This is a genomic window from Lacibacter sp., from assembly GCF_057361365.1.
The window spans coordinates 56,911-114,581 of the sequence record NZ_JBMQSG010000002.1 but is presented as its reverse complement, the minus strand read 5'-3'; the positions used below and the strand labels follow the sequence as shown (position 1 = coordinate 114,581).

Below are 57,671 nucleotides of genomic sequence, written 5' to 3'. Positions count from 1 at the left end.
AAACAAGCAACTGAATATTGGTGCAGCAATGATGCGTTTGGGTGAGCGACCTTTCTTCACTAAAATGAATTACGGTGATGATCCCATTCGTAATACCATGATCGGAGCTGATGTGAACTACCGGAGCGATTGGAAACGAATGACGAAATGGTTAGATGGGTTGCCGTTTTATTCAACACGTCAATTGTCGAATATTAATGTTTATGGTGAAGCTGCACAGATTATTCCAAGTACGGCAAAACAAATTCGTCCTGAAAAAGGCGGTGGTGGTTTAATTTATATTGACGATTTCGAAGGCACACGTAATGGTATTGACCTTCGTTTCCCGTTCATTGCATGGTCACTTGCATCAACACCAAATGGGGCAAAAGATCGTTTCGGCAATGTTCTGTTTCCTGAAGCATCTTTAAATGACGATTTGCAATATGGTTATAACCGTGCAAAATTGGCATGGTATAATATTGAACCCGTATTGCAACAACGTCGTGATCCTAACAACCCGTTGGGTGGTAATGTGGGTGAGTTGTCCGATCCCCGTGTGCGTTTTGTAAACAGGCAGGAAATATTTCCGCAGGTAACTCCTGATCTTGGTCAAAATCAATTGATCACTTTTGATCTGGCGTTTTATCCAACCCAAAGAGGTCCGTATAATTTTGACGCACGCAGCGGTAGTATTAATCCTGCTAATGGTAAATTGTTAAATCCAAGAAACAGGTGGGGTGGTATTATGCGTTCCATCGACCAGATCGATTTTGAAACCAACAATATTGAGTTCATTGAAATGTGGGTGCAGGATCCGTTCATCCTTAATCCAACAAGTACCGGTGGACAGATGTATTTTAACCTCGGTAACATTTCAGAAGATATCTTAAAAGATGGTCGTCGCTTTTATGAAAATGGTTTGAGTACAACACAAACTCCTGCACGTGAAGATTTCAGCAACTGGGCACGTGTACCTCGCAATCCTATCCAGATTGCACAAGCATTCAGCAACATTGTTGAAGAACGTCCGCAACAGGACGTTGGTTTAGATGGTCGTGCCGATAGTGCAGAGGTTCGTGTATTCAGCAGCTTCTTAAGTCAGTATCAAACAAACATCGGTGGTGGCGCAGCTTACCAGGCATTGCTTGCTGACCCAAGTACTGATAACTACAAACATTTCCGTGTTGGACAACCTGACAACGCAACTATCCTCAATCGTTACAAGGATTATAACAATCCGCAGGGAAATAGTCCGGTTGCAAGTAACGATGTTCAGTATACTTCTGCTGCTACATTATATCCCGATAACGAAGATCTTAATCGTGATAATACATTGAATGAAGTGGAAGAATATTTCCAATATCATTTAGAGTTACGTCCGAAGGATGATCCTTTAATGCAGGTTGGTCAGAATTATATTGCCGACAGAAGAGAGGTTGATATCAAACTGGCAGATGGAAACTCACGTAAAGAAACATGGTTCCTGTTCCGCATACCAGTTAAAGAATACGAACAGAAAGTGGGAAATATTCCCGACTTCAAATCAATCCGTTTCATGCGTATGTTCATGACTGGTTTTGATGATTCGCTTGTTGTGCGTTTTGGTAAACTGGAATTGGTGCGTAACATGTGGCGCTCTTACCAATTCGATCTTGATACAACAGGTCAATACAAACCATTGCAAAATCAAGCGGTCACTTCATTTAATGTTACGGCTGTTAACGTTGAAGAAAATGATAACCGTGTTCCTGTTAACTATGTTATTCCTCCTGGTATTGAACGTGTGCAGCAATTAAGTAATAATGGTGTGAACCTGTTACAGAACGAATCATCGCTTAGTATGCAGGTGTGCGATCTGCAGGATGGTGATAGCCGTGCTGTATTTAAAACACTTAATCATGATCTGCGTCAGTACAAACGTGTACGTATGTTCATGCATGCTGAATCAAGAGGTAAAACAGACAACCTGCAAGACGGACAGGCAATAGCAGTTATTCGTTTTGGTACCGACTTCATTAATAATTATTATGAAGTTCGCATGCCATTAAAAGTTACAAGATGGGGAACTTATCCTCGTCCCGGGAATGGACCAAACGATACGAGTGCCGTATGGCCGGGCATGAATCAATTTGATTTGAGTTTGGATGATCTGGTTCGTTTCAAGTTGCGTCGTACTGGTGGCGTTAACACTGTTTATTCTGAAGACAGGGGTAATGGTGTTCGCTGGGCAGTAATGGGTAATCCGAATCTGGGTGAAGTAAAAGGATTCTTAGTTGGTGTTGAAAATAATCGCAATGATGCGAACTCAACTGTATGTGCTGAAGTTTGGGTGAATGAATTACGTTTAAGTGGTTTGGATGAAAAAGGTGGCTGGGCCGGTACAGGTCGTGTAGATATTCAATTGGCTGATCTTGGAACTGTTTCAATTTCCGGTTCTGCACGCAGTGCAGGGTTTGGTACTATTGAACAACGAGTAAATGAACGTAGCCGTGAGTTCTTCTATCAATTTGATGTAGCTACACAATTACAACTTGGAAAATTATTGCCTAAAAAGTCAGGTCTTGAAATTCCTTTCTACGCCAGCTATTCACAAACTGTAATGAATCCTGAATACGATCCGTACGACCAGGATGTGAAATTCAAAGACAAACTGCAAACAGTCAAGAATAAGGATTCACTCAAAAACATTGCACAGGATTTTTCTGCTATTACAACGGTGAACGTTACCAACATGCGGAAAAATAAAACCAATGGTAAGCCTGCAAAAATTTATGATGTGTCGAATTTTGATGTGAGTTATTCTTACACCAAAACAGAACGTCGTAATCCGTTGATCGAAAATGACGTCATCGAGAAGCATTATGCAGGTGTTGGTTATAACTATGCACCTCAGCCGAAGTTTATTGAGCCATTCAAAAAACTCATCAAGTACCGCAGTCCTTGGTGGAATATTGTAAAAGATTTCAACTTTAATTACAGGCCAAGCTTATTGAGTTTCCGTGCTGATGTTAATCGCCAGTTTGGTGCAGTGCGTGCAAGAGAAGTAACAATACCGGGTGTAGCACCAAGTCCGTTTAAAATTCCTGAGACTTACGACAAATATTTTGTGTTTGACCGTGTTTATAATATGCGTTGGGATGTGACACGTTCCATCAACATCGATTTTAGTGCGATCAATAATGCACGTGTTGATGAACCATTTGGACGAATCAATACCAAAGAGAAAAAGGATAGTGTTCGCAGGAACCTGTTTAAAGGCGGACGTAATACCATTTATCGTCAAACAGCTAATGCATCTTATAATTTGCCACTGGCAAAAATCCCGGCGTTGGATTGGACAACTGCACGATTCAATTATAATACTACTTACAACTGGATCGGTGCATCACGCTTAGCAGTAAATCTTGGTAACACCATTGAAAATTCGCAAACAAGAGTGTTTACAGGTCAGCTCGATTTTGTTAGGTTATACCAGAAATCGAAATTCTTCCGTGCACTTGAAACAGAGAAGGATCCAAATGCTAAACCAACACTGGTTTCGCCAAATATTAAATTCAATCCAAAAGATACGGTTGGTAAGAGTAAGAAATATGTAGCAAAACTTTTCCGTCGTTTAAATCGTCTTGAAGCGAAGAAAGATAAGAGTCTCAATTTTGAACCAAGCGGTGCGGCAAGATTCTTTGGTCAGATCCTGACCTCAGTAAAGAGTGTAAATCTTAATTACAACGAATCATTTAATTCACGTTTACCAGGTTATACCGACAGCACACAAATCCTCGGTCAAAACTGGAGAAGTGGTGCACCAAGCTTTGGTTATATTTTTGGGAAACAACCAAATGACAGGTGGCTCGATGATGCTGCAAGAAAAGGTTGGGTTACACGTGATACCAATTTCAACTTCCTGTTCTCGCAGAGTTACAGGCAGGAATTAAAAGCTGAAGCAACGGTGGAACCATTCCGTGATTTCACGATTGATTTTAACCTTACACGTTCGTTCAGTAAAAACTATTCGCAGTTATTTAAGGATACAACTGGTAATGGAACTTTCGGCCACTTGAGTCCGTTAGCAAGTGGTGGTTTCGATATCAGCTTTATTTCTTACCAAACAATGTTCAGGAAATTCTCTGCTACAACCCCGGGTGAATCGTTCCTGCAGTTTGAAGAGAACCGACGCATATTATCAGAACGTTTAGGTAAAGCAAATCCTTATGCAGGTAACCAGATTAACCCTGATGGTTATTATAAAGGTTATGGACGTTATGCACAGGATGTGTTGGTACCGGCGTTTATTGCAGCTTACACTGATCAGGATCCGTTGAAAGTTGGTTTGCTTGATCAGAAGAACCGAAAGGTGAATGATAATCCGTTCAAACGTTACCTGCCAAAACCAAACTGGCGTTTAACTTATAATGGTTTATCAAGACTGCCGGGCTTTGATCGCATCTTTACTAACTTCAGCATAACACATGGTTACAGCAGCAACCTGAGCATGAATAATTTCACATCGGCTCTTTTGTATGCTGATCAGTATGGTTATGGTTTCCCATCATTTATTGATACCATATCAAACAACTTCGTTCCTTTCTTTATTGTACCTAACTTAACCATCAGTGAGCGGTTCTCGCCATTGATTGGCATTGATGTACAGATGACGAATCAATTGAACTTTAAAGTTGATTATGGACGCAGCAGAACTATCAGTTTAAGTTTGATCGATTTCCAGGTGAGTGAAGTCAGAAGTGTTGAAATTACAGTTGGTGCAGGTTGGCGTAAACGTGGATTGAAATTGCCGTTTAAAGTTCCGTTCACGAAGAATGATTCGAAAACATTATCAAATGATCTTAGTTTCCGTTTCGATATGACCTATCGTGATAACGCTACATCAAACAATATTCTTGATCAGCGTAATACTATCCCAACAGGTGGGCAGAAAATTCTTTCCATTAATCCATCGATTGATTATGTACTCAACAACCGTGTAAGACTGCGTTTGTTCTTTGAGCAAACAAGAGTGGTGGGTTATATTGCTACACCACCGCCTGTTGTTAACACAAGAGCAGGGTTGCAGGTGAATATCAGCTTAGCACAGTAAAAATTGTTATAAAAGAAGAAGCCGCTTCAATTTGAAGCGGCTTCTTCTTTGAATGTTCAGAGCACATCAGCATACTCGGGCGTTTTTTTAAATACTTTATTAGCAAAAGGACAAAGAGGCATAATCTTAAGTCCTTTCTCTCTTGCAAACTCCACCGCTTTTGCTACTAATTGTTTGCCTGCACCTTTGCCCGCAAGCTTATCGCTCACTTCGGTATGATCAATAATGAATTTCGTATCGCTTGCCCATACATAGGTCATCTCAGCAAAACGTTCACCATCCTGTTCAATATAAAAAGCGCCTTTCTTTCCGTCGTCGGTTTGTTGTATTTCCATAATTCCGATAAAATTAATGAAGGAAATCATCAGAAAATCAGCACTTCAAACAATTGACTCATCTTCCTTACTTTTGAAGCCAAATCAATAATTATGAGTCATCAATTACTGAAAGGGAAAAAGGGCATCATCTTCGGTGCACTCGACGAAAAATCAATTGCGTGGAAAACGGCGTTGAAATGTTATGAAGAAGGCGCACAGATTGTGTTGACCAATGCACCCGTTGCTTTGAGGATGGGCGAGATCAATAAACTGGCTGAAGCTTGTGGTAATGCACCAGTAGTTGGAGCTGACGTTACTAATATGGATGACTTGAAGAATCTCTTTGAAAAATCAATGGAGCATTTTGGTGGTAAGGTTGATTTTGTATTGCATTCAATTGGTATGAGCCTGAACGTTCGTAAAGGCAAACATTATACTGAACTTAATTACGAGTGGAATGCAAAAACACTTGATATTTCTGCTATGAGTCTTCACCGTGTATTACGCACCGCATGGGATATGGAAGCAATTAATGAATGGGGTAGTGTTGTTGCACTCACATATATTGCTGCACAACGTGTATTCCCTGATTATAATGAAATGGCCGATGCCAAATCCTTGCTTGAAAGTGTAACACGCAGCTTTGGCTATCACTACGCAGTTAAGAATAAAGTTCGTGTCAATACCATTTCACAATCGCCAACCAAAACAACTGCTGGAAGTGGTGTGAAAGGTTTCGATGGTTTTATTAACTATGCAGAAAAAATGAGTCCGCTTGGCAATGCTACTGCAGAAGATTGCGCAAATTATATTGCTGTAATGTTCAGTGATCTTACACGCTACGTAACCATGCAAAATCTTTTCCATGACGGTGGTTTCAGCTTTACAGGTGTAACAGCTGAAGTGATTGAACAGATGGAAAAATAAACTTGTAAGAGATATAAACTGACATAAAGGTTGGCAAGTTTTGTCAACCTTTATTTTTAAAACAACAATTATGCATATCGAACATCTTGCTGTATGGGTGAAAGATCTTGAGTTGATGAGAGATTTTTATTGCAAATATTTTAACGCAACATGCAATAACAAATACATAAACCCAACCAAACAATTTGAATCTTATTTTCTTTCGTTTGATGGTGGTCCACGTTTGGAGTTGATGCAAATGCCAACGGTGCCTGATACGAAAGACGATAGTTACAATCAGTTTACCGGGTTGATCCATTTCGCAGTTTCACTTGGCAGTAAGGAGAAAGTTAATGATATGACGGAAAGGCTTCGTGCAGATGGATTTGAAGTGATCGATGGGCCGAGAACAACTGGGGATGGCTACTATGAATCTGTAATTCTTGATCCGGAAAAGAACAGGATCGAGTTGACGTGTTGAGACTTTTATAATTTGTATCTCGACTTCGCTCAGAATAAAAAACAAACCCTGCTTCAAAGCAGGGTTCAAATGTTTTTAGCCTTTAGCTAACAGCTTGCAAACAGCAGCTTAATTAATATTCATCTTCATTAAAGAAGAAGTCTTCCTGGCTTGGATAATCAGGCCAGATGTCGTCAATGCTTTCGTAAATTTCGCCCTCGTCGTCTAACTCCTGCAGGTTCTCTACTACTTCAATGGGAGCCCCACTGCGGATCGAATAATCAATCAGTTCATCCTTGGTAGCAGGCCAGGGAGCGTCTTCGAGGTACGATGCCAATTCAAGTGTCCAGAACATAAGGTAACCCTTTAATTTTCCGCAAAAGTAACTTTCCTGCTGAAATAACCAAATATGCTTTGTTAAGTGTGTGTATAAACCCGGCCCAGGAATTTTTAACCGCAGTTTGGCGCAACGGTTCAATACCTTAGGTTTGTAAAACGGAGAAAGAAAAAATGCTTACTTGTAAACAGATTACCAAACGATACGGCAGCCTGGAAGTGTTGAAAGGCGTGGATTTGCAGATCAGCAAAGGTGAAATTGTGAGCCTGGTTGGGAGCAGCGGGGCGGGAAAAAGCACATTGCTGCACATCCTCGGCACTTTGGATGAAGCCGATGGAGGGCAGGTGTGGCTGAATAATGTGGAAGTGGGACAATTAAAAGGCGACGGGCTGGCGGCTTTTCGTAATAAGCATATTGGTTTTGTGTTCCAGTTTCATCATTTATTACCCGAATTTACTGCGTTGGAAAATGTGTGTATTCCGGGATGGCTGGGTGCGAAAAAGAAAAAAGAAGTAGAAGCAAGGGCCATTGAATTATTGAAGATGCTTGGTTTGTCGGATCGTATGCACAACAAACCTTCAGAATTGAGCGGGGGAGAACAGCAACGTGTAGCAGTTGCAAGGGCGCTGATCAATAACCCAGATATAATTATGGCAGATGAGCCAACCGGTAATTTAGATAGCACTCATGCACGTGAATTACATCAATTGTTTTTTGATCTGAGAAAAAAATTCAATCAAACATTTTTGATCGTTACGCATAACGAAGAGCTGGCTGCTCAATGTGATCGTACGGTGCATATGAAAGATGGGAGAATTGTGAATGGCAGTTCGAATTAAGAAGTAACAAACACTTTTCACTTTCTACTTTGCATTTCCCACTTTTCATTTACACTCTCGGCTTCCAGGGAATTTCTTCCACGCCCAACTGATGACCGGTGTATCGAGCAAGCACAAATAAGTAATCACTTAAGCGGTTGATGTATTTTATCACGAGTGGTTCTACAAACATTTCTTCCTGTTGCATATGCACACATAAACGTTCGCAACGGCGGCAAACACAACGTGCAACATGCATGGTGCTTACTGAAACATGTCCACCTGGTAACACGAAAAACTTCATGGGTGGAATAGATTCATTCATCTTGTCCATTTCTTTTTCCAGCAGCTCCACATCACTTTCTTTCAAATCGGGAATTTTCATCTTCGGTTCTTTGTCCGGATCACACGCTAACGACGAACCAATAGTAAATAATCGATCCTGTGTTTCTTTTAAGACTGTTTTTGCATGTACATCTGCCACATGATCACTCACTAAGCCAACGTAAGAATTTAATTCATCAACAGTTCCGTATGTTTCAATACGAATATGACTTTTTGGAACTTTTGTTCCGCCAATCAAACTCGTTTTTCCTAAATCGCCTGTTTTAGTATAGATCTTATGTGCCATCGTCAATAATTATGTATAAACAAAAGTAGAGCGCAAAGGTTGTAAATAAAAAATGGAGAGTTTAAAAACTCTCCACATTATTTATCGTTTCATTTAATTAATTAATGCTGCGCTGCTATCTCTTCTCTTTTCTTATCACTTTCAATTAGGCCATCACGTAAACGCACCACACGCTTTGCATACCCTGCAATATCTTCTTCATGCGTTACCAACACAACTGTGTTTCCTAATTTGTGAATGTCAGTTATGAGGTTCATGATCTCTACTGACGTTTTTGAATCGAGATTACCTGTCGGTTCATCGGCCAGTATAATCGATGGCCTGTTCACCAATGCACGGGCAATGGCCACACGTTGAATTTGTCCACCACTTAATTCATTTGGTTTGTGATGATGCCGGTCGGCAAGGTTTACTTTCTCCAGCATTTCCAACGCACGTTCCGTACGTTCTTTTTTTGTTACGCCAGCGTAAATAAGTGGCAGCGCTACGTTTTCCAACGCTGTTAAACGAGGCAATAAGTTGAACTGTTGAAATACGAAACCGATTTCCTGGTTGCGGATATCAGCCAGTTCGTTGTCATTCATCTTGCTCACATCTTTTCCGTTCAATACATATCGGCCATCGGTCAAAGTATCTAAACAACCCAGGATATTCATCAAGGTACTTTTGCCAGAGCCTGAAGGACCCATCAAGGCCACAAATTCATTTTTATGAATATCCAGATCAATACCTTTTAATACCGGGAGTTCCTGTTTGCCGAGATAATAACTTTTGCGAAGTTGCTCGAGATGAATAACTGATTGCATGGGTTGAATATAGAATTATTTTTTGATCACTTTCGGCACCTTAAAAAAATGTTCATTGCGGAGTGTAGCATTTTTAAGTCCTGTTTCCCGTTCAACCGATCCTTTCACTTCATCTTCACGCAGCATATTGATTTCTTCAGTAAGATGGATCAACGGTTCAATTCCGGTTGTGTCAAGTTCCTGCAGTTTTTCAATAAAGCCGATCATTTGTTGCATATCATCCCGGAGCTTTTCTTTTTCTTCCGGCTTTATGTCCAGTCTTGCCAGTAAGCTTAATTTATCGATTAATACATGGTTTACTTCCATCGGTCAAAAATAAGCAAATTGACCGGCGCAGGGTTTGTTTTGGATGAACGGAGTGCTATTATTTTAAACGATGGTTATAATAATACGCCGCTTAAAAAAAGATAGGCCATTGAAAAATAAATGAGCAAACCGGTTACATCAACCAGCGTGGCAACAAAAGGTGTCGAAGATGCAGCAGGATCGGCGCCCAATCTCTTTAAGATCAACGGAAGCATTGAACCCATTAATGTACCCCAAAGGACAATGCCGATGAGTGAACAGCCCACCGTTAAACCAATAAGCATTGCATGATCACCAAAAGTGGTGGTAAACGAACTCCATACATAAATCACCGAAAGGGCAATGATGCAGAGTGAGGAACCCAACAGGAGGCCCGATACGATTTCCCGGCGCATAATTCGCCACCAATCGGCAATACTTATTTCTCCGAGAGCCATCGCCTGGATAATAAGCGTGGATGCCTGTGAACCACTATTGCCGCCACTCGAAATGATCAAAGGAATGAAGGTGGCAAGAATAACCACTTTCGCAATTTCATCTTCATAACTCTGCATGGCGGTAATGGTGATAAGTTCACCAAAGAATAAAATAATCAACCAAACGACACGCTTTTTGAAAAGTTTTAAGATGGGAGTTTCAATATACGGCTCGTCCAATGCTTCGGTACCACCCATTTTTTGCATGTCTTCACTAAACTCTTCATTGGCTACCCACAATACGTCATCGATGGTAACAATACCCAAGAGTTTGTTGGTGTTGCTTACAACGGGAAGCGCCACACGGTTATTCATCTTAAATGCTTCGTTTGCGGTTTCCTGGTCATCATATACGTTCAAGGCAATAAAGCGGCCGTCGATCAGCTCTTCCACTTTTTTATCAGGAGCAGCCAAAATAATATCCCTGATGCGGATGTCATCAACCAATTCTCCTTTTTCATTGATGATGTAGAGTACATTGATTGTTTCGCTATCCTTTCCGTATTTGCGAATGGTGTCAAAAACCTCAGCAACGGTGTTATATGGATAGATGTATACATAATCCGGCGTCATCAAACGACCAATACTATTTTCAGGGTAGCCTAACAGCGATAAAGTGATTTTTCTTTCTTCGGGATTTAATAGTTTGATCAATTCCCTCACTACGCTGCCCGGTAATTCTTCAAGAAATGAGGTTCGGTCATCGGCAGGCAGCTCGTTTAGCAATTCAGCAGTTTTGAATGGCGGAAGTTCTTTGATGATCTGTTTTTGGGTAGGTAGATCCAGGATTTTAAACACACTTGCCGCACGGTGAACGCTCATATTTGCCAGCATCTGGCTTTCATAGTCGGGGAATTCATACACAAGCTCAGCTACATCGCTGATGTTTTGATTATTGAGAAATTCCTGTATCTCCAGCTTGTCTTCACGTATCATTAATGCTTCAAACTGTTCTTTTAATGATACTTCCTGTTCCAGTTCCAGGCTCATAATTCAACTGTTTTAGGATGAGTTTTTCGAATGATTTCTACTTTTGGCTATACCACATGAAATTATTCAGGCCGAAATTACACCACATCGGCATGAAAAATTTCATCAAAGATTACTCGTGGCCCAAATGAGTGCTTTGACTTTACAGGAGAAAGTTAGTTTCTTTGGTTGAAAGAGCACGTCATTATGCGTTTACCCTGTTTATTTATTGCTGATACTGAAGACAAAGGCCGTGCAGTGTTCACTCATGAGTCAATTGCAGCCGGAACTATTATTGAATCTTCTCCTGTTATTGTGATGAGTGCCGATGAACGTAAACTACTTGACCAAACACTTCTGCATGATTATATTTTTGAATGGGGACCGAAACATGATGAATGTGCGCTTGCTCTGGGATGGATTTCGATCTACAATCATTCTTACGCCAGCAACGCCGAATATTTTATGGATTTCGACAGCAGTCAGATGATGATCAAAACGGTTCATAAAATTTCTGCAGGCGAGGAGATTACCATTAATTACAATGGAGAATGGAATGATGAAAAAAAGGTTTGGTTTGATGTAAAGGATTGAAAGCCATCACATATCGTATTTTTACTATAACAAATTTTTAAAATAGTCTGCTTTTTAATTGCAATCCTGCAGATGCTGCGTTACATTTGCATCAACCATCTTCCTGAAAAAAGCCTTCCTTTAATCTCCCCACACCTACGGAAACCAGTTAACAATTTAAACTCTTCTACATGATTAGAAAGTTACTCTTGTTGCTGGTTGTAATTACATACCTGCAAAACACATCTTACTCTCAAGGCGCTCAACTGTATGCTAACTGTTTTTGGCAAAGTGCTAATAACAGAATTGTAGTACGCCTCGCATTAAGTAATCCTACAGGTTCCAGTACAGGGCAGATTCAATTTGCCGGAATGAGATTTGGATTTCAATATAATCCAATCCATGTTACCTATGCAGGATATAATAGCTATATGACCACACTTAATGACGGTTCCTATCTTACAGACATCGGTCCAGATACTGGCGGCGCACCCAATGATAACGATGCTCCTGCAACTAGGACTGCTTTTGTTCAGTCGACCGGGCAAAATAAAACGATGAACCGTAAATACATTAACAGGTCAACTTCCATATGCGATAACACAATTCCTATTCCAAGCGGTTCCGCAATCATTCTATTGGATATTTATTTTACTCTTGTTTCAAGACAGCCATCTTATTATCATTTGACAGATCCGGATTATGGCTTCGGAGATCCTGAATTTATTGCTCAATTACTTGATAAATGGAGTGTACCAAACAATGATCCTCATAACGCCAATTTAACTGATGATTTCAAAGACATTGCTATTATTGTACATCGTGTTGCAAATACAAATCAGCCGTATCAGCCGTTCGATTGGAGTGGCTGTAAAAACAACGGTTTAAGCCCAGTTACCATTGGTCAAGATGATGCGAATTTCATTACTCCCATAAATGGTATCTTGTCTGGAAAAGCAGTTGATGCAACTCTACAAGATAAAGAAAGTCATGTGTTGGTTCAATGGCAATCGGAAAACAATCAACTGGTTGATTATTTTGAAGTGCAACGCAAAGATCCAAATGGTGAGTTTAAAACAATTGGCCTGGTGATGAGTAAAGAAGGTATTGCACAAGAGCAGTATGAATTTAAGGACAAGATCACTGCACGGGATGTAGAGCCATCTTATCGTATTAAAGTAATTAATAACGACAAGATCATTACTTACAGTGACGTCAAGAAAATAAGGTTAAGCAGTGAACAAAGTGTTAGTGTAAAAGTGTTTCCGAATCCCAGTTCAGAGACACTCAGAATTAATCTTCCTGAAACAATCAACAGCCAATATGTGGTTCGTATGTACAGCACAGAAGGTCGGATAGTAAAGGTGACAAATGTTTCCGGGGCTAATCCTTCAGTTGATATTACGTCTCTAAATGTAGGTTCTTATTTTATGGAGTTGTACAATCCTAAATCGGGCAAACGTTTTTATACGCAGTTCAGCAAACAATAAACAATATTATTCCCTGACTCTTTTTAAAGCTTCCCTTTCGCTTAATGGTGAAAGGGAATGTTTTTTTACAAACGTCTGCACCCACTTCGCATCAGTTTTTGAATATTCCCGCAATGCCCAACCAATGGCTTTTTGAATAAAAAATTCTTTTGACGGTTTGAGGTTAAGAATGTGTTTACTTAACACCTCCGTATCGGTTTCTTCCCTGTAGTTTTTCTGAAACATGATACTGCTTCGTTGCAGCCATATATTGCAGCTTTTATTCCATTTAGTAGTGATCTTTAATTGTTGTTCGGGAAATAATTTGAAATAAGGACCGGTTAGTGCTGTAGCAGCATGATCAACGGTTTCCCACCAACTTTTATGTGTGAGAACATATTCAATAATGCTGATGGTTTCTTTTCTCCATTGTTGCCGACCGCAATAAAGAAGTTCAATTGCTACGTATTGCATTTCTCTTTTAGGATGTTGCCAACAATCCTTCACAATAGTTTCAAACTCATCAGGTGGCGGCAACTCTTTTCGAAAATAATCTTTGCTAAGCTTCCGCCATACCGGTGCTTTTAAACCATAAAAATCAAATTGGTTCAACATGTAAGCTTTCATGCCTATGGCATTAGTTGCGTCAGCATGTTGCTCAAATGATTTGATAATTGGAACCAGGTATGAATGCATATTTTAATTTTTACCAACCTATCCCATAATCCTCGCCATGATTACTGCTGCCGCCCCAGAATGTTTTATGTTTCCAATCGAACCAAATAGCGTTAATAGGGCCACTGGTCCTGTTATCGAACGAAAGTGTGTATCCCATTTGCCGTAATTCTTTGCGAACCCACTCTGGTGTATTTTCATGCAACAATAAACTACCTGCTCTCGGCTGACGATCTTCTGTTTTGCTGCCTCCCAATGATAACCACAATTGATTGGTATTAATATTAGCAGCTTCGCAGGCTTCCTGAACTGTCATCCCGAATTCAACAACGTTTAAAAAGAATTGTAAGAGATTTTGGTCCTGCGTATCGCCACCCTGCACGGCAAAAGATAAAAATGGTTTCCCGTCTTTTAATGCAAGAGTAGGAGTGAGTGTCACTCTCGGACGTTTGCCGGGTTCAATAACATTAAATGGATTTAAGGTTGCATCTAAAACAAAACTTTGTCCACGCTGACTCATGCCTACGCCTGTATTACCTGCAATAGTTGCCGGCAACCAACCACCCGATGGAGTAATAGAAACAACCCAACCTTCTGCATCCGCTGCCTCAACAGATGTAGTTCCGGCCCATAACCGCTGCATGTATTGAGCGTCTGCAACGGCAATAACTTCGTTACGTATATCATGAGCAGGTGCAAAATCTCTTTTTGGCGCAGAAGTAGTATCTAAACTATATCCTCTTTTTTTCAACACATCAACAAATGGATTTGTTTTTCCTTCAAAGGGATAAGGATCGCCGGGACCAACATTCGCCATGTTACGTTCCATCGAAATCATCCTTGCTCGTTGCTTTGCATATGCTTTACTCAACAAGCCCTGCATGGGTTCTGCAGGAGCAAAGGCCGGATCACCATAATAAAAATCACGATCGGCAAATGTCATATTCATCGTTTGATAGAGTGTATGAATATATCTTGTGCTGTTATAACCCATTGTTTTCAGATCAAAATTTTCTAAGATGTTGAGACTTTGCAATAACATTGGGCCTTGGGTCCATTGACTGAGTTTATAAACTTCAATGCCTTTGTAGTTAACATGCATTGGTTCTTCTTCAACAGGTTTCCAGTTGGCAAGATCCTGCATTGTTATGAGCCCGCCTTGTTCACGGCAACCACGTACAAATTCTTTTGCAATATCACCTTTGTAAAAACGATCGTACGCCGCCATGATAGCTTCCTTGCGACTCTTTCCTTTTTTCAAAGCATCCTGTTCAGCTTCCACCATTTTAGTAAGTGTTTCTAATAAATCTTTTTGAACAAAGATTTCACCTGCTTCCGGAGCTTCACGCTTTTCACCCAGATGTGGGAGAAAAACTTTTTTACTATATGGCCATTCTTTAATGCGTTGTTTACCACGTTCCATGCTATTAGCTGTTTGAGCGTCGATTGGATAACCTGCTGCTAACTGCATGGATGGCGCCAATACTTCTTTCAAACTCATTGTGCCATAGTTTGCTAACATCAAGCATAACCCGCCCACAGTGCCGGGAGTAACTGCAGCCAGTGGACCATACTCCGGTGGGAAATTATATCCTTTACTTTTATAAAATTCGGCAGTGGCACCAGTTGGCGCAACACCTAACGCATTAATGCCAATTACTTTTCCTGTTTTTGGATTGTAGATAAGCGCCTGTGTTTCGCCACCCCAGCTTAACACATCCCACATAGTACAGGTTGCTCCCAGCATTGCACACGCCGCATCAACTGCATTGCCTCCTTTTTGAAAAATCATTGAACCTGCTGTTGCAGCCAACGGTTTGCCGGTGATAGCCATCCATTGCTTTCCATGTAAAGGTGGTTTTTGTGTTTGTTGCGACAACACAGGTAATGAGCCAATAAAAAAAAGTGAAAGAAAATAAAACTTTCTCATGCGTTGTAGTTTAATGTTTTAAAGTTAGGAAAGGATCAGGTTTAACTATCACTCTTTGATAAGTGGTAAAGCGAATAAATCATAATTGATTTGCACTGTTTTCCATTTGCTGTCATTTTGTTGTGCGGCAGATTAATCGTAAATTGATAGTTGCGGAAGAATAAAATTTTCTTTATGAAACAGTTTGTAACAATAAAAGAAAAGCGGGTTGCAGCAATAGTTTTGTTTGTGGCGTTGATCGCTATAGGATTTAATCAAATGTTGTATGAGAAAGACTATCGGCAACTGGACAAAAATATTTCATCGCTTTACCAGGATCGGCTGGTGACAGCAGGTTATCTTTTTAAAATAAGTGATCATCTTTATCAGAAGAAGATACTTCATATGGATGAAATAATTGCAAGTCCGCAACTAAATGCACGGCTGGGTAAACATGATGAAGCTATAGCAAAGCTGGTAAATGAGTATGAAAAAACCTATTTAACTAAAGATGAGAAAGAACAATGGAGTGAGTTGCTGGCAAGTCTCAAAGCATATAAAACCGTGGAGGAAAATTATCTCAACACCAATACAGCTGAATCGCAAAACCAGTTGAATCAACATTTCATCGAAGCGCAGGCAAATTTGAGACAGTTAAGCAGCCTGCAGGCAAAGGAAGGTGGAGTGTTGCAAAACAATTCAAAAGTAATTATTGGAGAAACGGTTGTTCAATCGTATTTACAAATTGCAATGTTGTTTGTACTGGCTGTAGTGGGTACTATCTTGTTACTCGCACGGGACAATCCTTTCTTTCCACCAGAACAAAGGGCATTATTAAACTGATCAGTAAGTTTTTTTAATAGAACTGGCTTTCCATTTTTCAAATGCAACCAATGCCTCTTCACGAAGTAATTGTTGAGTTATAAGTTTTCTGCCAGAATGCGAAAGGTCAATTTCATCGTAAATAAACTTATCATCAAAATCAATAGCAGCCGCATCTTCTTTTGTATTAGCAAAATAAATTTTTGCGGTCCTTGCCCAATAGATAGCTCCAAGGCACATAGGACATGGTTCACAACTGCAATAAATTTCGCATCCATCTAGTTGATAACTGTTGAGTGATTTGCATGCATTTCGAATGGCAACTACTTCTGCATGTGCCGTAGGGTCATTGGTAGATGTTACTTCATTTACACCAGTAGCGATTATTTTTCCGTCTTTTACAATTACTGCAGCAAACGGACCACCTTTTCCGCTTTCCACATTTTCAATGGAAAGACGAATCGCTTCACGCATAAAATCTTCTTCACTAAAATTGACTTGCATACCGGGCTATTATAATATAAGTTAACAAAAAAATCCCGCCTGTTACAGCGGGATCGAGGGTTTATTAAGTTAGTAAACATTCAGGTTGCTAATGCGTCCCTATTATTTACGCTTTTGCAAATTCAGATCGGATCACATTCAATGCACCACCAGCTTTAAACCATTCGATTTGTTGTTCGTTGTAACTGTGGTTAACAGTGATCGTATCAACAGTACCATCGATATGATTCAATACTAATTGCAAAGATTGGCCTGGTATAAAAGAAGTTAAGCCAACTACATCAATTGTATCGTCTTCAAGAATTTTATCATAATCTTCTTTGTTAGCAAAAGTTAATGCCAACATACCTTGTTTCTTCAGGTTTGTTTCGTGAATACGAGCAAACGATTTTACCAATACAACACGAACACCAAGGTGACGTGGCTCCATCGCCGCATGTTCTCTTGATGAACCTTCGCCATAGTTTTCATCACCCACGACAATAGTTCCAACACCTGCTGCTTTGTATGCACGCTGTGTGTTTGGCACTGTACCGTATTCACCGGTCAATTGACTTTTTACGTTATCAGTTTTTTCGTTGAAGAAATTGGTTGCACCAATCAACAGGTTGTTACTGATATTATCTAAGTGACCCCGGAATTTTAACCACGGACCAGCCATTGAGATATGATCAGTTGTACATTTTCCTTTTGCTTTGATGAGGAGTTTCAATCCTTTGATATCAGTTCCTTCCCAGGCAGAGAATGGATACAATAATTGCAAGCGCTTACTATCTGCTTTCACATCAATAATAACACCGCTTCCATCTTCTGCTGGTGCCTGGTAACCTGCATCTTCAACTGCAAAACCTTTTATTGGTAATTCGTCACCACTTGGAGGATCGAGTTTTACCTGTTCGCCATTTTCGTTGGTAAGTGTGTCAGTAATAGGGTTGAAGGTAAGATCACCGGCAATTGCCAAGGCAGTCACCAATTCAGGACTTGCAACAAAGGCCAATGTGTTAGGATTACCATCGGCACGTTTTGCAAAGTTTCTGTTGAAAGAATGAACAATGGTATTTCGTTCTGCTTTTTCAGCCCCAACCCTGTCCCACATACCAATACAAGGTCCGCAGGCATTTGCAAATACAGTCGCACCAATTTTTTCAAATGTACTCAGGTAACCATCTCTTTCAATGGTGTAGCGCACCAGCTCACTGCCGGGAGTAATGGTGAATTCAGCTTTTGTTTTCAAGCCTTTTTCGGCAACCTGTTTTGCAAGACTAACTGCACGACTGATATCTTCGTAAGAAGAGTTGGTACAGCTTCCAATTAAACCCACTTCCACTTTTGTTGGCCAGCCATTTTTAGCAGCAGCTTCTTTCATTTGAGAAATTGGCGTAGCTAAATCCGGGGTGAAAGGTCCGTTTAAATGTGGCTCCAGTTCGCTCAGGTTAATTTCAATTACTTTATCGAAATACTTTTCGGGATTAGCATATACATCGGCATCGCCTGTTAAATATTCTTTGATTGCGTCAGCGGCATCTGCAACTTCAGCTCGGCCAGTTGCTTTAAGGTAACGAGCCATACTTTCATCGTAACCAAAAGTTGAAGTAGTTGCGCCAATTTCAGCACCCATGTTACAAATGGTTCCTTTACCTGTGCAGCTCATGCTGGTTGCACCTTCCCCAAAATATTCAACAATGGCATTGGTACCACCTTTTACAGTAAGGATACCAGCCACTTTAAGAATTACATCTTTAGGAGCTGTCCAGCCGTTGAGTTTACCTGTGAGTTTCACCCCAATTAATTTCGGCATCAGCAATTCCCAGCTGAGGCCAGCCATCACATCACAAGCATCGGCACCACCCACACCAATAGCAATCATACCTAAACCACCAGCGTTAACGGTATGGCTATCGGTACCGATCATCATACCACCGGGGAATGCGTAGTTTTCGAGCACCACCTGGTGAATGATACCAGCGCCGGGTTTCCAGAACCCAATGCCGTATTTATTAGAGATTGAAGAAAGGAAATTGTACACTTCTTCATTATCAGTTACAGCTTTTACCAAATCTTCTTTACCTTCTGTTTTAGCAACAATCAGGTGATCGCAATGCACAGTTGATGGAACAGCAACTTTTTTACGACCAGTTGTATCAAACTGCAGCAATGCCATTTGGGCTGTTGCATCCTGCATAGCCACACGGTCGGGTGCAAAATCCACATAAGCTTTTCCTCTTTCGAAGTCTACTGGTGCAACTCCGGTCCAGAGATGGGAGTATAATATTTTTTCTGCCAATGTTAAAGGACGGCCCAATGCTTTGCGGGCAGCATCCACTTTGGCAGGCATTTCGCTGTACGTCTTTTTAATGAGGTTGAGATCGAATACCATGAAGAAGGATTTGATAATGATGAAAATCAGCTCTTTTGAAAATTCGAAAACGGGCTATGTGAGCGGCGAAAAAATGTCCAGGCTTGAAAAAGCCTCCATTCGCACTTCCGGTAGCGATCGGAATTCAAACTCTCAAATTTGCAATTTGCTTATTGAGGTTGCGAATTTACCGATTTACAAGAACTTTTTAAACCATCTGTAAGAAAGAATTGTTGAATAAAGTACTTTTACATTACAACTCAGCACTATGAACCGTTTACGGCATATGATAGAATGGAATGTTTTTGGTGTTTGCACCTGGCTAGGAGAGAAAATGGGTATTGCTACGAGTACTATACGTAAGTATTTTATTTATATCTCTTTCCTCACCATGGGCTCTCCCTTAATTGTTTATTTCTTTATTGCCTTCTGGATGAACGTTCGTCAGTATATCTGGTCCAGAAAACGGAACCCTCTCCGCTACTAGTGAGAATCGTCATTGCATTTTGGTATTTGATTGTTTAACTTCAAAAGACAATCAGGGATATGTTTTCTTTTGAGTACACACATTCGAGTTATAAAGATATGATCAGTGATCTTGCAGCACGCCTGCAGGTGAAACTGAAGGATAACTGGTTGTTTTTTCCTGAAGAAATTGCAAGTGGTTATTATCGTGTACTTCAACTTTCAAATGGTCTTGATGTAAATATTATCAACTGTAAAATAAATAAAGACTGGTTGCTTAGTCGCAAAAGCGATACCGATGAATATTACACGCTACGTTTCGATGAACTTACGGTAGAAAAGGAAATACGCATTGGTATTGACAATGATGTAGTAGAACGCAAAAAAGAAACCATTGCTGTTGCTTACCTCACAAGTTCTTTGTTCGATTGGTATTATCACGGAACCAAAGGCACTTTATTTAAAGGGGTAAACATTCTTATTCCAAAAGATTGGCTTGGTAAGTTAATGGGTATTGAAGCGTTTGATGATATACTTCCTGCATATATTGGGTTAAAGAGCAGGAGCTTTACTATGGAGCCGCTTGATGCCGTGTATTATCAACTGATGAATGAGATAATGGAAGAAGATCATGATATGCCGTTTCCCCATTTGTATGTTGAGAACAGGGTACAGTTGTTGATGGAACGTTTTTTTACGCATATCCATTCAAGAGTTTCATTGGCCGATGTGCAAAGCAACATTAAACCCGATGATATTTATACTGTGTTGAGAATTGAAAAAATATTAGTTGAAAATTTTTCGATCAAGCCCAAATCTATTGAAGAACTCTCCCGTAAGGCAACGATGAGTTCTACAAAATTGAAAAAGATCTTTAAATCGGTTTTTGGTATGCCTATTTACGAATATTATCAGCAGAAAAGAATGCATAAAGCCGGCGAGTTATTATCAACGGGCAAATATTCGGTTAAGCAGGTGGCCGCAACCATCGGGTATGCCAACGTTAGCAATTTTGTAATTGCTTTTAAGAAATATATGAAGGAAGAACCTTCGAAATTTATTGAAGAGTGAGTTTATAACAAGTAAAACCAGGTGCCATGATAGTTGTGCACTTAAAACATACGAACTACAGGGAAGTACTTGCGAGTATTTCAGAACAATTGCATTTGCATTTAACAGATGATGTATTGCACTTGCCTCCGGATATTGCCGATGGCTATTTCAAAGTAATAGAACTCCCCAACGGATTACAGGCACTGCTTTCCGATTTGCATTATCATGTTGATATTACTTTCAAACGTGAAAAAAGTGAAGAATATTTTTGCATTCTTCACTTCAATGATGCAGAGTTGAGTGATTCACTTCATTTCCTTTACAACGGCAAACAAATTTTTGATAAAGGTGCAAGAAGGGCAGGAGTAACCTTAAGCTCAAGTGCAAATGATATGAGCTTTACCGTAAAAGGAAATACAAAAGCAAAAAGCATAAATATTTTATTGCCGGGCCGTTGGATAAACGATAATCTGAATCGTTATAACGAACTGCAGGTATTGTCACGTTACAATGCCATGCGTAATACACTTGTTCATCCCGAACCATTTGATGCACAAAACAGGATACTCTTTGATGAAGTATTTCAAACAGGCGAAGCAAATCCATTGGCAAGTATGATTGTGAAAAATCGTATCATGTTATTGCTTGAACATTTTCTTTCGAAGATCTATCGCAAAATGCAGGAAGAACCTACACAGCCGCCACGTAAGATCAAGGCTTCGGATATGGGTAAGCTTATGGAAATTGAATCGCTGCTGGTGCGTGACTTTGGACAACCCCCACCCACCATTGCATTACTTGCAGAAAAAAGCGGCATGAGTGTATCAAAATTAAAATCTGCTTTTAAGCGTGTGTATGGTACAGGTATCTACGAGTACTTTCAAAAGAACAGAATGCAAAAAGCAAAATCCATGTTACTTACCGGGCAATACAACGTAAAAGAAGTGGGAACACAATTAGGTTACAGCAACCTCAGTAACTTCTCACTTGCATTCAAAAAAGAATTTAATATGCTCCCCAGCCAGGTATAGAAATATTTATTTTCTATATATTTTTATTTCCCTAACTTTAAAAGACTGATTACAATCTTCTTTTAACCTCTTGAAGCGACATCGCTCCGTTTTTAATTCCTGCATCCTCTGAGCCTCCCATCCCAGTCATTGTAATTCACATGCTACCTCACATTGGTATTTTCACAGCATCACAGATCCCTGTTTTGCTCAAGGTTGTCGTTGCATCCTAGAGAAAACGTATGTTTATCCAACGCCCCCACAAAAAAGAGGCTCTGTAATAAGAGCCTCAATTTTTTTATAATCATGCAGGTACTTATCTCAAATCGAACAACAAACCAAGCTTTACATGTAATTGTTGCAGCGGACTGTTGTATAGCTGAGCCACGGTGTGATTATGAATATGATTGGTGTTGATGTTTACGAACTGCATAGTGAGTGGCTTACTATCATCATTTGGTTGTGCAGGCGCAGGTTGTTCAAGTTGTTTCACATTTACATAATCAACCCTGTTACCATGAATACGACTTACGGAAAGGTTAATAGAAGTGCCGTTTAACGGATTGCATTGTGATCTTGTTCCAAGCTTCATTAATAATCCTGCACCATAGCCCCATGTCATTGAACCTTTGCGGAAGGTGACTTCATTTTCAAGCGGCTTGCAATCATCACGATCATTTTCATCATACACATTAATACGAACTCTTGTGCCCAAGGATTGATAACCACCCATCGCCTGCACATAAGGAGTAATGGCTTTGTTCTTTAAAATTTCGTAGCGAAGATTCAGATGATTATAGTTAGCAAAGTTGATATAGTTCACCGGGTATTCGGCAGCGGTGCTCATATCTTCATTCTGAAAACTTTGCGTTACTTTCTTTTTACCAAACCGACCGGTTCCCGTTTCAAACGATGCAACAAACTGTTTACCTGCAAATGGTAAACGATAACCAACTTGTAAGTTGAAACCATGTGCAGCATTGATATTGCCGGCCATATCTCCCAACGGCGATTGATTGCTGTAACCAAAACCAAATTCAACTTGTGCAAAAGATGAAAGGGAAATAAATCCGGCAGCGACGGCAAGTAAAAGTTTTTTCATATGTCAATTTTTATTGTTTGACGAGATAGTATTAGGCATAAAAAAAGAGCATCCTCTTCTTAGAAAAATGGGATGCTCATTTTTTATAGTTATTTCATAACAGCAATTTTGGTACTGTTAAGTTCGTAAACCTTTCTGTTAAAGAAAAGCCTAAACCACGGATTTTCTCAACCGTACAAGATCTTCAAGTAACGGTTTTAGTTTGTCGAGTTGCAACATATTTGCGCCATCACTTTTTGCAACAGCAGGGTTGGGGTGGGTTTCGATAAACAAACCATCGACACCGGTTGCAATGGCGGCTTTGGCAATTGTGCCGATCAGTTGCGGATTACCACCTGTAACACCAGTTGTCTGATTTGGCTGTTGCAATGAATGTGTACAATCCATGATCACCGGAACATTTAATTCCTTCATCCATGTGATGTTTCTGTAATCTACAACGAGATCAGTATATCCAAAAGTGTTACCACGTTCAGTAAGCATCACTTTATCATTACCTGCTTTTTTAATTTTCTCAACTGCAAACTTCATTGAAGGCCCACTGAGGAATTGACCTTTTTTTACGTTCACAATTTTTCGTGTTTCAGCAGCTGCTTCCAGCAAATCAGTTTGCCTGCAAAGAAATGCCGGTATCTGTAAAATATCTAAATAGGGAGCCGCCATTGCAGCTTCTTCATGCGCATGAATATCAGATGTGGCAGGTAGGTTGTAACTCTTTCTCACTTTATCGATCAAACTCAAACCTGTATCATCACCCAAACCAGTAAATGATGATGCACTTGTACGATTTGCTTTTCTGTACGATGCTTTGAATACATAAGGAATACCCAGTTCTTTACAAATGCCCGAAACTTTATCAGCAACTTCCATTACCAGTTCTTCACTTTCTACTACGCACGGCCCGGCAATAAGAAAAAAGTTTTTTTCATCGTATGATTGATGGGCAAACAGGTCTTTGAGAAATTGTTCCATGCGGCAAAGATAAAGGCAAAGCTAATTGATGCGTGATGAGGTTAGCTAATTGCTAATTTAAAAAGTAAAAATTCGGCAGCATGTTGTAAGTGTACGCAATTACTGCATTGAAAATTATAACTTCCGCCAGCTTTTTTATAAAGTGGTCTAGTGAAAAATAACTTTCACATCCGGGGTATCATTAATATTATCGTCTGCCAAAATGTACAGATCAATGTCCGGAGGGAAAGAGGTGTGATAATAAGGGTCGGGCCAGTCGCCAAAAAACGGCCCATTGTTTGTTTCTTCTGGTCTTACAAATAACCAGCTAGTTGAATTATCCCTCCTAATGTAAACGGTTTTTACGGCCAGCGCAAACACTGGAACCATTAATTTTTTCGGGTCAATGCGATCGAACTTCCATGAAAGATTCTCAAATATCATTTCCGTGCCAGTCACCAAAAACAAAACAGTGTCCTTATCAGTTTTACCTTTTTCATCAAATACAGTAAGTTGAAATTGATAGCTTCCCGGCGTTAAGCTTGTCACTTGTGTTTGAACTGCTTTGGGATTAACGATTCTGCAACTTACAGGACCGCTAATTTTCTTCCATTCAAATGTAAGTACATTATTTTCCGGATCTGCTGATTTTGACCCATCTAACATTGCGTTGTTAGTTGGAAGAGCAATTGTGATGTCATCTCCGGCATTCGCCACTGGCGAAAGGTTAGCAACGGCCTGAGGTTTGTTACATGCGTAATGAATGAGCGAAATAGAAATAAGTAACACTAATGGTAAAATAATCTGCTTTTTCATAATAAAATTTGATGGTTACTTATGCTTACGTTCTTTCAGTTTACTCTTGTAAGAAATAAAACTACTATTACAGAAATGTGGATTTTGAGAATTGCGACCAATCTCCATTATTAAACGACAGACAGCCGATCTACTTTGATTGAAATCGCAGAAATAAGTATAAAGCATTTGGGGCTTTATACTTATTTGGTTGAGGTTACCTTAGTACCATATCATACAGAGCAACATAATGCCGATTTTTTGTGTCATCTTTCCAAATGCTGTAACGTGTGGGGTAATGTGTGTTTGCAGGATTAAACAATTGTGGTTGACGAATTGCTTTATGAACTGTGGTGCCAGCTTGTAAAAATGCAAGTGTTGCCATTGGCTCCAGGAAGGTTACACTACCGTCATAAGAACCATAAATAAATGTATGCGTGAAAGGCTGTCCGTGAAATTCTGGCGATAACAGATCGATAAAATGCGTACCCATTTGAGCTATTCCCTCATTAGGCGCCCGGAAGTATGCGGCGGGAATATAGCCTGCAGGTGGAAGATTATTAAACAGGCTTGGCGCATCTGCAAATTCAGGTATGGCCAACCGTTGTTCTAATGGCATCTTATAAAAATGAAAATCGAAATGCGGAACTGAATAAATGCCGGGTGGTGGATGGCCCGCTACCATATACGCCATGGTAAGATGATCAAATGGCATTAATTCTTTTGCTTTTTGATGCAACCGCAACAATGTATGATGAGCATGCGTTTCCTCTCCTTCTTCCGGATGTTGGGTTAGTACGCCATCAGTGAATTCTATCCCGATAGCGAGTGGCTTATCATCATGACTTATATTGACCCAACTTCGTGCATAACCGTTACCACTTTGCACGGCTGGGCCGTAAAAAGTATTATACTCAACCGCTTCAGAACTACGTGCAGCAAAACCTGCTTCAGCCGGAATAACAATTTTTTCATTTGCAGTAAACATGTCTTTTTCCTGAACATTGTTCTCTTTTTGACAAGAGGAAATAAAAAGGCAAATAACAATTGCCCCTAAGGATGGTTTTTTAAATAGCGATTTCATGTTTCATTGTTTTACTAGTTTAAAAATGATTTGATACGTTGGGAACGGGATATGTAATAACATTTGTAAAAGCGATCGTGTGTAGCGTTTCATTTTCATCTACACTTGTTGGCACTTCTATGCCGATCAGAAAACTGCCTTTCTCTTCAAATTTTATTACGTGAAGCTTATTTTCTTCATAAGAAAACCTAAGCAAACCAATACGGCTTTCAATTAGATTATTAGAAATAGAAAAATCAATTTCAATCAACGCTTCATTTTGTAATTGCTCCACAGCGCTGGCCTGTGGTTTTACAGCAATAAAAGAAGAGCAATGTTGCAACGGTTGATCTAATGATGTTGATAGTGTTTCTTCACTTATAAATTCGTCCTGTTTTTTGTTGCTGTAATGAAGTGCTCCACGAAAGCCATTGATGATACCGTTGTTCTGGATAATAGTAATAGTTACATAAATACTTGCCAGGCCTTCTTTGTCTCTTACAGCATTCAGCACTTCTTCAAATCTGAGCGGCATGGTTAGTTTTTTATCTTCCAGTGACATTGTTAATGATTCATTTTATTGTAGCACTGTTTTTAAACTTTGATTTAATCACTCATTGATTATTATCAATAGATAATCTTTACATCTACTTTAGTGTTTTCAGTTATGCAGCTGTTAGTAAAAGGTAAGTGGGCGTAAAGATTAATTGTATTACCACCGAATTCAAAAGAAGGAGTTACTTGTATGAAATCAGCTTCGCAATCCAATCTTGTGAAAACCTTTTTAATTGATTTACCCAAGGGCATGTGATCCTTTAGGTTAATTTTCACATAAGGATACCATTCAGCTGCCCAGGTCTGTTTCGGTATAATTATTTCCTGTCCAGCAGTGCTTGTATCTGTTACATTAATAACCCCACCACCATATGAAGTGCGACTGCATCCGGATATATCTGTGATCTTGCATTGAAAGGCGTACAAGCCATCAGACAAATTATTGATCACGGTAGATAGAGCGCCCGGTGATTGAATAGAATAATTGTTTGGGCCTATAATTTTTGTCCATTCAATACTTGAAATAGTCAGTTGGGCCGGTCGATTTGATAGTGTTTCTATGCTGGCTGTAAGCCGTGCAGTGTTCACAGGCAAGTTTAGAGTTGTATCATACGGATTTCCTACAGCAACCCAAAATGTAGCACACGGCGACGTGTTATGAACAGTAATCATTACAGTGTCTTTTGCAGAGAGTCCTCCACTATCCGTTACTTTTAATTCAAATTTGTAAACACCTTCAACAAGATTTTCCACCTGTGTAGTTGCAGCGTTTGTTTTAATGATTGTATAAGAGAGGCCATCAATTTTTGTCCATTGATACGAACTGATGTTATTATCAGGATCGCTTGATCTGGAGCCATCTAAGTTTACAGCAGTAGCAGGTAATGTAATGCTGGTATCATTACCTGCATTTGCCACCGGAGGGAGGTTGATTGCTGCATTAACCGTTATCATTACTGTATCTTTTGCCGAAGCGCCTTTATCATCAGTTACGTTTAACTCAAACCGGTAAACACCGCTCAATAAGTTTTTCACAACCGTCTTTGAATTTGTAGCAGAAGCAATGGAAAAAGAAGCAGGTCCTTCAATCTTTTTCCATAACCAGGTGTTTATTTTTCCATCAGAATCATTGGATGCAGAACCATCTAAAAAAATGCTATCTGTTGGTAAAGTAATTTGTTGATCTGGCCCGGCAATAGCAGTTGGTGCTTTATTCCCTTCTCTGCATCGTTCACATGTTTTGTTTTTTTTGCAAGCAGAAAAAATAAGGAGGGTAATCAACACTGTTGATATCGTTATTCTAAACACCGGTTTCATACGACTGTATTTAATTCGTTGCTGTTTAAACAGAATGTTTATTCAATTGCTTATTGTTCTCTGAATGCATGAGTGAAAACGTAATTGGCAATTTGTCTTCCCATTTCTTCGCCGGCCATTACGGAGTGTCTGAAATCCCAACCGATGTACATCACACTAAGTGAATTTTCCCTTGCTGCCTTTGAGAAAGATGAAAAATGAAAAGAAGGTTTGGGATCAGGAACATTTGGATTAACTGTACTGGAAGTGATATCTATAGAAGTTTCATCTGTACCAAAGAATAAACGAAGTGTTTCAGCGGCAGTGCCTGCATAAGCTGCAACGCCGTTAGGGTAACTTGGAACTGGTGGTGAAACAGATGTAGGCGTTTCGGAAAAATAAGGCAACCAGCTTGCATCGGCTTCTGTATTGTTATTGCCATCCGATGCACCAAGGCGAATAGCAGTTTCTGTTCTCCAATAATAAAAATCATACTCACTTTTCAGGGCAGTATTTATGCTTTCCGCCATGCATACATGTAAAAGAGCAAATAACCGGGCTGTTTTCCAGGCGTCCATTTTTTTATTTTCAGTGGCTTTTCTTGCTATGTTGTTCCACATATACGAAGGCCTGTTCTCACTCCAGAACTTTGCCATCTTATCTTCCAGTTCTGTACGGGTGCTTCCTGTTCTTGCTCCTTTTGCTTTTACTTCATTATAATCAGTTGTGTACTCAGTTGAGTTAATTGCATAAGGTGCAGTGGCGGGATGAAACTGTGTATTACTCTCAATTACATAAGGTTTCATTACGGTGCCCCAGTTGGGTACAAGTCGTAACGGTGCTTGTATAACTGTTGGCACCCAGTTAACAGCAGTAAGCGTAGAGCGGTATTCACCTGGGTTAGTGCCATTAGGAGGATTGGCGGAACTGATAATAAGTTGTGTAAATCCATCATTGATGCGATTAGCCCTGAGTGCATCAGCAGAACGTTTGCCCACAGCAATACCTGAATCTTTACTAGGCCCATCAGGGATAGTCGCTAAACTTTCATTGTACCATTGATCAAGCGGTGGGTTGCCCGCCAGAGCTATAGGTTTCAGCATCGAATATGCGGCACTGGCCACTGCGGCGTCAGGGTTTGCATGCTGTTCTCTTTCGAAATATGCATAACGTTCATACTTCGGCTTAATGCTGTTCAATGCATCATGGACGGCAATCTGAACCCTTGCAAAAACACGTGTACGAGCGGGCTGCGTAAAGGCCACGCCAAGAACAATATTTGTTTTTTCATTCCAGTACATCACCATATAATTATCAACAAAACCTGGATTATCGGGTTGGTGGCTTTGTTTAAATGGGATAGATGATTTTTCAAAAGGGGTTTGTTGTGGTTCCTTTTGGCAGGAAATAAGAAAAGCGAATAAAAAAAGAATAGTTGCCAGTAGAAATTTTGAAGAGTGTCTCATAATGCGTGTTTTGAGATTGATGATTTTTGATTGCGTAACAAAACTATTTTTCCTAAAACACGATTTTTTGTTTTTGCGGCAAGACAGTATGCCGGAGCGATAGAAAGACATTCATAAAGGTTATGCCCGACGAAATGGCGCCAGATTTTTAATCTGCGACAAAAGAACTTTGTCGCTGCAAATCTGCTGTTTCACTCATTTATCTTCAACCGCTTCCAATTGCTGTTTAAAAGAATTAATTTTAAAACATGCCATCCCAATCCAGGTTTCAGGATTTTATTTTTTCTGAAAAAAGAAGCGATCGCATTAAGCAGCATCTTTTGTTTTGGAGTATTTGGTATGCGTATATTACATTTACTAATATCACTTATCCTATTGGCTATTCTCAATGGGCTTATTTCAAGAACCCGCTGTACTCCATTTCCGAAAGTTTCTTTATCGTATTTACCCAGGCTCCGGCAGTTTATATCATGCTTTATTTAATATTCCCAAAATTTATATTAAAGAAAAAATATTTTGAAGCGATAGTATGCATGATAATACTTTGGGTGTTGTGCTTCAGTTTAAATGTTTTTGTACATACCAGGGTGATGCAACCTTTCCAGGAAATGATATTGCCGTCGGAATATGTGCCTGACAAATTTCGTCCCATAGGTCTGTCGTTCTTTACAGCAATGATGTCAACCAATAAAGCTGCGTTTACAATCACAGCCAGTGCATTGATGTTGAAATTTGGGAAGCACTGGTATCATCATCAGCATCGCAGTTTGCAACTACAGAAAGAAAATGCCCATGCTCAACTGCAATTGCTTACAGCCCAGGTTCACCCTCATTTCTTATTCAATACACTAAATAATATTTTTTCGAAAATACAAACTGAGTCGCCAGGTGGTTCAAAAATGATCATGAGCCTTTCCGATATGCTGCGATATATTTTATACGAAGGAAAAAAACCATTGGTATCATTAAAACAGGATCTGACGATGATATCAGAATATGTTACCCTGGAAAAGATCCGCTATGGAAATAAGCTGGATGTGCATATCCTAACACCAGACAAACTGGATGACATTTTTATTGCACCACTATTATTACTCCCATTTGTGGAAAACTGTTTTAAGCACGGCGCCAGTAACATGCTGAAAAATCCATGGATAAATCTTACTGTGGAACTTAAGGATACTATACTCGTTATGAAGCTGATGAATGGTAAAATGCCTTTGCGAGATAATGGACAAAATAAACCTGGTATTGGCATTAACAACGTTCGTAAACGATTAGACTTGTTGTATCATGATAAATATGAGCTGCACATACGAAATGATGAAGAGGTGTTTGTAGTAGATCTGAAAGTGGAATTGGTGAGAATTGAAAAAAAAAGAACATGTAAATACGAAACCTCTGTTGAAAGTGCCTGCTGCGCATGTTTAAAATAACTGCTTAACGTCATGAGTATTGTCGATTTCATATTTTCTGAAAAACGAAACGACCGCATTAAACAGCACATGCTGTTTTGGGTTGCATGGTACCTGTATATTGTACTTACCCATGCTGCAAATCCATTGGGTAGCCCTGAGATATCTTATTTCAGAAATCCGGTCTATACTTTTACAGAAAGTTTTTTTTCAGTAATTGCACATGTGCCCACGGTATATGCCATGCTCTATTTTGTGTTTCCGCAGTTTTTTTTGAAAAAGAAATACTTTACAAGCTTTGTTTGTCTATTTGTGCTTTGGTATTTGTGTGGTGCCATCAGCCTTGTTTTGCTAGGTAAAGTAATGCCTCCTATTCTGTTTATATTGCTACCCCCGGAAAACATTCCACCTGTTCCCCAAATTCCGGGCACAACATTTTTTACAGCAGTAATGTCAACCAATAAAGCAGCATATACCATCATCGCCAGTGCTTTAATGGTGAAATTCGGCAAACACTGGTTTCGTCATCAACATCGTAGTCTGCAACTTCAAAAGGAAAATACCGAAGCTCAATTGCAATTGTTGACGGCACAGGTTCACCCTCATTTTTTATTTAATACACTAAATAATATTTTTTCGAAAACACAAACCGAGTCGCCGGCAGGCTCAAAAATGATAATGAGTCTTTCAGAAATGCTACGTTATATTCTGTATGAAGGCGGAAAACAAATTGTGCCTCTTAAACAGGAGCTGATGATGATTATAGAATACATCAATCTTGAAAAGATTCGCTATGGTAATAAACTGGATGTGCATGTATTAACGCCAGACAAAGTAGATGATCTTTATATCTCGCCCTTGTTATTGTTGCCCTTTGTTGAGAATTGCTTTAAGCATGGAGCCAGCAATATGTTACAAAACCCGTGGATCAATCTTACCATTGAAGTAAAAGATGCTACACTGTTCATGAAATTGATGAACGGAAAAACGGCGATGAAAGAAAACGGACAGGATCACACAGGTATCGGTATCAGTAACGTAAGGAAGAGACTTGAATTGTTGTATAAGGGTCAACATGAATTGCAAATAACGGAAGACGAGGAAGTTTTTATAGTTGACCTGAGCGTGGGGCTTTTACAAGCTAACGATCAGAAACAGGTGAATGAATTTTCCCAACTTAAATCACAAATCGTTTATGCCTAACGGAAACCATACACTCATTAAATGTATCATTGTTGATGATGAACCGATGGCAAGGGATGTCATCAGGCGATACATTGAACAAATTCCCACACTTAATTTGGTAGGTGAATTTGGAAATGCAATTGATGCCAGCGTCTTTTTACAGGAACATCATGTTGATATTATTTTCCTCGATATAAGGATGCCACAGTTAAGCGGAACCGATTTTGTAAGAAGCCTTCGTACAATTCCCAAGATCATTTTTACAACAGCACACAAAGAATATGCTCATGAAGGTTATGAGTTAGATGTGATCGATTACTTATTGAAACCAATTCGTTTTGACCGTTTTCTCAAAGCTGTTAATAAAGCATTTCCAAAAAAGGAGCAGGATGAAGAAGTGGAAGTGTACACAGCACCCTTACATGAAACGAAAGCAGCAGATTCGTTTATTTATGTAAGAGTGGATCGTAAAATGGTAAAAATTATTCTTGATGATATTCTTTACATCGAAAGCGATAAGGATTATGTGAAGCTGTTTACTGATAAAGGATTTGTGATCACCCGCCAAACAATTGCATCAGTTGAGGCAATGTTGTCAGAAAAAGATTTTGTACGCATACACCGCTCTTATATTGTTTCATTGAACAAAGTGAGATCTTTCACACACGAAGTGGTGGAAGTGGGAAACAAAGAATTGCCTGTGGGCAAATTGTACCGGAATAATTTTTTGAAGCTGCAAGGTAGTTGAGCAGACCAGGTCTTTTAAACATCAACCAAAACGAACCGTCATGAAAAAGTTACTGTTATTTTTCGTGTTGCTTTTATTTGCGGTCGGATCATTTTCACAAAGCACCATTTCGCTTAGTGGACAGGTAACCGATAAACAAACAGGTTTGGCATTGCCCGGCGCAACGGTAACGGTAAAAGGCAACCGCATTACGGTGTTAACGGATAACGAAGGGCATTATCGTTTTGAAAAATTGAAACCCGGTACAATAGTTCTGCTCGTTTCTCATGTTGGTTATGAAACAACGGAAATAGTGAATGAGTCAATAAACGGCGTATCAGTAATTGCCAATGCAACATTGAATCCCGATAGCAGGGTTGGAAGTGAAGTAGTGGTATCGGCCACTAAGCGTGCGGAGAAAATAACCAATGCACCTGCGTCCATTCATGTGATCGGCGTCAAAGACTTTAATCAATTCGCTGGCTCTAATGTAAATGAGCTGGTATCAAAAATACAAGGCGTTGAATATACCCGCAGTGGGGTTGATGAAATAACGTTTAATGCAAGAGGATTGAATAGTGCCTTCAATGTTAAAGTAATGCAATTGGTTGATGGACGCAACAGCATGGCTGCATTAAGTGGTGGCATTGCAATATTCAACAATGGTAGCACTAGTAAAGAAGATATTGAACGGATAGAAATTGTGTTAGGCCCACAATCGGCGTTGTATGGACCCAATGCTCATAATGTATTGTTCAATTATATCACAAAAGATCCACGCAAGTACCAGGGCACAACCATTGCTGTTAGTGGCGGGAGCCAACATCAATTCAGCAGCCGTATCCGGCATGCAATGAAGATCAATAAAAAATGGGCTTATAAACTAAGTGGCGAGCATGCTACAGGAGAAGATTATCCCTGGTACGATTCGGTTTATGCAGGAAATCAAAAAAACACGCCCCCGTTTTACGGTCCACCTGTAGCTATACCCGAACGTATTCATGATTTTACATTCCGTCGCTATCGTGGTGAGGCACAGGTCTATTACAGTGTCACACCAAAAGCTGACATCATTGTGTCTGCCGGAGGAGTCAACTTTACGAGATTGCAGGTAACAACGACTGGCCGTAACCAATTGAGAGATGTAACTTATGGTTTTGTACAGGCAAGGTTTGTACATCCACGATTTTTTGCCAACGTTTATAACACCTGGGGCAACCTTGGTAAAACTTTACTCATTACAAATTACACAAGAGATTTTTGGAACAGTACACATGATGTAAGAGGCAGATTGTCTCCCGATTCGGCTGAAATTTATGCCACCCGTTTAGGGAACACTGTAAAAGAAAGAAGCCAGCGTTTAAATGCAGATCTGCAATACAATTATGAGTTTAAGGAAGCGGGTTTATTTGTTGTGACAGGGATAAGTTATCAGAAAGAAAGGCCTAATTCATTCGGCATCGGTCTTATAGATGATGTTCAGAAAATAACAATCACACAATATGGAGCGGTAGTGCAACTTGAAAAAATATTGCCGTGGAATTTACGTGTGATCAGTACAACACGTTTCGATCATCATAGCAACTTCGGAAATTTCTTTGCACCAAGATTTGCGTTAACAAAAGCAATTGGCGATGGAACCATAAGAATAACTTGGGGGAAGGCATATGCAATGCCCAGCATCCTTAATCAATATGGCGGCGTAAACAGGTTTCTTTTTGGTAATGGCAAGGGCATTTATTATATCCCTAATGGGACCGATGTGTCAAACACAGCTACTTATAAAACAACTGAAGCTTTGAAACCCGAACTGGTAAATACTTGGGAAATCGGCTATAAAGGAATTTTAGGTAAAAAGCTTTTTATCGATTTGAATTACTACAATGGCATCAGCAAAAACTTTATCAGCCCAACAATTACTGTCGGTGGACGGGTTTTAGAAGTTGGTGGCATCAAGGTTACACATAACCCACTTTTTGCAGGAATGGTTATAAATGATACATTAAGGAACGCCCAGTTTTTTACCTATTTCAATTATGGGGATGTGCGGACCTATGGGTTAGACCTCGGCATTAACTATACATTCAATAAATTTTTTAATGCGGGCATAAAATATTCCTGGTTTGGTTCAGACATTGTAAACGATAACAGTAAAAACGATGCAAATAAAGACGACTACGTTTCTCCCGAAGAAAAGAGTTTGAATGCACCAAAGCACAAAGCTGCATTGTTACTCAATTTTCAAAACCTTTGCAAAGGAAAGTTGTTTATAAGCGTAGCGATGCGGTTGTTGCAGCAATATGATTTTTACAGCGGTAATCAAATTGGTACTGAAGCGGGGGAGGGCAGAAGAGGCTACATACCAAGACCCGCCAAGGATACCTTGTTTAAAAACTTTGATTGGGGACCATTGGGTGGCTTCACCACTGTTGATCTCAATGCCGGTTACCAATTCAATCAGATGATCTCTGTTAATCTCGGCATAACAAACCTGTTTAATACCCGGCAGATCGAATTTGTAGGTTCTCCCTCCATTGGCCAATTGTTCATGGCTGAGCTAAAAATGCATGTGCCTCCTGGTAAGAAAAAAGGGTAGCAACTCTTCAATCGGCAAGGAATTTTCTGCGCAAACGAATGAATGTTTGCCTAGTTGTTTTTCCTCCTATTTTTGCCAGCATAAATTGCTGGTATGATCAGAGAAAAAATATTAGTGATCGGTGCATCCGGTCAAATTGGAGTGGAGTTAACGTTGGCACTTCGAAAAATGTATGGTAATGCAAACGTGATCGCTTCTGATTTGCGTGAACAGAATCCATTGCTTGAAGGAACCGGTCCCTACGTAAGCCTTGATGTGATGAACAAAGAAATGCTACATGTGCAGGTGATACGCCAGAACATCACACAGATCTATTTGCTGGCTGCTATTCTTTCGGCTACTGGTGAAAAAAATCCAAACCTTGCCTGGAACCTGAACATGACAGGTTTGTTGAACGTACTCGATATTGCACGGGAAGAAAAGATATACAAAGTGTATTGGCCTTCGTCAATTGCAGTGTTTGGCCCAACGAGCCCCAGACAAAATTGCCCGCAACAAACCATTATTGAACCAACAACTGTCTACGGTATCAGCAAATATGCCGGTGAATTTTGGTGCAATTATTATCACCAACGCTTTGGGGTGGATGTAAGAAGTCTGCGCTATCCGGGTTTGATCTCGTATAAATCAGCGCCCGGCGGTGGCACAACAGATTATGCAGTGGAAATTTTTCACGAAGCATTGGAAGAAAATAAATATGAATGTTTCCTGCAGGAAGATACGTACCTGCCAATGATGTATATGCCCGATGCTATTCGTGCTACCATTGAACTGATGGAAGCGCCTGCAGCAAAAATTTCGATCAGGCACTCATACAATATTTCTTCCATGAGTTTTTCACCGAAAGAAATTGCAGCCGAGGTGGCGAAACATCGCCCCGGTTTTGAAATGAGCTATAAACCCGATTACCGTCAGCAGATCGCTGATAGCTGGCCGCAAAGTATCGACGACAGCGTGGCAAGAAGAGACTGGGGCTGGCAACATGAATATGATCTTGCTGCAATGACAAAAGATATGTTCGATAATTTATAATAACCTTCACAGTTCTGCAAAGAACCTGTCAGTGTTATGACGAAATACAAGAGCTGCAAGTCTTAACTTGCAGCTTCTTTTTTGGTAACAAGCATGAGTGAAATTTTACATGAGACAGTTTTTATTTTTAATAGCTATCGTTTTTCTTTTCAGTACAACAATGTTTGCTCAATCAGCCAATAAACTTCGTGCAGGTTGGTACCGTGCGTCCATCTTTCGTGAAGATGGTGCTGAAATTATTTTTAATGCGGAAGTACAATTGAAGAACGGAAAGCCAGTTATGTTTATCCGCAATGCAGCAGAACGTTTATTGGTTGATGATATAAAAGTAAAAGGCGATTCAATAAAAATTGAAATGCCCTTCTTTGAATCGTTCTTTCGTTTGCAATTGCAGAATGATGGATCATTGAAAGGAACGTGGACAAAAGCAGGCAGTGCAAAAATGCTGGAGTTTCCTGTTGAGTTTGTGTATGGAATAAAAGAACGATTTGCTGTAAACAAATCAACAACACAAAACAGCAGCGGACGCTGGCAGGTTGCTTTTACCCGTGCTAATGGAACAGATCGACCGGCCATTGCAGAATTTCAACAAAAAGGTTCAGCACTTACAGGCACATTTTTAACACCCAGTGGCGATTATCGTTTTCTTGAAGGTATTGTTGATGGAGATAGTTTAATGCTCAGTTGTTTCGATGGTAGTCATGCGTATTTGTTTACTGCTACTATTTATGGCAACGAAATAAAGAATGGAGTTTTTTATAGCAGTGCAGCAGTTGCAGAAAAATGGCGAGCAACAAAAAATGAAAAAGCAGCACTGCCCGACACAACTGAAGTTACTAAATTAAAACCAGGCGAAAGCAAATTGAATTTTACATTCAAAGATGTGAATGGAAAAAATGTTTCGATCAACGATGCACGTTTTAAAAACAAAGTTGTTGTGATACAGATCATGGGTAGCTGGTGTCCCAACTGCATGGATGAAAGTAAATTCCTCAGCAGCTTCTACAAAGAATATAAAAGCAAAGGTGTTGAAATAGTTGCTCTAGCTTATGAGTATAGTACAGATTTCAACCGCTCCAGGGCAAGTGTGCAAAAGTTCATCAATCGTTTCGATATTCAATATCCCGTACTCATTACGCCCACTACCACCAGCGATGAACAACGTACGGAGAAAACATTACCTCAGCTAACTCCTATTCGTTCGTTTCCAACAACCATCTTCCTTTCAAAGTCCGGGAACGTTGCCAAAATACACCAAGGCTTCTATGGCCCGGGCACAGGCGAGTTCTACACGGAGTTTAAGGCGGAGTTCTATCGAACCATCAGGTCTTTACTGGCAGAATAACCGCTTATTTTTTCCTGCTACACAACTATCTTTGTGACCCCTGAAAAAACAGGGGCATCAACCACTGCATGTAAAGGTTGCTGTAAACAATCATATTGTTTGAATTACTTAACATTTAAAGACTAAACTGATGGCAGCGAAAATTAAAGTAGCCAACCCGGTTGTTGAACTGGATGGTGATGAGATGACAAGGATCATCTGGAAATTTATTAAAGAGAAATTAATTCTTCCTTATCTCGAACTGGATATTAAATACTACGACCTTGGTGTTGAGTACAGAGATGAAACCAACGACCAGGTAACTGTTGATGCTGCAAATGCAATTAAACAATATGGTGTAGGTATCAAATGCGCTACTATCACTCCCGATGAACAACGTGTAGAAGAGTTCAAACTGAAACAAATGTGGAAGAGTCCTAACGGCACTATCCGCAACATCTTAGATGGTACTGTATTTCGTGAGCCAATTGTGATCAACAATATTCCACGTTTAGTAACAAACTGGACAGCGCCTATCATCGTTGGTCGTCATGCATTTGGTGATCAATACCGTGCAACAGATACTGTAATTAAAGGAAAAGGAAAGTTAACGATGACCTTTACTCCTGAAGGTGGTGGCGAGCCTCAAACTTTTGAAGTATATAATTTCAAAGGAGATGGTGTTGCAATGACAATGTATAACACCGAAGAAAGTATCATGGGTTTTGCACGCAGCTGTTTCAATATGGCGTTGAGCAAAAAATGGCCTTTATACTTATCTACAAAAAATACCATCCTGAAAAAATACGATGGTCGTTTCAAAGATATTTTTGAAGAGATTTACCAGAACGAATTTAAAACGCAGTTTGATGCAGCAGGTATCGTGTACGAACATCGTTTGATCGATGATATGGTGGCGAGTGCCTTAAAATGGAACGGTAATTTCGTTTGGGCTTGTAAGAACTATGATGGTGATGTGCAAAGTGATACTGTTGCGCAGGGTTTCGGTTCACTTGGTTTAATGACTTCTGTATTGGTTACACCTGATGGTAAAACAATGGAAGCAGAAGCTGCACATGGTACAGTAACACGTCACTATCGTGAACACCAGAAAGGTCGTCCAACTTCAACAAATCCTATTGCATCTATTTTTGCGTGGACACGTGGCTTGGCTTTCCGTGGTAAGTTAGATGGCAACCAGCCATTGATCGATTTTGCAAATGCACTTGAAGCTGTTTGTATTGAAACAGTTGAAAGTGGTAAGATGACAAAAGATCTTGCTGTTTGCGTACACGGTAATAAAGTAAACCATGGTGAGCATTATTTGTATACAGAAGAATTCCTGGATGCAATTGATACCAACCTGAAAGCAAAGCTTGGATAATTAAATAAGTAAATTGAAATAGAGATCCCTCAGCCAATGCCGGGGGATTTTTTTATGCCCGTCATCAACCAGTTGACCAACCATCATCATTGACGGGATCTGCATCGCTTTCTATTTTGGATGTCAAAATTGAAAGATGCTACGCAAAAAGATCTTTCAGCAACATGAAGGTATAACAACACGTGGTACAGAAATATACCGCATAGAAGCATTGAGTGATGCAGTATTTGCTTTTTCTGTATCGTTATTGATCATGTCGCTGGAAGTGCCCAAAACATTTGAGGAGCTGAAAACATCTGTACAGCATTTTCTTCCGTTTGCAGCAACGGTAAGTCTTGTTTTCTTTTTTTGGTATTTGCAGAACGCTTATTTCCGCAATTATGGTTTGAATGACGGAACGGTTATCTTCTTAAATCTCTCCCTGCTTGTACTTATTTTATTTTATGCTTTTCCATTAAAATTTTTGTTTTCCGTTTTGCTGTCGTGGCTAACGGGGATCGATTATTTTCATGAAGTGACCATGCTTGGAAAAACGGTATTAGAAGAGGATGAATTTCCACAACTAATCTTATTCTTTAGTATAGGTTACGCTGTTATCTGGTTTATTTTTTATCTGCTGTACAGGCATGCGTATAAGAATAGAACGAAGATGAAGTTGAGTATGTATGAAACAAAATATCTGCGATCACAAAAACTGGATGCAATAGTGCAGGTAGCAATAGGATTAATGAGTATTTTATTTGCTGTTGTTAATCTTCCTGTTTGGAGTGGCTTCTGTTTCTTATTGATCCCGATTTGGCTCATTGTGCATCATTATCTGTTTAAACATACAGTGAGAAAACTGACCGAAATAAAATAATCAAAAGAGCCCCGCAAAAAACGGAGCTCTTTTAATACACCAGACAATTTAGAATTTACCATTATTGTTTTTCCATGTTTCTTTTGCAGCAATGGTTTCAATCACATCCCAATGCTCAGCGATTTTTCCATTTTCAACACGAAACAGATCATAAAATGAGGTGTGTTTACCTGCAAGTTGTCCTTCACTCACCACAAGTACAAAATTCCCTTCACCTAATACTTTGTGAATGGTATCATACTTCATAGTAATACCTTGTTTGGCCCATGCCTCCAGCGCTTTACCCAAACCTGAAAGCTGATCACCGATCATCGGGTTATGCTGAATATAATTATCGCCATCAAAATAAGAAGCCAGCTTTTCCATTCTTCCGTTTACAAGAATATCGTCAACAAAGTTTTTTACCAGTGTTTTATTTGCGTCTGTTTTGTCAAGGTCTTTTACTTCAGTTGAACCATCTGTCATTGTGTGCCCACTCGGGTTGGGCTGTGCTGTTTCCTGCAGGTTGTCCCAGTGTTCAACAATTTTACCATCTTCAAAACGGAAAATATCAAAACCGATCTTCGGTCCGAAGAAGTTATAATCTGTGTGAGTAAAAACATAATCCCCATCCTGGAATGCACGAACAGTATTAACCTTTGCTGAACCTGCCGGCAATTGTGCAAGTAATGCTCCAAAGCCAGCAAGGCCATCCGCAACTGCAAGATTGTGTTGAATATATTTATTGGCGTTGATGTAACCAACAGGAATAGTATCACCTGTTTCAATGCTTTTTAAAAGAGCAACTACTTTTTCTTTGTTAGAGATGTCCATTGTTTCATTTTTTTGAGTGTGTGTATTGGAGTTATTGTTACATGCAGATAATACAACTCCAAGAATAATTGCTGCACTTACGATCGTTTTTTTCATGTGTTTATTTTCATTGCTTTTTGGTCACATGTTATTCGTCATAAAAATTATCATCGTCTTTGGTATACATTACTCGATAATTTTTATGGCTCATTTCATGTGTGATGATGTTTTAAATTGACGATGTAAAATTGCAGCGAATGAAACAGCGGGAAAAGGTAGAAACGATCCTTTGGATGATACTTTTACGCCTTCATGAATTGTTCCCCGAATTCAACAGGTGTAGTACCCGTATGCTTGCGGAAGTATTTGATGAAGTTGGTGGGTTCTTCAAACCCAAGGGCAAAGCCAATTTCTTTTGCACTGTCGTTTGTATGGGCCAGCAATCGTTTCGCTTCAAGCAATACACGATCGTCGATCATTTGCTTTGGGGATTTGCCTAATACTTTTGATGTGGCCTGGTTCAAACGTTTTTCAGTGATCAGGAGTTGTGCTGCGTAAATACTCACCAGCTTTTGTGTTTTATAGGAAGCTTCAAGCACTTCTTTAAATAGAAGCACATAATCAAGATCAGGACCTTTTTTTACCTCTGTAAAACCTTGCATGCGTAGTTCACGTTCAGCAAGCAGGAAAAAATTATGCAACAGGTTTTTAAGTATATCGGGCTGCGATTGATCTTTTGTATGTTGTAATTCAGCCTTCATTAAATCAAGAATAGAAGAGAATAAGGTTGACTGCTTTGAAAGCTGTATCTGAGAAACACTGAACAGGTTATTGAAGAGGATCGTACTGCGTAAAAATTGACTGTCTGCAACCGACTTACAGAAAAAACTATCGGTAAATAAAATAGCCGTGCCGTCAATAGTTGCTTTCTTGTCGAAAGATTGCACAGTGTCTTTATTTAAAAAGAGAATGCTGTTCGGTTTGATCTTTACTTGTTTGAAATCGACCATGTGCGTAAGGCCACCCTTATGAAACCAAATGATATGGTAAAAACCGGTACGGTGTGTACTCGTCAATTCAGCTTTATGATGATCGTATAAATCTTTTAATTGTACAAGTTCAAATTCGATTGGAAGGCCAGGTTTAAACTGATACTTTTTAATGCTGAATGCCATTTTGAATAATTTAATAACACTGTTAATTTCGAACAGCGGCAATAACCTCTTTTAAAAATTTATTTTCATCAATTACATGTAAGCCAAGCCGAACCACCACAAGTTTTTTCGATGGAATAATGTAAATATCCTGCCCGCCATAACCATCAGCAAAAAACATATCAGCAGGCACATCTGGATACCGGCGTTTTGTTACATCTTCTTTGCTAAAACCGTTTAGCCAAAATTGAAAACCGTAATGTTTTCGTTGATCAGCAACTGAAGGTTGTGTCGACTGCTTTACCCAATCAGCAGGCAACAATTGTTGTCCGTTCCAAATACCATTATTGTAATAGAGCAAACCAAATCTTGCAAAATCACGAGCCGTTGCATAGCTGTAAGATGAGCCAACATAAGTTCCCGACGCATCAGGCTCAAGCACCATTGAATAGATATTCAGCTGATGAAAAAGAGAACGATATGGATAATCGGCATAAGCATCTTCACCAACTGTTTGACGAATAATGCGACTCAGAATATTTGTGTTACCTCCTGAATAATTAAACACAGTACCTGGTTTATGTTTTAGGGGAAGATTTGCAGCATAAGCAGCCATGTCGCCTTTTTTGAACAACATATTGGTCACTTCACTTGGTTTGGTATAATCTTCTTCAAATGCAATACCTGTTGTTTGTTGTAACAGTTGACGCAACGTGATTTTTGCTTTCTCTGTATTCTTCCATTCGGCAACCGGGGCTGGCGAATCGATATGCAATTTTCCTTCCTTCACTAAAATACCGATCATGGCAGCAGTTAAACTTTTTGCATCAGACCATCCGGTCATCACCGTGTTCTTATCAAATCCTGTTGCGTATTGTTCGGCTACAAGATGACCATCATATAAAACAACAACAGCTCTTGTGTGTGACAACTTGTGTTTATAGTTCGATTGCATCACGTTTTCAACAGCTTTTTTCAATAGTTGTTGATTTACTTGAGGTGGAATGGAATCAGCAATTTTATCTCCCATCGGCCACGCAATACTATCAGGGTTCATCCGCTTGATCATTGCCCTGTTAAATACCTGTTTTCTGATTTCTTCCTCACTAAAATCGTTTACAAGCGTGCAGCCCAGTCCCTCACGATAGATCGCTTTCTTTTTTGCAAAACCCCACACCGAAGCTGTTACAGATTGATCAACTTCATTAATTGCATAACTACACATTGTAAAAGGAAATTCGCCCAGGTCTTCCTGCACAACAGTTTCCGCATTTCGATTTTGCAGGTAAACACCCGATGCAAGATTTTTTGCAAAGTAGCCACTGATGATCGGGAATGCCTGGCGGGCATACCAAACGCCTGCCATGACTGCCAGCAGAAGAATAACCAGGACCGATCTTACAATAAGCTTGCGTGTTCGCATGGATATGAGTTTTAAAAATAGTAACAGCGACTAACTGATGAATAGAAATTATCTACGTTAACGTGATCATTTTTCGTAAAAAGGTTCCATCGTCATAAAAATCAAACACAGCATAAGCTGGTTCAAATTCCTGGAAAGCACCTTTCCACCAATTACCAGACACAGCTCCATTGCAGTAATACTTCACGCCAAGATAATTCAGCTCATCCTGCAAATGAATATGACCACTTAAACACACTTTAATATTTGTATTGTTCAAAAACAATTTCTTCAATGCAAGAAAATCGGTATGCATCAGGTTACGTTGGATCTTTAGATCTCCGTTGGCTTCTGTTTTATTAAAGAACAAACCTGCGCAGATCGATAAGATGGGAATATGCGACACGATGCAAATGAACTTGTCTTTTGAATTTGTAAGTTCCTGTTGCAACCAATCCAATTGTTCAGGGTCAATATAAGCAATGTAGCCACCAGCAGGATTTAACTGGGTGCTGTCGAGCACAATAAAATGCCATTTGTTTTTTGTGAAACTGTAATATCTTTTTGGCAACGCCAATGTTTCAACCACCCATTGCTTGCCGTACAATTTATCAGCTTCGGGCCGGTCGTTTTTAATAAACCATCCCCACACATCATGATTGCCGATGCAATGATAAACAGGCAGACTGTTTTCTTTTTTTAAAATGGAATGATAAAGATCCCATTGAGTTTGTGTTTTTTGTTTGTCTGCCTCCAGGGAATCCATAATGGAATCACCACCATTGATAATAAAATCAACTTTTGTTTTTAATGATTGCACATGATGAAAGGCCTTCGCCATGCCAGTTTCTGCAACAGCATCGGGCTTTACATGAATATCGGTGAGATAGGCAAAACGTGTTCTGCCAGGTTTTGCATCAACAGCTTTGCTTTCAAAAGGCAATAAGCTGCTTCCAACAAGAGCGGCTGATGTTTGTAAAAAGTCACTGCGTTTCATATGAGATTTAATATGATGGGTTGCTTGGTTGTATCGACAATAAAAATTACAATAAAAAAATCAGAGTGTTTGCCTGCCCACAAAACTTCCTTTGCCTGAAAGAAAATCGATGGCTTTTGTGATATTCCGATCAACACTTTCGGCTGTTTTTAAATTGCTGATATATCGAATGATCTCCTGCTGGCGGGATGCAGTTAGCTGATTGAAATTTGCTTGAGCCGTTTTGTTTTTCGCCAATGCTTTTTCAAGACCGGGATGCATGGTTAATTTCCTATCGTCAGGATCAAATACAATGCTGATGGTAACAGTTTCGCCAACACGCTTCGGTGAATCTTTTAGCATCATTGTATTGATGTATAAGCGCCAGTGCCCGGCATATTTCACCAGCGTTTGCCTGTAAGGATTTTTATTGATGATGCCTTTTATTGGGATGGGTCCTTTCTCTTTACCGGACTTTTTCAAGACAGCAGCCAGTACTTTATCGGGAACAAATACAAATGGGTTAATGCCGATTATATCAATAACAGCTTTAAAGGTTGGCATGACGATGTTCAATTGAGCAAGAAAGTTACTGGTTAATTTTAATTAGATAATTGTTAACTGTTCAGCATTCATTATTCTGTTTTTTAATGTTTCTGTAACGATTGCAGGCTTAGAATTTGTTGCGATGTAAGAAACCATCATCTATGCAATCAAAACTCTACTCCATTTCTTTTCTTTTTCTCGTTGTTTCATTTAGCTCCTGTAAAAAATGGTTGCCCGAAAATCGTATTGAAGGCAGCTGGCAATTAACTGAACTGCAAAAACGCAGGGCTTTCAGTAACGAGAACATTTCTACCGAATACCGCAACGGTACATTTACTTTTTCCGAAGACCGTACTGCACGTTACACCGATGCCAATGGCATAATGCAGGGCAGTTGGGAGATTCGCAGTGTAACTAATCGGTATACTGATAGCGATGGCAACCGGCAATCAGAAACAAAGAACATTCTCTGGATTAAGCTCTATGATTTTTCCAGCAACCGTGTGATCGATTGGTATTTCGATCGGTTTGATTTTCGTAATTCCGGTGAGCGTTTATTTGCGTTTATGGATGGTAGTGGGTATGACTACCGGTATTGTTTTAATAAGCGATAGCTTACTTAACAATCCGGTTTCTCAATTTCATAAATGGTTTTTCAACTATTATATGCAACAGGTAGGCTGCACATAAGCAACTTGCAATACAGATGATCAACATCAGGTTGCTATCCAGGTTGAAGTCCTGTAGAACTTTATGGGTCATATGTATCACTCCCTTGTGGGTAAGATAGACTGCATATGAAAGCGTTGCGATGAACGTAGTGATCGATGACTTCCATTTGCACAGAAAACTTAGTGGGCTGATTGCACCCATAACAATGAATCCATAGCCAATTGCAATAACAGGGAAGCCAAAAACCGAGGCATTAAATGTTGTTTGATCTTCGCATAAAAAATATGCACCGGTTAAGACAAGTAATCCTGCAACGATCCACCAATTGCCAAATTTCACAATGCGGTTCCAAGTTAAGGGCAGGAACTGATACATGCCTGCAATTGCGACACCCACCAATAATCCATCTAACCGATTATACGTTGGGTAGTAAATAAATTTATACCAATACACCCAGCCGATATCTGATTCAATTTTTGGAAGATACAGATGAGTGTAGCTTAAATAACGGATGAAAAAGCCAGCAACAAACAATAAGATCAATATCAAGTACGATCTTTTTGTAAGCTTGAACGTGTGTAAGAAAATCAAGATCAACGGCAGAAAGAGATAGAAATGCTCTTCTACACAAAGCGACCAGCAATGCGAAAAAGCACCATTGTCTTTCAGGTTCAATCCAATATTTTGTGTGAACGTTAGGAACTTCCATAAAGGCGGTAAGCTTTTCTTTTCACGGAAAAATGGAATGCAAAAGTAAATGGCCACTGTTACAGCAAAAGCCGGAATGATCCTGAAAAAACGTTTTAAGAAAAAGTGCTTAAAAGAAATTCCTTGGCCTTGCTTCACCTGCGCAAAAAGTTGCGATGCAATCAAGAATCCGCTTAACACAAAAAACAGATCAACACCCGTCCAGCCAAAGCTCGCAATATCCGGTAACCATTTCGGTTCTCCTCCGCTTAAAATGTAATAGTGAAACAGGAAAACAAACGAAATGGCCAATGCCCGTAAATGATCAAGTCCGTAAAGTTTTTGCTGAAGAGGTTGGTTCAATTTATCAGGAGTTTATTTCACTATGCATCTATCTTTGAAAATAGATGACTTGTTTTGAAAGAGGGTAGTTTAGTTTTCGGAATAGTCTGATACCAGCGATTAAAAAAAGAGAACCAAATAATAAGCACAAGTTGGTAACACCAAGGTTGGCGAGCACTAAAATAATTCCGGCGAATGAATCATAATGTTGGCCGGATACATCGTACTCATTACCCTGTTCCATTCCTTTTGCAATAAAAAAGGACCATAAAAAAGCTATCAAGATCACTGTCAAAGCAATTAACGGCTTTTTCGCATACATAATCTTCGATTCTGTTACACTAGCATAAGAGGTATTTGGTATGTTTTCTTTAAAGAAATTAAATACTTCGCTTTTTATCTTGGAGTCATTAATTTTCAGGTGTTCATAATCCCCACGGAAAAGAATTTCTAAATAGTTCTTTCCTTGGGTCATATTGATTTCCGAAATATAGCCCACGGGAATTGTAAAGAATCCTAACGCCGAATTTTTGTTTGTCTTCAAGTCGAACACAAAAGATTCAATTTCGTCATTCTTTGGGTTTGCTTTATATATCATGCCATCAAAAAAGGCGATAACCTTATCGTCGCCTTTCATGGTACTTGTCCAGATTTTCATAATTTTTACTTCCAATGTATTCTAAATGTAACCAGGCTTTTAGAAGATAATAGAATGTTTTTACTTTACCTCACCATCTCAAACCCTTTAAATATCTTCATCTCCACATCTTCAACTGTAACAGAAGTAACTTTACTCTTAGGTGAGCCCATCCAGCACCATTCAATAAAATCAGCCAGCTGATCCTCAGTGCCGGTGGCAACAATGCCTACATCGCCTTCACTTGTGTTACGAACAGTTCCGGTAAGTTGTAACTGCACGGCTTTGTCCTGAGCGTACTTGCGAAACCACACACCCTGTACTTTGCCTCTAACGGTTATGGCTACTGTTTTCTGCATCAGGTAATATCGGCTACGGTTCTGCTTTCAAGAATTTTGAGATTGGCATCACGCACTTTTATCATCATATCGTGGAGACCGCAATGTTTCTCGTCGCAATTTTTGCAGCGTTCGTAAAAATGCAGGCTCACACAGGACAGGGGAGCAATAGGTCCATCGAGCAAACGGATTACTCTTGCCAGCGGTATTTGCGAAGGTTTCATTTTGAAATAATAACCACCGCCTTTTCCTTTCTTGCTTTCAAGAATGCCATCTTTCCGCATCATCAACAGGATATTCTCCAAAAATTTCAAGGGGATCTTTTTCTTCTTGGCAATATCTGCTATCAGCAGCGGCTCGTTATTTTTTTGCTGGGCCATATAGCTCAGCGCCTGGAATGCATACTGTGTTTTTTTTGAAAGCATTTGTTTCTGTTTCGTTTAAACTAAGTGGCAGTGGGTATTTGCTCCGCAAACAAAGGTGCTACATTTATCGCAAAAAAAACAAACCATGCGCACAACCTTGTTTTCTCTTCTTTTGCTCGCCTCTTTTATTATAACTGACAAAGCAAGCGCACAAAAACTAAACACATTTGTAGGAGGCAATCTTATTATTGGTTTCCCAACAGGTAATTTTAAAACTGCTTACAAACGGGCAACCGGTATTGATGCCTCACTGGGCTTTGGCGGCAAACATGTATATGGATTAGGTACCATTGCCTATGTTTCTTATAAAGAACAGGACGGAGGGTTGTATGGAAAAATAACGGTGATACCAGTAAAAGCCGGGCTGCGGGTTTATCCTACAAATATTCTTTTTCTCAGTGGAAATGCCGGCGTTGGTTTTTTAAAAGATGAAGTAATGAGCAAGCGTGAATCAAGATTTATGTTTGATGCCGGTATTGGCCTGCATTTTATACTTGGACAAATAAGTTTGAACTACGATGGATGGAAAAGACAAAATACCGATGGCTATTCAGGAACCGTGCAATTAAAATTAGGGCTTGCGTTGAAATAAAAACAATGATCTGCCAAGGTGTTGACTGTTAAAATAAATAAAAGAGCGGAATGTTATTGTTTTTGGTACAATATTGGAAAATGTTGTTCTAAACAGATGTTATGAAGAGCAAAATTCTATCCATTATTGCAGCAATCGTTGGTTTAACTAGTGCGTCCTACGCACAAAAAGCCAACACTATTTTTGGCGGTAACGTAATTATTGGTGCACCACTCAGCGACTTAGGAAACGATTACAAAAGCGTTTTTGGTGTTGAAGGGTTTGGAGGTTTCGGATTGGGGCAGAAAGCCTATATCACCGGAACGATCGGTTATCAGTCGTATGCGCCTGAAGCCACGAATCCATATGGTAAGATCAGCATGATACCGTTAAAAGCAGGTGTGCGTTTTTATCCCGTAACAAATTTCTTTCTTACCGGTAATGCCGGCGTGGGTTTAATAAAAGATGAAACGATTGATGCAAGAGAAAGTCGGTTTGCATATGACATAGGAGCCGGTTTGAACTTTAATATTTTTAATGCAAGTGTGCATTACGATGGCTGGCAGAAGAAAAATACAAATGGAGGATCGCATTCAGTTTTACTAAAGCTTGGTATTGCTATCCGTTAAATGAGCTTGTGCTCGTAAGCATATTTAATTAAACCGATTACTGAATTGGTTTTGGTTTTGCGGAAGATGTTTTTCCTGTGCGTTTCAACGGTACGTTCGCTCAGGAATAATTCTTCCGCAATTTTTCTATTGCTGTATTCCTTTTCAATCAAACGCACAATTTCAATTTCACGGTTGGTGAGCTTATTGTCGTCGCTTACCTGTTTGCGTTCACTTGCTTTCAGCATTTCCTGCAACACATCGTCGCTGAAATAAATACCACCTTCTGCAATTTTATTAAGGGCTGTTATAAATTCTGTTTGACCAATATTTTTTAACAGGTATCCGCTGATATCGCTTTCTTCGATCATCTGGTTCACAAGGCTGCCTTCCCCGTTCATCGATAAAGCAATGATCTTAATGGAAGGGAATTCTTTTTTTACCTGCTTTGAAAGTTCAACTCCTGTCAATAAGGGCATCATCACATCAGTAAGAAGAATATCAACGGGTTGTTTTTTTAAGAGCGCCAAAATCGTTTCGGGGTGAGTTGATTCAATAATAATTTCGAACTGGTTGTAACCTTTCAACAGGGAACGTAATCCATCAATAACGATCTGGTGATCGTCAACAATAGCAATTGTGTAGCGAGATAAGGACATACTATTTGTGGCTTGAGCCGAAGATATTAAAAAATACAGTAGAAATATTTCAACTGTGTTATTCCACAGGAAGATGTATGGCAACTAACGTTCCTTTTCCAGGCGAACTGTCGAAATCGATACTGCCATTCAGGTAATCGATCCTTGCTTTCATGTTCTTTAAACCAATGCCGCTTTCTTCACCTTGTTGCTGCACATCAAAACCTTTACCATTGTCCTCAATGGTGGCGCTGATGCCATCTTTGTCTTTGATAAGAGCAATATCCAATTGAGAAGCACCTGAATGTTTGATCACATTGTTCACACACTCCTGCAGCACACGGTACAACACAATCTCAACATCTTCGTTCAGCCGTTCCTGTAAGCCTTCTACGTGGAGGTTCACTTTAATCACTTTCTGATCGATCTTGTCAAGGAACTCGGCCACTGCTTTTCCTAATCCTGATTTCAACAACATGTTCGGCATCATTTGATGACTGACAGTCCGCACTTCTTTACAACTTTCATCCACCAAACCAATGATGCGTTCAAAAGAAAGTTTTTGATCGGCAGTGCTGAACTGTAATTCATTTTCAAATGCGGACAGGTTCATTTTTGCTGCACTCATCATTTGTCCCACACCATCGTGCAAATCTTTGGCAATGCGTTGTCGTTCGTTTTCTTCCGCTTTAATAACAGCATTGGCAGCCAGTTGCTGCTGTTCAAGCACTGCCTGTTTCATGCGGGCTTCCTGTTTTATTTTATTACGACTGTAAAATGAAAGGGCAACTAAAGAAAGAAGCAAAACGGATAAAGCGATGCCGGCGATCCAGTAATTCTTTTTTTCGATCACATATTGCTGGCGTTGAATTTCCTTTTCTTTCTCCAGTGTTTCGTATCTTGTTTCAAGCTCTGCAAATTTTTCCGAAAGATCATCGGTAAACAGTGAATCTTTTGTGGATGCATAGAATTTAAACATCGATAAAGCTTCATCGTTTTTGTTCATCGATTCATACGAACGTGAAAGAGCCAGGTAGGTTTGATTTACTTCGGGCAAACAGTTAACGGCTCCTTTGCCAATGTTTAACGCAGCCTGTAAAACAGCAATAGAAGAGTCGTATTGTTTTTGTTCCTGTAATACGAGGCCAAGATTGTTCATGCAACTTACCTGGCCTTTTGTATCGCCGAGATCTTTTCTTAATTGAAGTGATTCATTGATGGAAGAAAATGCTTCCTTGTATTTTTGCTTTTTAATATAAAGGGCTCCAATATTATTTAAGGCATTGGCGAGGTATTCTTTATCCTGTATGGAACGACTAATGGTGATTGCTTTATTGTAGTACGTAGCTGCTTTGTCGTCATTGCCTTTTATTTTGTAGATATTAGCAATGTTTACAAAAGAACCTGCCAGGCCATAATTGTCTTTTAATTTTTCTTTTATTTCAATTGACTGCAGTTGGTATTTGATGGCATCATCGTACCGGCCGAGGTTTTGATTAAGGATGCCGATGTTATTGAGCGAGTAAGAAATGCCGAGATCATTTTTATTCTTTGTAAAAAGGGATAAGGCCTGCAATTGATTTTCCAGCGCTTTATCAAACGCACCTTTCTTCTGGTAAACGATACCGATTTTATTATACACTTTTGCAATACCTAATTCGTCTTTCAGTTGCTCTCTTATCTTTCCAGACAGTTTATAAAAAGCAATGGCGCTATCATATTTCTCCTGGTCGTATAATAAAATGCCCAAATCGTTGTAGGCCTGGGCAAGGCCCTTGGGATAATTCGATTCTTTTGCTTTATCAATAGCTTTAAAGCCATAAGCCAACGCTTTATCCCTGTCTACCAGACGATATTCCCATGTGAGATCATTATAAATTTTCACCAGTTGACTGTCTTTGCTGCTGCCTGCCAGTTTTTCCAAACTATCAATAACCGGTTTATTTTTTTGTGCGTGTAGTAATGATGAAAAGGAGAGAAGGAAGAAAGCAAGAAGAATGTATGATTTCATATTTTTTATTGCGTGTTTGTTAACGGGATGAAAAGTGCAACTAATGTTCCTTTGCCCGGAGCAGTATCAAAATCAATTGTGCCTTGCAGAAATTCGATGCGTGCCCGCATATTTTTTAAACCAATGCCGCTTTCTTCACCTAACTGATCCATATCGAATCCTTTGCCATTATCCTCAATGGTAGCACTAACTCCATCATTATCTTTTATCAATGCAATATCAAGTGTTGAAGCGCCTGAATGTTTGATCACATTGTTCACACATTCCTGCAACACACGGTATAGAACGATTTCTACATCTTCATTCAATCGTTCCTGTAAGCCTTCAACATGCAGGTTTACCTTTATTACTTTTTGATCGATCTTATCAAGGAACTCGGCAACGGCTTTGCCTAATCCCGATTTCAGCAGCATGTTCGGCATCATCTGGTGACTTACCGTTCTCACTTCTTTGCAACTTTCATCAACCAAACCAATGATGCGTTCAAAGGAAATTTTCTGGTCAGGATTGCTGAATTTAATTTCGTTTTCAAACGCTGATAAATTCATTTTGGCAGCACTCATCATTTGCCCCACGCCATCGTGCAAATCTTTGGCAATACGCTGCCGTTCTTTTTCTTCAGCTTTCATAACAGCATTCGCTGCCAGTTGCTGCTGTTCAAAAACTGTTTGCTGCAATTTTGCTTTTTGTTTTAATTGACTACGGTTGTAGAATAACCAAGCCACAACTAATCCAAACAATAACAATAATGATATTCCAACGATTAGATAATTCTTCCTGGTGAGATTGAATCGTTGTTCCTGTATAATTTTTTCCTTTTTCTCGGTTTCGTATTTTGTTTTCATCTCCGCCAATGCTTCCTCCGATGCATGGCTGTAAATACTATCCTTGAGTTCGTTCATTTTTTTATACAGGTCACTCGCCGCTGCATAATTGCCTGCTTTCTCATAATTCAATGCAATGGCTTTGTAGATCATTGGAAACTTTGCCTGCAGGTTTTTTTCCTGTGCAATTTTTAATGCTTCATTACCTGTTCGCAAACCTTCTTCGGTGTTATTCATGAGCGCATACAGCTCAGATAATACAGCCAGGTCTGAAACAATAAAAAAAGCATCCCCTATTTTTTCACGAATTGGTTTTGCTTTTAAGAAACACTCTAATGCATCATGGTATTTACGTTGTGCTGTATAAGCGGTACCCATAATATTCCAGCCATTGGCTTCGGCTTCACTATTCTTTTGCTGCTGAGCGATCATTATACCTTCTCGTACATATTTATAAAGCGAATCGTATTGCTTAACGGCACCATAGCAGGAAGCAAGGTTGTTGTACGTAACAGCAAAGCGTACAGGTAAATTATTTTTTATTACAAGTTCAATCGATGCACGGAAATGCTGGATGGCTTCATTGAATTGATTCAATTCCATATAGGCCCAGCCAATATTATGTAATGATTTTACCATTACTAATTTGTCATTTCCTTTTTCACCCTTTTCCAACGCTTTGTAAAAATGTTCCATCGCTTCCTTCTGCCGGTTCATACGCATGAGCGTTAACCCCGCAACAGAATAATATTGCGATTGCAGCGAATCGCCTCCTTTGACTTTATTTAGCAGGCGAATATTTTTTGAGGAGAGCAGCAAACCTGAATCAGGCTTGGACATGCTCATGTAGTAATACACTTTATTCAACTCGGCACGTAAATGCATTTTTTCGTCGTGCTGCTTGTCGGCAAGTTTTACCAATTCATCCGTCACTTTTGCTGACGAATCAGGATTACGCATTCTGAATTCATTGGAAAGCAACAAAAGCAAATCCATCTTTCGCTCAATATCTTTTTCAGTGCTGATGAGTTTGCGCAGGCTATCTGTTTTTGTGACTTGTGCATACGACAATGCGCCTGCAAAAAAGGCGAAGAATAGCAGAGTTATGTATGCACTCGTTCGTATCATTTTAAAGCCTGCTGTTGTATAGGTACGTGAATGGCTACCAGGGTGCCGTTGCCCGGCGAACTGTCGATATCAACTGTTCCTTTCAGAAATTGTATGCGGCTGCGAATATTTGAAAGACCCATGCCTTCTTCTTTTTGCAGTTGAATATGTGAAAAACCTTTTCCGTTATCTTCTATGGTAACACTAACGCCATCGTTATCATGAATCAGTGAAATATCCAAAGTGCTGGCCTCGGCGTGTTTAATGCTATTGTTAATACATTCCTGGATAACACGAAATAAAATAGTTTCAGTAGTTGTATTTAAACGTTCGGGAAAACCTTCGCTGTAAAAATTCACCTCCAGTTCTTTGTTGCTGATTTTACTTGTTAATTCTTCTACTGCATCGGGCAAGCCTTTGTTAAGCAGTGCAGAGGGCATCATGCTGTGACTTACTGCTCTTACTTCCTTGCAACTATCATCAACAAGGTGAATAATGTTTGCCAGCGATTTGTTTTGCTCAGCATCTTCAATTTTTGCTGCATTGTAAAACGAAGAAAGATTCATGCGTGCAGCGCTCATCATTTGTCCCACACCATCGTGAAGATCTTTTGCAATACGGATACGTTCTTTTTCTTCAGCTTCAAGTATGGATTGAGCCGCCAGTTCCTGTTGCTTTAAGATTTCAGTTTGCAATTTCACTTGTTGTTTCCAACGATAGCGGTTGTAAAAAAGATATGCTACAACAGCGGAGAGTACAGTGAAAAGCAAAATAAAAAAGATCTGCTGGTTACGTTTATTAATGGTGAATTGCTGCACCTGTATCTGCTGTTCTTTTTTATTGGTTTCGTATAAGGTACTCAACTCTTCAACCTGTCTTGTTTTTTGTGCGTTGAACAGTGAATCTTTTAACTGCGTATGCCAGGTATAATAGTCCAGCGCTTTCTTGTAATCGCCGGTTACGTTGGCTATGCGGCTGAGTGCGGCATAATTGTTTGAAAGCAGTTCACGGTATTCCATTCGCTCAGCCAGCTTGTTGCTTTCATCGAGGTAATAAACGGCACGTTCAAACTTATTCCAGCTGCTGTACATCACACCCATATCGGCGTAGCTGAGTGTAAGTGCAAAAGTATCTTTCAGTTTTTGCCTTATGGCAAGTGCACGTAGGTTGAAATCTTCAGCTAATTCAAACTTGCTTTGCAATACATATACACCGGCTAAAAAATTATAACACCAGCCTTTACCACCTTCGTCGTTTAATTTGGTTGCTATCTGTAATGCGGCATTGTAATGACGAATGGCTTCTTCATAGTTTCCCTGGTATTCATACACAACACCACTTTCATTCATGATCATTTGTACACCACTTGAATCATTTAATTTCCTGAACAATTCAAGCGAACTGTTGTAAAAACGAAGCGCCCGTTGTAAATCTCTTGTCTTGCGGTAGAGTTTAGCAAGATCATTCATGACATAGGCCTGTTTCAGCAATAAGTTGCGACGCTCATAAATTCCCTGCGCATAAAAATAGTAAGCGGCAGCTTTTTCGTATTCACCTTTAAAATAATTGGCGATACCTATGGAGTGGTTGATCTCTGCCAATGCAACTGAATCTTTCAGCTTATTGGCAAGAAGCAAACCTTCTTCGCCCACTTTAAATGTTTCATTAAAGCTGATGCGGGAGAGCTTGCTTGTAAGAAGAACGTATGCTTTTAGTTTATCGTTGTCGCTGGTGGATCGTGCAATACCTACACGCAGACTGTCAATTGTTGTGTCTTGTGCAAACACAGCAAATTGCAAACAAAGAAACAGGAAAGTGATTGGTGAGGTTTTGGGTCTCGGCCACATGATGCTTACAAGTTAAGCACTTCTTTCATTCCGAAGAAACCGGTTTTATCTTTTAAGAATTCTGCTGCCAGAACAGCGCCTAATGCAAAGCCAGTGCGGTTATGAGCCGTATGAATGATCTCAATATCATCAATAGCGGAACTGTATTTTACAAAGTGTGTTCCGGGGGCAGGATCAATGCGTTCACTGATGATTGACAGATCGCCGGGATGAACCGAAGTTTCGTTTACCCATTTTTCTTTATGACCTAATTCTGCCATCACCTGTTCTGCTAATGAAATTGCGGTGCCACTGGGTGCATCTTTTTTTGCTGTGTGATGAATTTCCTTGAGGGTTACTTCATAACTTTTTTGCGGAGCCATTAATTGGGCTAGACGTTTATTCACTTCAAAGAAAATATTTACTCCCACGCTGAAATTGCTTGCAACAATTAAACCTGTTCGTGCGGCTTCAGCAATAGCTTTTGCTTCATCGAGTTGTTCTAACCAACCGGTAGAACCACAAACAACGGGCACGCTTTGCTGCAAACAGAATGTTACGTTCTTGAATGCAGTATGCGGACTGGTAAATTCAATCACTACATCTGCTTTCCTTATATTTTCAGGAGTAAGATCGTGCAGGTTATCTGCATCAATGATCAATACAGCTTCGTGGCCACGTTCTTTTGCAATTTCATGAATGGCTTTTCCCATTTTGCCATAACCGATCAGCGCTATGTTCATCGAATTAGTTGGTTTGATTTTTTATGATGATGACCGTTGAGCAACCAATCATCTTGCTGAATTATTCTTACCAAAGGTAAAGACTAATCCAACTGACGCCTGTTTGGTTATTGGATTTATGGTGGGGTTCACCCGCATCGACAGGTCGTCGGAAACTTCAAAAGCTTTTAAATGCCCGTCAACTGTAGCATCAACAACATTCAAGCCCCATAAGAGAAGGAAAGCCAACACTGAATAATCAACATACTGTCGAACACCAATGCGGTATTGCCGTACTGCTTCTGCATCAACCGGCCGGAACTTTGGTTTTATGAGATTGTCGTTTGCTGAAATTGTATCTACCTTATAGCGATAGGCATCTCTTGCATCAATATATTCTCTCCGGTTATAAATGAAAAATCCCGCAGCAGTTCCTAACGCACCATATACAATAGGGATCTTCCAGTATTTTTTATTGTAAGCCTGTCCCCAACCGGGAATAATGGCAGAACGGATAGTTGCTTTCCGTGGCGAATGCTCTGCTTTTTTACTCGTAGTATCTGCTACGGATTTTTTTATGGTATCTGTTTTAGCAGTTATCACAGCTGGTTTTACAGTTGCAGTATCCTGCGCATTAACAGTGTGCAGTAAGCCGAAAGAAATAAGTATAAGAAAGAAAAATTGCCTCATGTGTTATTCAACATCGGTGCCCAGTGTTTTCAGTATCTGGTTAAATTGTTCGAGCGAATAATACTCGATCAGTATACTGCCATTGCCTTTTTTGCTATGGTTCACTTTTACTTTTGTTCCGAATTGTGATGCTAAGTTATCTTCAATTCGTTGAAAGGCCTGTGGCAAACCGCCTTTTACAGCAGGTTTAACAGGTGCCGATTTATATAGTTGCCGAACCAATGCTTCGGTTTGACGAACAGATAATTCCTTTTGCTTCACCTGGTGAAAAACATACAACTGCTTATCAATTGTATCAACATTGATCAATGCTCTTGCATGACCCATGCTTAATGCACCAGTGCGAACGGCCAATTGAATATCCGGTGGAAGTTTGAGTAAACGAATATAGTTGGTAACTGTGGTGCGGTCTTTACCCATACGCTCTGCTACTTGCTCCTGGGTGTAGTCGAGTTCTTCCATCAGGCGTTTATAGCTTAGGGCAATTTCAACGGCATTCAGATTTTCACGTTGTAGGTTTTCAAGCAGGGCGAGTTCAAGTAATTCCTGGTCGTTGGCCTGGCGTATGTAAGCCGGTATGTCTTTGAGCCCGGCAAGTTTGGAAGCACGCCACCTGCGTTCACCCGAAATGAGGCGAAATTTCCCCGTTGAGAGTTTTGAAACAGTTACCGGCTGAATAATGTCGTGCATTTTAATGCTGTCGGCCAATTCTTTCAGCGCCTGTTCATCAAAATCACGGCGGGGCTGTTTAGGATTGATTTCAATATCCGTAATGGCTATACGCAGCATAGAAGTAACTGCTTCGGCCACTGTAGGTTTCAGCTGGCCAGCCGTGGTTTTCAGGTCTTCGTCAATACTTTGCAGCAGGGAACGGATTCCCTTTCCTAACGCATCTTTTTTTCCGGGAGTAGACATACTTTTTCTTTGTTACAGTCTGCGAAGTACCTGAAAAAAAACCAAAAAACAAGAACATGCGGATTCCTCCGGAATGTTGATTTAAAAAAGAAAAGCAAGACC

The 57,671-nt window shown here is 39.8% G+C and carries 55 protein-coding genes (2 of these 55 only partly in view); 21 read left to right on the top strand and 34 right to left on the bottom strand.

Annotated features, from left to right (window positions below; genetic code table 11):
- A protein-coding gene (gene sov / locus ACO1QW_RS00920) for a T9SS outer membrane translocon Sov/SprA (protein ID WP_486254835.1) crosses the window boundary here: on the top strand, nucleotides 1–5,074 show its 3' portion. The gene continues 2,210 nt to the left of window position 1, outside the view; the window shows 5,074 of its 7,284 coding nt (coding positions 2,211–7,284); its start codon lies off the left edge, out of view; its stop codon occupies nucleotides 5,072–5,074.
- Nucleotides 5,075–5,130: 56 nt separating this feature from the next.
- On the opposite strand, the gene ACO1QW_RS00915 is transcribed toward sov, so the two are convergent.
- Entirely contained in the window at nucleotides 5,131–5,409 is a 279-nt protein-coding gene (locus tag ACO1QW_RS00915; RefSeq protein WP_486254833.1) for a GNAT family N-acetyltransferase, read from the bottom strand.
- 93 nt (nucleotides 5,410–5,502) lie between these two features.
- On the opposite strand from ACO1QW_RS00915, the gene ACO1QW_RS00910 reads away from it, so the two are divergent.
- Both ACO1QW_RS00910 and ACO1QW_RS00905 read left to right on the top strand, forming a co-directional pair.
- On the top strand, nucleotides 5,503–6,318 hold the full coding sequence (locus ACO1QW_RS00910) for an enoyl-ACP reductase FabI (RefSeq protein ID WP_486254832.1): 816 nt from the start codon (nucleotides 5,503–5,505) through the stop codon (nucleotides 6,316–6,318).
- Nucleotides 6,319–6,388: 70 nt separating this feature from the next.
- Nucleotides 6,389–6,778: a VOC family protein gene (locus ACO1QW_RS00905; RefSeq protein WP_486254830.1), complete on the top strand. Its 390-nt coding sequence runs from the start codon at nucleotides 6,389–6,391 to the stop codon at nucleotides 6,776–6,778.
- Nucleotides 6,779–6,890: 112 nt separating this feature from the next.
- Here ACO1QW_RS00905 and ACO1QW_RS00900 read toward each other — a convergent pair whose 3' ends face one another.
- Nucleotides 6,891–7,112 (bottom strand): DUF2795 domain-containing protein, encoded by a 222-nt coding sequence (locus ACO1QW_RS00900; protein ID WP_129130154.1) that lies wholly within the window; start codon nucleotides 7,110–7,112, stop codon nucleotides 6,891–6,893.
- A 155-nt stretch (nucleotides 7,113–7,267) separates the two neighbouring features.
- Here ACO1QW_RS00900 and ACO1QW_RS00895 point away from each other — a divergent pair, with 155 nt between their 5' ends.
- Nucleotides 7,268–7,933 carry an ABC transporter ATP-binding protein gene (locus tag ACO1QW_RS00895; protein ID WP_486254828.1) on the top strand — a complete coding sequence of 222 codons (666 nt, stop codon included), beginning with the start codon at nucleotides 7,268–7,270 and terminating at the stop codon, nucleotides 7,931–7,933.
- Nucleotides 7,934–7,982: 49 nt separating this feature from the next.
- Here the strand turns inward: ACO1QW_RS00895 and ACO1QW_RS00890 are convergent, their stop codons facing one another.
- The 4 genes from ACO1QW_RS00890 to mgtE all read right to left on the bottom strand — a co-directional run bounded on the left by ACO1QW_RS00890 (nucleotide 7,983) and on the right by mgtE (nucleotide 11,121).
- Entirely contained in the window at nucleotides 7,983–8,543 is a 561-nt protein-coding gene (locus ACO1QW_RS00890; protein ID WP_486254826.1) for a cob(I)yrinic acid a,c-diamide adenosyltransferase, read from the bottom strand.
- Nucleotides 8,544–8,644: 101 nt separating this feature from the next.
- Nucleotides 8,645–9,349: an ABC transporter ATP-binding protein gene (locus ACO1QW_RS00885; RefSeq protein WP_486254825.1), complete on the bottom strand. Its 705-nt coding sequence runs from the start codon at nucleotides 9,347–9,349 to the stop codon at nucleotides 8,645–8,647.
- 15 nt (nucleotides 9,350–9,364) lie between these two features.
- A complete protein-coding gene (gene gatC / locus ACO1QW_RS00880) occupies nucleotides 9,365–9,655 on the bottom strand; it encodes an Asp-tRNA(Asn)/Glu-tRNA(Gln) amidotransferase subunit GatC (protein ID WP_486254822.1) in 291 nt (96 codons plus the stop codon).
- Between the two features lie 74 nt (nucleotides 9,656–9,729).
- A complete protein-coding gene (gene mgtE, locus ACO1QW_RS00875) occupies nucleotides 9,730–11,121 on the bottom strand; it encodes a magnesium transporter (RefSeq protein WP_486254821.1) in 1,392 nt (463 codons plus the stop codon).
- Nucleotides 11,122–11,307: 186 nt separating this feature from the next.
- On the opposite strand from mgtE, the gene ACO1QW_RS00870 reads away from it, so the two are divergent.
- A complete protein-coding gene (locus ACO1QW_RS00870; RefSeq protein WP_486254819.1) occupies nucleotides 11,308–11,694 on the top strand; it encodes an SET domain-containing protein in 387 nt (128 codons plus the stop codon).
- Nucleotides 11,695–11,864: 170 nt separating this feature from the next.
- Nucleotides 11,865–13,163 (top strand): T9SS type A sorting domain-containing protein, encoded by a 1,299-nt coding sequence (locus ACO1QW_RS00865; RefSeq protein ID WP_486254817.1) that lies wholly within the window; start codon nucleotides 11,865–11,867, stop codon nucleotides 13,161–13,163.
- A 6-nt stretch (nucleotides 13,164–13,169) separates the two neighbouring features.
- Here the strand turns inward: ACO1QW_RS00865 and ACO1QW_RS00860 are convergent, their stop codons facing one another.
- Both ACO1QW_RS00860 and ACO1QW_RS00855 read right to left on the bottom strand, forming a co-directional pair.
- Nucleotides 13,170–13,838, bottom strand: coding sequence for a DNA alkylation repair protein (locus tag ACO1QW_RS00860; protein ID WP_486254815.1), 669 nt, complete (start codon nucleotides 13,836–13,838; stop codon nucleotides 13,170–13,172).
- A gap of 10 nt (nucleotides 13,839–13,848) precedes the next feature.
- Nucleotides 13,849–15,747 carry a gamma-glutamyltransferase family protein gene (locus ACO1QW_RS00855; protein ID WP_486254813.1) on the bottom strand — a complete coding sequence of 633 codons (1,899 nt, stop codon included), beginning with the start codon at nucleotides 15,745–15,747 and terminating at the stop codon, nucleotides 13,849–13,851.
- A 174-nt stretch (nucleotides 15,748–15,921) separates the two neighbouring features.
- On the opposite strand from ACO1QW_RS00855, the gene ACO1QW_RS00850 reads away from it, so the two are divergent.
- Nucleotides 15,922–16,569 (top strand): MCP four helix bundle domain-containing protein, encoded by a 648-nt coding sequence (locus tag ACO1QW_RS00850; protein WP_486254812.1) that lies wholly within the window; start codon nucleotides 15,922–15,924, stop codon nucleotides 16,567–16,569.
- Here the strand turns inward: ACO1QW_RS00850 and ACO1QW_RS00845 are convergent, their stop codons facing one another.
- Together ACO1QW_RS00845 and ACO1QW_RS00840 are read right to left on the bottom strand one after the other, a co-directional pair.
- A complete protein-coding gene (locus ACO1QW_RS00845; protein WP_486254810.1) occupies nucleotides 16,570–17,052 on the bottom strand; it encodes a nucleoside deaminase in 483 nt (160 codons plus the stop codon).
- A 106-nt stretch (nucleotides 17,053–17,158) separates the two neighbouring features.
- A complete protein-coding gene (locus ACO1QW_RS00840) occupies nucleotides 17,159–19,429 on the bottom strand; it encodes an aconitate hydratase (RefSeq protein WP_486254808.1) in 2,271 nt (756 codons plus the stop codon).
- 247 nt (nucleotides 19,430–19,676) lie between these two features.
- On the opposite strand from ACO1QW_RS00840, the gene ACO1QW_RS00835 reads away from it, so the two are divergent.
- From ACO1QW_RS00835 to ACO1QW_RS00825, 3 genes are read left to right on the top strand one after another with little or no spacing between them, the layout of a single operon-like run.
- On the top strand, nucleotides 19,677–19,895 hold the full coding sequence (locus ACO1QW_RS00835; RefSeq protein WP_486254807.1) for a PspC family transcriptional regulator: 219 nt from the start codon (nucleotides 19,677–19,679) through the stop codon (nucleotides 19,893–19,895).
- 59 nt (nucleotides 19,896–19,954) lie between these two features.
- Nucleotides 19,955–20,944: a helix-turn-helix domain-containing protein gene (locus ACO1QW_RS00830; RefSeq protein ID WP_486254806.1), complete on the top strand. Its 990-nt coding sequence runs from the start codon at nucleotides 19,955–19,957 to the stop codon at nucleotides 20,942–20,944.
- Between the two features lie 26 nt (nucleotides 20,945–20,970).
- Nucleotides 20,971–21,957, top strand: coding sequence for a helix-turn-helix transcriptional regulator (locus tag ACO1QW_RS00825; RefSeq protein ID WP_486254804.1), 987 nt, complete (start codon nucleotides 20,971–20,973; stop codon nucleotides 21,955–21,957).
- A 295-nt stretch (nucleotides 21,958–22,252) separates the two neighbouring features.
- Here ACO1QW_RS00825 and ACO1QW_RS00820 read toward each other — a convergent pair whose 3' ends face one another.
- The 7 genes from ACO1QW_RS00820 to ACO1QW_RS00790 all read right to left on the bottom strand — a co-directional run bounded on the left by ACO1QW_RS00820 (nucleotide 22,253) and on the right by ACO1QW_RS00790 (nucleotide 29,164).
- Nucleotides 22,253–23,038 carry a hypothetical protein gene (locus tag ACO1QW_RS00820; RefSeq protein WP_486254803.1) on the bottom strand — a complete coding sequence of 262 codons (786 nt, stop codon included), beginning with the start codon at nucleotides 23,036–23,038 and terminating at the stop codon, nucleotides 22,253–22,255.
- 150 nt (nucleotides 23,039–23,188) lie between these two features.
- Entirely contained in the window at nucleotides 23,189–24,010 is an 822-nt protein-coding gene (kdsA, locus tag ACO1QW_RS00815) for a 3-deoxy-8-phosphooctulonate synthase (protein WP_486254801.1), read from the bottom strand.
- A gap of 147 nt (nucleotides 24,011–24,157) precedes the next feature.
- Nucleotides 24,158–24,805, bottom strand: a complete 648-nt coding sequence (locus ACO1QW_RS00810) for a PKD domain-containing protein (protein WP_486254799.1) — start codon at nucleotides 24,803–24,805, stop codon at nucleotides 24,158–24,160.
- 196 nt (nucleotides 24,806–25,001) lie between these two features.
- Entirely contained in the window at nucleotides 25,002–25,868 is an 867-nt protein-coding gene (locus ACO1QW_RS00805; protein ID WP_486254797.1) for a hypothetical protein, read from the bottom strand.
- 19 nt (nucleotides 25,869–25,887) lie between these two features.
- Nucleotides 25,888–26,382, bottom strand: coding sequence for a hypothetical protein (locus tag ACO1QW_RS00800; protein ID WP_486254795.1), 495 nt, complete (start codon nucleotides 26,380–26,382; stop codon nucleotides 25,888–25,890).
- A gap of 92 nt (nucleotides 26,383–26,474) precedes the next feature.
- A complete protein-coding gene (locus ACO1QW_RS00795; protein WP_486254793.1) occupies nucleotides 26,475–27,719 on the bottom strand; it encodes a PKD domain-containing protein in 1,245 nt (414 codons plus the stop codon).
- A 50-nt stretch (nucleotides 27,720–27,769) separates the two neighbouring features.
- Entirely contained in the window at nucleotides 27,770–29,164 is a 1,395-nt protein-coding gene (locus ACO1QW_RS00790) for a vanadium-dependent haloperoxidase (RefSeq protein ID WP_486254791.1), read from the bottom strand.
- Nucleotides 29,165–29,412: 248 nt separating this feature from the next.
- Here ACO1QW_RS00790 and ACO1QW_RS00785 point away from each other — a divergent pair, with 248 nt between their 5' ends.
- The 8 genes from ACO1QW_RS00785 to ACO1QW_RS00750 all read left to right on the top strand — a co-directional run bounded on the left by ACO1QW_RS00785 (nucleotide 29,413) and on the right by ACO1QW_RS00750 (nucleotide 39,686).
- A complete protein-coding gene (locus ACO1QW_RS00785) occupies nucleotides 29,413–30,600 on the top strand; it encodes a sensor histidine kinase (RefSeq protein WP_486254789.1) in 1,188 nt (395 codons plus the stop codon).
- Between the two features lie 12 nt (nucleotides 30,601–30,612).
- Nucleotides 30,613–31,782, top strand: coding sequence for a sensor histidine kinase (locus tag ACO1QW_RS00780; RefSeq protein WP_486254787.1), 1,170 nt, complete (start codon nucleotides 30,613–30,615; stop codon nucleotides 31,780–31,782).
- Nucleotides 31,775–32,512, top strand: a complete 738-nt coding sequence (locus ACO1QW_RS00775) for a LytR/AlgR family response regulator transcription factor (protein WP_486254785.1) — start codon at nucleotides 31,775–31,777, stop codon at nucleotides 32,510–32,512. Before ACO1QW_RS00780 ends, ACO1QW_RS00775 begins: the two co-directional genes overlap by 8 nt.
- A gap of 40 nt (nucleotides 32,513–32,552) precedes the next feature.
- Entirely contained in the window at nucleotides 32,553–35,087 is a 2,535-nt protein-coding gene (locus ACO1QW_RS00770) for a TonB-dependent receptor (protein ID WP_486254783.1), read from the top strand.
- 93 nt (nucleotides 35,088–35,180) lie between these two features.
- A complete protein-coding gene (locus tag ACO1QW_RS00765) occupies nucleotides 35,181–36,119 on the top strand; it encodes an L-threonine 3-dehydrogenase (protein WP_486254781.1) in 939 nt (312 codons plus the stop codon).
- Between the two features lie 109 nt (nucleotides 36,120–36,228).
- Nucleotides 36,229–37,464 (top strand): TlpA disulfide reductase family protein, encoded by a 1,236-nt coding sequence (locus ACO1QW_RS00760; RefSeq protein ID WP_486254780.1) that lies wholly within the window; start codon nucleotides 36,229–36,231, stop codon nucleotides 37,462–37,464.
- 130 nt (nucleotides 37,465–37,594) lie between these two features.
- A complete protein-coding gene (locus ACO1QW_RS00755; RefSeq protein ID WP_486254778.1) occupies nucleotides 37,595–38,827 on the top strand; it encodes an isocitrate dehydrogenase (NADP(+)) in 1,233 nt (410 codons plus the stop codon).
- Nucleotides 38,828–38,963: 136 nt separating this feature from the next.
- Nucleotides 38,964–39,686: a TMEM175 family protein gene (locus ACO1QW_RS00750; RefSeq protein WP_486254776.1), complete on the top strand. Its 723-nt coding sequence runs from the start codon at nucleotides 38,964–38,966 to the stop codon at nucleotides 39,684–39,686.
- A 48-nt stretch (nucleotides 39,687–39,734) separates the two neighbouring features.
- On the opposite strand, the gene ACO1QW_RS00745 is transcribed toward ACO1QW_RS00750, so the two are convergent.
- From ACO1QW_RS00745 to ACO1QW_RS00725, 5 genes are all read right to left on the bottom strand, one after another.
- Complete coding sequence (locus ACO1QW_RS00745; protein ID WP_486254774.1) at nucleotides 39,735–40,595, bottom strand: nuclear transport factor 2 family protein; 861 nt, start codon at nucleotides 40,593–40,595, stop codon at nucleotides 39,735–39,737.
- Nucleotides 40,596–40,780: 185 nt separating this feature from the next.
- Nucleotides 40,781–41,653 (bottom strand): helix-turn-helix domain-containing protein, encoded by an 873-nt coding sequence (locus tag ACO1QW_RS00740; protein ID WP_486254772.1) that lies wholly within the window; start codon nucleotides 41,651–41,653, stop codon nucleotides 40,781–40,783.
- Between the two features lie 22 nt (nucleotides 41,654–41,675).
- Nucleotides 41,676–43,055, bottom strand: a complete 1,380-nt coding sequence (locus ACO1QW_RS00735; protein WP_486254770.1) for a serine hydrolase domain-containing protein — start codon at nucleotides 43,053–43,055, stop codon at nucleotides 41,676–41,678.
- Nucleotides 43,056–43,107: 52 nt separating this feature from the next.
- Nucleotides 43,108–44,031, bottom strand: a complete 924-nt coding sequence (locus ACO1QW_RS00730; protein WP_486254769.1) for a metallophosphoesterase family protein — start codon at nucleotides 44,029–44,031, stop codon at nucleotides 43,108–43,110.
- A 60-nt stretch (nucleotides 44,032–44,091) separates the two neighbouring features.
- Complete coding sequence (locus tag ACO1QW_RS00725; RefSeq protein WP_486254768.1) at nucleotides 44,092–44,574, bottom strand: YdeI/OmpD-associated family protein; 483 nt, start codon at nucleotides 44,572–44,574, stop codon at nucleotides 44,092–44,094.
- 143 nt (nucleotides 44,575–44,717) lie between these two features.
- On the opposite strand from ACO1QW_RS00725, the gene ACO1QW_RS00720 reads away from it, so the two are divergent.
- Nucleotides 44,718–45,170: a hypothetical protein gene (locus ACO1QW_RS00720; RefSeq protein ID WP_486254766.1), complete on the top strand. Its 453-nt coding sequence runs from the start codon at nucleotides 44,718–44,720 to the stop codon at nucleotides 45,168–45,170.
- Between the two features lies 1 nt (nucleotide 45,171).
- On the opposite strand, the gene ACO1QW_RS00715 is transcribed toward ACO1QW_RS00720, so the two are convergent.
- The 4 genes from ACO1QW_RS00715 to ACO1QW_RS00700 form a co-directional block, all read right to left on the bottom strand.
- Nucleotides 45,172–46,278 carry an acyltransferase family protein gene (locus ACO1QW_RS00715; RefSeq protein ID WP_486254764.1) on the bottom strand — a complete coding sequence of 369 codons (1,107 nt, stop codon included), beginning with the start codon at nucleotides 46,276–46,278 and terminating at the stop codon, nucleotides 45,172–45,174.
- Between the two features lie 28 nt (nucleotides 46,279–46,306).
- Nucleotides 46,307–46,894: a hypothetical protein gene (locus tag ACO1QW_RS00710; RefSeq protein ID WP_486254763.1), complete on the bottom strand. Its 588-nt coding sequence runs from the start codon at nucleotides 46,892–46,894 to the stop codon at nucleotides 46,307–46,309.
- 86 nt (nucleotides 46,895–46,980) lie between these two features.
- Nucleotides 46,981–47,253: an acylphosphatase gene (locus ACO1QW_RS00705; RefSeq protein WP_486254761.1), complete on the bottom strand. Its 273-nt coding sequence runs from the start codon at nucleotides 47,251–47,253 to the stop codon at nucleotides 46,981–46,983.
- Nucleotides 47,253–47,657, bottom strand: coding sequence for an RrF2 family transcriptional regulator (locus ACO1QW_RS00700; protein WP_486254759.1), 405 nt, complete (start codon nucleotides 47,655–47,657; stop codon nucleotides 47,253–47,255). Before ACO1QW_RS00700 ends, ACO1QW_RS00705 begins: the two co-directional genes overlap by 1 nt.
- An 85-nt stretch (nucleotides 47,658–47,742) precedes the next feature.
- On the opposite strand from ACO1QW_RS00700, the gene ACO1QW_RS00695 reads away from it, so the two are divergent.
- Both ACO1QW_RS00695 and ACO1QW_RS00690 read left to right on the top strand, forming a co-directional pair.
- On the top strand, nucleotides 47,743–48,249 hold the full coding sequence (locus ACO1QW_RS00695) for a hypothetical protein (RefSeq protein ID WP_486254757.1): 507 nt from the start codon (nucleotides 47,743–47,745) through the stop codon (nucleotides 48,247–48,249).
- A gap of 101 nt (nucleotides 48,250–48,350) precedes the next feature.
- Nucleotides 48,351–48,857 carry a hypothetical protein gene (locus ACO1QW_RS00690; protein WP_486254755.1) on the top strand — a complete coding sequence of 169 codons (507 nt, stop codon included), beginning with the start codon at nucleotides 48,351–48,353 and terminating at the stop codon, nucleotides 48,855–48,857.
- Here ACO1QW_RS00690 and ACO1QW_RS00685 read toward each other — a convergent pair.
- From ACO1QW_RS00685 to ACO1QW_RS00650, 8 genes are all read right to left on the bottom strand, one after another.
- A complete protein-coding gene (locus ACO1QW_RS00685) occupies nucleotides 48,854–49,495 on the bottom strand; it encodes a response regulator (protein ID WP_486254754.1) in 642 nt (213 codons plus the stop codon). The genes ACO1QW_RS00690 and ACO1QW_RS00685 overlap by 4 nt on opposite strands.
- A 58-nt stretch (nucleotides 49,496–49,553) precedes the next feature.
- Nucleotides 49,554–51,485: a tetratricopeptide repeat protein gene (locus tag ACO1QW_RS00680; protein ID WP_486254752.1), complete on the bottom strand. Its 1,932-nt coding sequence runs from the start codon at nucleotides 51,483–51,485 to the stop codon at nucleotides 49,554–49,556.
- 5 nt (nucleotides 51,486–51,490) lie between these two features.
- The gene (locus ACO1QW_RS00675; RefSeq protein WP_486254750.1) at nucleotides 51,491–53,437 is read right to left on the bottom strand and encodes a tetratricopeptide repeat-containing sensor histidine kinase; all 1,947 of its coding nucleotides are present in this window, start codon (nucleotides 53,435–53,437) and stop codon (nucleotides 51,491–51,493) included.
- Entirely contained in the window at nucleotides 53,434–55,263 is a 1,830-nt protein-coding gene (locus ACO1QW_RS00670; RefSeq protein WP_486254748.1) for a tetratricopeptide repeat-containing sensor histidine kinase, read from the bottom strand. The genes ACO1QW_RS00675 and ACO1QW_RS00670 overlap by 4 nt, the downstream gene beginning before the upstream one ends.
- A gap of 5 nt (nucleotides 55,264–55,268) precedes the next feature.
- Complete coding sequence (gene dapB / locus ACO1QW_RS00665; RefSeq protein WP_486254746.1) at nucleotides 55,269–55,985, bottom strand: 4-hydroxy-tetrahydrodipicolinate reductase; 717 nt, start codon at nucleotides 55,983–55,985, stop codon at nucleotides 55,269–55,271.
- A 48-nt stretch (nucleotides 55,986–56,033) separates the two neighbouring features.
- A complete protein-coding gene (locus ACO1QW_RS00660; protein WP_486254744.1) occupies nucleotides 56,034–56,654 on the bottom strand; it encodes a DUF5683 domain-containing protein in 621 nt (206 codons plus the stop codon).
- 3 nt (nucleotides 56,655–56,657) lie between these two features.
- The gene (locus tag ACO1QW_RS00655) at nucleotides 56,658–57,569 is read right to left on the bottom strand and encodes a ParB/RepB/Spo0J family partition protein (protein WP_486254742.1); all 912 of its coding nucleotides are present in this window, start codon (nucleotides 57,567–57,569) and stop codon (nucleotides 56,658–56,660) included.
- Between the two features lie 81 nt (nucleotides 57,570–57,650).
- Nucleotides 57,651–57,671 carry the final stretch of a hypothetical protein gene (locus ACO1QW_RS00650; RefSeq protein WP_486254740.1) on the bottom strand. Its footprint extends 1,065 nt past the window's final position, so the window shows 21 of its 1,086 coding nt (coding positions 1,066–1,086); its start codon lies beyond the right edge, outside the window — the gene reads right to left on this strand; the stop codon is at nucleotides 57,651–57,653.

Coding starts and splice junctions, on each gene's coding strand:
- ACO1QW_RS00785 (WP_486254789.1), top strand. CDS start 29,413: ATGCCATCCCAATCCAGGTTTCAGGATTTTATTTTTTCTGAAAAAAGA.
- ACO1QW_RS00675 (WP_486254750.1), bottom strand. CDS start 53,437: ATGATACGAACGAGTGCATACATAACTCTGCTATTCTTCGCCTTTTTT.
- ACO1QW_RS00895 (WP_486254828.1), top strand. CDS start 7,268: ATGCTTACTTGTAAACAGATTACCAAACGATACGGCAGCCTGGAAGTG.
- ACO1QW_RS00690 (WP_486254755.1), top strand. CDS start 48,351: ATGAAGAGCAAAATTCTATCCATTATTGCAGCAATCGTTGGTTTAACT.
- ACO1QW_RS00765 (WP_486254781.1), top strand. CDS start 35,181: ATGATCAGAGAAAAAATATTAGTGATCGGTGCATCCGGTCAAATTGGA.
- ACO1QW_RS00830 (WP_486254806.1), top strand. CDS start 19,955: ATGTTTTCTTTTGAGTACACACATTCGAGTTATAAAGATATGATCAGT.
- kdsA (WP_486254801.1), bottom strand. CDS start 24,010: ATGGAACAATTTCTCAAAGACCTGTTTGCCCATCAATCATACGATGAA.
- ACO1QW_RS00745 (WP_486254774.1), bottom strand. CDS start 40,595: ATGAAAAAAACGATCGTAAGTGCAGCAATTATTCTTGGAGTTGTATTA.
- ACO1QW_RS00755 (WP_486254778.1), top strand. CDS start 37,595: ATGGCAGCGAAAATTAAAGTAGCCAACCCGGTTGTTGAACTGGATGGT.
- ACO1QW_RS00795 (WP_486254793.1), bottom strand. CDS start 27,719: ATGAAACCGGTGTTTAGAATAACGATATCAACAGTGTTGATTACCCTC.
- ACO1QW_RS00710 (WP_486254763.1), bottom strand. CDS start 46,894: ATGAAAGGCGACGATAAGGTTATCGCCTTTTTTGATGGCATGATATAT.
- ACO1QW_RS00855 (WP_486254813.1), bottom strand. CDS start 15,747: ATGAGAAAGTTTTATTTTCTTTCACTTTTTTTTATTGGCTCATTACCT.
- ACO1QW_RS00700 (WP_486254759.1), bottom strand. CDS start 47,657: ATGCTTTCAAAAAAAACACAGTATGCATTCCAGGCGCTGAGCTATATG.
- ACO1QW_RS00680 (WP_486254752.1), bottom strand. CDS start 51,485: ATGAAATCATACATTCTTCTTGCTTTCTTCCTTCTCTCCTTTTCATCA.
- ACO1QW_RS00685 (WP_486254754.1), bottom strand. CDS start 49,495: ATGTCCTTATCTCGCTACACAATTGCTATTGTTGACGATCACCAGATC.
- ACO1QW_RS00860 (WP_486254815.1), bottom strand. CDS start 13,838: ATGCATTCATACCTGGTTCCAATTATCAAATCATTTGAGCAACATGCT.
- ACO1QW_RS00885 (WP_486254825.1), bottom strand. CDS start 9,349: ATGCAATCAGTTATTCATCTCGAGCAACTTCGCAAAAGTTATTATCTC.
- ACO1QW_RS00730 (WP_486254769.1), bottom strand. CDS start 44,031: ATGAAACGCAGTGACTTTTTACAAACATCAGCCGCTCTTGTTGGAAGC.
- ACO1QW_RS00890 (WP_486254826.1), bottom strand. CDS start 8,543: ATGGCACATAAGATCTATACTAAAACAGGCGATTTAGGAAAAACGAGT.
- ACO1QW_RS00835 (WP_486254807.1), top strand. CDS start 19,677: ATGAACCGTTTACGGCATATGATAGAATGGAATGTTTTTGGTGTTTGC.
- ACO1QW_RS00800 (WP_486254795.1), bottom strand. CDS start 26,382: ATGCCGCTCAGATTTGAAGAAGTGCTGAATGCTGTAAGAGACAAAGAA.
- ACO1QW_RS00870 (WP_486254819.1), top strand. CDS start 11,308: ATGCGTTTACCCTGTTTATTTATTGCTGATACTGAAGACAAAGGCCGT.
- ACO1QW_RS00840 (WP_486254808.1), bottom strand. CDS start 19,429: ATGGTATTCGATCTCAACCTCATTAAAAAGACGTACAGCGAAATGCCT.
- ACO1QW_RS00655 (WP_486254742.1), bottom strand. CDS start 57,569: ATGTCTACTCCCGGAAAAAAAGATGCGTTAGGAAAGGGAATCCGTTCC.
- ACO1QW_RS00910 (WP_486254832.1), top strand. CDS start 5,503: ATGAGTCATCAATTACTGAAAGGGAAAAAGGGCATCATCTTCGGTGCA.
- ACO1QW_RS00780 (WP_486254787.1), top strand. CDS start 30,613: ATGAGTATTGTCGATTTCATATTTTCTGAAAAACGAAACGACCGCATT.
- ACO1QW_RS00660 (WP_486254744.1), bottom strand. CDS start 56,654: ATGAGGCAATTTTTCTTTCTTATACTTATTTCTTTCGGCTTACTGCAC.
- ACO1QW_RS00810 (WP_486254799.1), bottom strand. CDS start 24,805: ATGAAAAAGCAGATTATTTTACCATTAGTGTTACTTATTTCTATTTCG.
- ACO1QW_RS00735 (WP_486254770.1), bottom strand. CDS start 43,055: ATGCGAACACGCAAGCTTATTGTAAGATCGGTCCTGGTTATTCTTCTG.
- ACO1QW_RS00820 (WP_486254803.1), bottom strand. CDS start 23,038: ATGAAAAAACTTTTACTTGCCGTCGCTGCCGGATTTATTTCCCTTTCA.
- ACO1QW_RS00850 (WP_486254812.1), top strand. CDS start 15,922: ATGAAACAGTTTGTAACAATAAAAGAAAAGCGGGTTGCAGCAATAGTT.
- ACO1QW_RS00695 (WP_486254757.1), top strand. CDS start 47,743: ATGCGCACAACCTTGTTTTCTCTTCTTTTGCTCGCCTCTTTTATTATA.
- ACO1QW_RS00900 (WP_129130154.1), bottom strand. CDS start 7,112: ATGTTCTGGACACTTGAATTGGCATCGTACCTCGAAGACGCTCCCTGG.
- dapB (WP_486254746.1), bottom strand. CDS start 55,985: ATGAACATAGCGCTGATCGGTTATGGCAAAATGGGAAAAGCCATTCAT.
- ACO1QW_RS00905 (WP_486254830.1), top strand. CDS start 6,389: ATGCATATCGAACATCTTGCTGTATGGGTGAAAGATCTTGAGTTGATG.
- ACO1QW_RS00720 (WP_486254766.1), top strand. CDS start 44,718: ATGCAATCAAAACTCTACTCCATTTCTTTTCTTTTTCTCGTTGTTTCA.
- mgtE (WP_486254821.1), bottom strand. CDS start 11,121: ATGAGCCTGGAACTGGAACAGGAAGTATCATTAAAAGAACAGTTTGAA.
- ACO1QW_RS00915 (WP_486254833.1), bottom strand. CDS start 5,409: ATGGAAATACAACAAACCGACGACGGAAAGAAAGGCGCTTTTTATATT.
- ACO1QW_RS00865 (WP_486254817.1), top strand. CDS start 11,865: ATGATTAGAAAGTTACTCTTGTTGCTGGTTGTAATTACATACCTGCAA.
- ACO1QW_RS00740 (WP_486254772.1), bottom strand. CDS start 41,653: ATGGCATTCAGCATTAAAAAGTATCAGTTTAAACCTGGCCTTCCAATC.
- ACO1QW_RS00770 (WP_486254783.1), top strand. CDS start 32,553: ATGAAAAAGTTACTGTTATTTTTCGTGTTGCTTTTATTTGCGGTCGGA.
- ACO1QW_RS00845 (WP_486254810.1), bottom strand. CDS start 17,052: ATGCAAGTCAATTTTAGTGAAGAAGATTTTATGCGTGAAGCGATTCGT.
- gatC (WP_486254822.1), bottom strand. CDS start 9,655: ATGGAAGTAAACCATGTATTAATCGATAAATTAAGCTTACTGGCAAGA.
- ACO1QW_RS00725 (WP_486254768.1), bottom strand. CDS start 44,574: ATGCCAACCTTTAAAGCTGTTATTGATATAATCGGCATTAACCCATTT.
- ACO1QW_RS00825 (WP_486254804.1), top strand. CDS start 20,971: ATGATAGTTGTGCACTTAAAACATACGAACTACAGGGAAGTACTTGCG.
- ACO1QW_RS00750 (WP_486254776.1), top strand. CDS start 38,964: ATGCTACGCAAAAAGATCTTTCAGCAACATGAAGGTATAACAACACGT.
- ACO1QW_RS00790 (WP_486254791.1), bottom strand. CDS start 29,164: ATGAGACACTCTTCAAAATTTCTACTGGCAACTATTCTTTTTTTATTC.
- ACO1QW_RS00670 (WP_486254748.1), bottom strand. CDS start 55,263: ATGTGGCCGAGACCCAAAACCTCACCAATCACTTTCCTGTTTCTTTGT.
- ACO1QW_RS00760 (WP_486254780.1), top strand. CDS start 36,229: ATGAGACAGTTTTTATTTTTAATAGCTATCGTTTTTCTTTTCAGTACA.
- ACO1QW_RS00775 (WP_486254785.1), top strand. CDS start 31,775: ATGCCTAACGGAAACCATACACTCATTAAATGTATCATTGTTGATGAT.
- ACO1QW_RS00805 (WP_486254797.1), bottom strand. CDS start 25,868: ATGAAATCGCTATTTAAAAAACCATCCTTAGGGGCAATTGTTATTTGC.
- ACO1QW_RS00705 (WP_486254761.1), bottom strand. CDS start 47,253: ATGCAGAAAACAGTAGCCATAACCGTTAGAGGCAAAGTACAGGGTGTG.